At 73.6% G+C, this 54,575-nt stretch carries 54 protein-coding genes, 1 tRNA gene and 1 pseudogene (1 of these 56 only partly in view); 21 read left to right on the plus strand and 35 right to left on the minus strand.

From position 1 onward, the window contains the following. Positions 1-626, plus strand: the 3' portion of a protein-coding gene (locus tag ACIRYZ_RS10170) for an NAD-dependent epimerase/dehydratase family protein (protein WP_402941872.1). Its footprint begins 415 nt before the window's first position; only the last 626 of its 1,041 coding nucleotides appear in the window; the start codon falls outside the window, past its left edge; the stop codon is at positions 624-626. Positions 627-674: 48 nt separating this feature from the next. Here ACIRYZ_RS10170 and ACIRYZ_RS10175 read toward each other — a convergent pair whose 3' ends face one another. The 5 genes from ACIRYZ_RS10175 to ACIRYZ_RS10195 form a co-directional block, all read right to left on the minus strand. Beyond that, positions 675-1,724 carry a family 2 encapsulin nanocompartment cargo protein polyprenyl transferase gene (locus ACIRYZ_RS10175; protein ID WP_402941874.1) on the minus strand — a complete coding sequence of 350 codons (1,050 nt, stop codon included), beginning with the start codon at positions 1,722-1,724 and terminating at the stop codon, positions 675-677. Positions 1,725-1,928: 204 nt separating this feature from the next. After that, positions 1,929-3,350, minus strand: coding sequence for a family 2B encapsulin nanocompartment shell protein (locus ACIRYZ_RS10180; RefSeq protein ID WP_393030968.1), 1,422 nt, complete (start codon positions 3,348-3,350; stop codon positions 1,929-1,931). Positions 3,351-3,624: 274 nt separating this feature from the next. After that, a complete protein-coding gene (locus ACIRYZ_RS10185; RefSeq protein ID WP_402941877.1) occupies positions 3,625-4,170 on the minus strand; it encodes a methylated-DNA--[protein]-cysteine S-methyltransferase in 546 nt (181 codons plus the stop codon). 113 nt (positions 4,171-4,283) lie between these two features. Further along, entirely contained in the window at positions 4,284-4,517 is a 234-nt protein-coding gene (locus ACIRYZ_RS10190) for a hypothetical protein (RefSeq protein ID WP_393030963.1), read from the minus strand. Positions 4,518-4,696: 179 nt separating this feature from the next. Beyond that, on the minus strand, positions 4,697-5,965 hold the full coding sequence (locus ACIRYZ_RS10195; protein WP_402941879.1) for an MFS transporter: 1,269 nt from the start codon (positions 5,963-5,965) through the stop codon (positions 4,697-4,699). A 202-nt stretch (positions 5,966-6,167) separates the two neighbouring features. On the opposite strand from ACIRYZ_RS10195, the gene ACIRYZ_RS10200 reads away from it, so the two are divergent. Beyond that, the gene (locus ACIRYZ_RS10200) at positions 6,168-6,983 is read left to right on the plus strand and encodes a hypothetical protein (RefSeq protein WP_402941880.1); all 816 of its coding nucleotides are present in this window, start codon (positions 6,168-6,170) and stop codon (positions 6,981-6,983) included. 200 nt (positions 6,984-7,183) lie between these two features. Here the strand turns inward: ACIRYZ_RS10200 and ACIRYZ_RS10205 are convergent, their stop codons facing one another. After that, on the minus strand, positions 7,184-9,037 hold the full coding sequence (locus ACIRYZ_RS10205; protein ID WP_402941882.1) for an ABC transporter ATP-binding protein: 1,854 nt from the start codon (positions 9,035-9,037) through the stop codon (positions 7,184-7,186). A gap of 524 nt (positions 9,038-9,561) precedes the next feature. On the opposite strand from ACIRYZ_RS10205, the gene ACIRYZ_RS10210 reads away from it, so the two are divergent. From ACIRYZ_RS10210 to ACIRYZ_RS10220, 3 genes and pseudogenes are all read left to right on the plus strand, one after another. After that, positions 9,562-9,945, plus strand: a complete 384-nt coding sequence (locus ACIRYZ_RS10210) for a sortase-dependent protein (RefSeq protein ID WP_402941884.1) — start codon at positions 9,562-9,564, stop codon at positions 9,943-9,945. Positions 9,946-10,330: 385 nt separating this feature from the next. Then, a pseudogene (locus ACIRYZ_RS10215) lies at positions 10,331-10,456 on the plus strand (winged helix-turn-helix domain-containing protein); the annotation flags it as partial. After that, positions 10,453-11,658: a sensor histidine kinase gene (locus ACIRYZ_RS10220; RefSeq protein WP_402941886.1), complete on the plus strand. Its 1,206-nt coding sequence runs from the start codon at positions 10,453-10,455 to the stop codon at positions 11,656-11,658. The pseudogene ACIRYZ_RS10215 and the gene ACIRYZ_RS10220, both read left to right, overlap by 4 nt. Positions 11,659-11,726: 68 nt before the next feature. Here ACIRYZ_RS10220 and ACIRYZ_RS10225 read toward each other — a convergent pair. Further along, positions 11,727-11,800, minus strand: a tRNA-Thr gene (locus ACIRYZ_RS10225). Positions 11,801-12,081: 281 nt separating this feature from the next. Here ACIRYZ_RS10225 and ACIRYZ_RS10230 point away from each other — a divergent pair. The 3 genes from ACIRYZ_RS10230 to ACIRYZ_RS10240 all read left to right on the plus strand — a co-directional run bounded on the left by ACIRYZ_RS10230 (position 12,082) and on the right by ACIRYZ_RS10240 (position 14,677). Then, positions 12,082-13,179: an ABC transporter ATP-binding protein gene (locus ACIRYZ_RS10230; protein WP_393039282.1), complete on the plus strand. Its 1,098-nt coding sequence runs from the start codon at positions 12,082-12,084 to the stop codon at positions 13,177-13,179. A gap of 199 nt (positions 13,180-13,378) precedes the next feature. After that, positions 13,379-13,822 (plus strand): hypothetical protein, encoded by a 444-nt coding sequence (locus ACIRYZ_RS10235; protein WP_402941888.1) that lies wholly within the window; start codon positions 13,379-13,381, stop codon positions 13,820-13,822. 54 nt (positions 13,823-13,876) lie between these two features. After that, a complete protein-coding gene (locus ACIRYZ_RS10240) occupies positions 13,877-14,677 on the plus strand; it encodes an NDP-sugar synthase (RefSeq protein WP_402941890.1) in 801 nt (266 codons plus the stop codon). 127 nt (positions 14,678-14,804) lie between these two features. Here the strand turns inward: ACIRYZ_RS10240 and ACIRYZ_RS10245 are convergent, their stop codons facing one another. From ACIRYZ_RS10245 to ACIRYZ_RS10275, 7 genes are all read right to left on the minus strand, one after another. Further along, on the minus strand, positions 14,805-16,469 hold the full coding sequence (locus ACIRYZ_RS10245) for a DoxX family membrane protein (protein ID WP_402941892.1): 1,665 nt from the start codon (positions 16,467-16,469) through the stop codon (positions 14,805-14,807). Positions 16,470-16,637: 168 nt separating this feature from the next. Beyond that, a complete protein-coding gene (gene rlmB / locus ACIRYZ_RS10250; protein WP_393039293.1) occupies positions 16,638-17,630 on the minus strand; it encodes a 23S rRNA (guanosine(2251)-2'-O)-methyltransferase RlmB in 993 nt (330 codons plus the stop codon). Between the two features lie 136 nt (positions 17,631-17,766). After that, positions 17,767-19,161: a cysteine--tRNA ligase gene (cysS, locus tag ACIRYZ_RS10255; RefSeq protein ID WP_402941894.1), complete on the minus strand. Its 1,395-nt coding sequence runs from the start codon at positions 19,159-19,161 to the stop codon at positions 17,767-17,769. A gap of 94 nt (positions 19,162-19,255) precedes the next feature. Continuing rightward, positions 19,256-19,651, minus strand: a complete 396-nt coding sequence (locus ACIRYZ_RS10260; protein WP_402941896.1) for a PPOX class F420-dependent oxidoreductase — start codon at positions 19,649-19,651, stop codon at positions 19,256-19,258. Between the two features lie 147 nt (positions 19,652-19,798). After that, positions 19,799-20,290, minus strand: a complete 492-nt coding sequence (gene ispF, locus ACIRYZ_RS10265; protein WP_393039302.1) for a 2-C-methyl-D-erythritol 2,4-cyclodiphosphate synthase — start codon at positions 20,288-20,290, stop codon at positions 19,799-19,801. Continuing rightward, entirely contained in the window at positions 20,280-21,035 is a 756-nt protein-coding gene (gene ispD / locus ACIRYZ_RS10270) for a 2-C-methyl-D-erythritol 4-phosphate cytidylyltransferase (RefSeq protein WP_402942092.1), read from the minus strand. The genes ispF and ispD overlap by 11 nt, the downstream gene beginning before the upstream one ends. A gap of 258 nt (positions 21,036-21,293) precedes the next feature. Next, positions 21,294-21,776, minus strand: a complete 483-nt coding sequence (locus ACIRYZ_RS10275) for a CarD family transcriptional regulator (protein ID WP_030244332.1) — start codon at positions 21,774-21,776, stop codon at positions 21,294-21,296. A gap of 440 nt (positions 21,777-22,216) precedes the next feature. Here ACIRYZ_RS10275 and ACIRYZ_RS10280 point away from each other — a divergent pair, with 440 nt between their 5' ends. Continuing rightward, the gene (locus ACIRYZ_RS10280; RefSeq protein ID WP_402941898.1) at positions 22,217-22,918 is read left to right on the plus strand and encodes a DUF461 domain-containing protein; all 702 of its coding nucleotides are present in this window, start codon (positions 22,217-22,219) and stop codon (positions 22,916-22,918) included. A gap of 120 nt (positions 22,919-23,038) precedes the next feature. Here the strand turns inward: ACIRYZ_RS10280 and ACIRYZ_RS10285 are convergent, their stop codons facing one another. Beyond that, positions 23,039-23,734, minus strand: coding sequence for a response regulator (locus ACIRYZ_RS10285; protein WP_402941899.1), 696 nt, complete (start codon positions 23,732-23,734; stop codon positions 23,039-23,041). Further along, positions 23,731-25,107: a sensor histidine kinase gene (locus ACIRYZ_RS10290; protein ID WP_402941901.1), complete on the minus strand. Its 1,377-nt coding sequence runs from the start codon at positions 25,105-25,107 to the stop codon at positions 23,731-23,733. The genes ACIRYZ_RS10285 and ACIRYZ_RS10290 overlap by 4 nt, the downstream gene beginning before the upstream one ends. A 308-nt stretch (positions 25,108-25,415) precedes the next feature. Here ACIRYZ_RS10290 and phoU point away from each other — a divergent pair, with 308 nt between their 5' ends. Together phoU and ACIRYZ_RS10300 are read left to right on the plus strand one after the other, a co-directional pair. Then, on the plus strand, positions 25,416-26,102 hold the full coding sequence (gene phoU / locus ACIRYZ_RS10295; RefSeq protein WP_402941902.1) for a phosphate signaling complex protein PhoU: 687 nt from the start codon (positions 25,416-25,418) through the stop codon (positions 26,100-26,102). A 187-nt stretch (positions 26,103-26,289) separates the two neighbouring features. Beyond that, positions 26,290-26,469: a hypothetical protein gene (locus tag ACIRYZ_RS10300; protein WP_393039317.1), complete on the plus strand. Its 180-nt coding sequence runs from the start codon at positions 26,290-26,292 to the stop codon at positions 26,467-26,469. A 76-nt stretch (positions 26,470-26,545) separates the two neighbouring features. Here the strand turns inward: ACIRYZ_RS10300 and ACIRYZ_RS10305 are convergent, their stop codons facing one another. Together ACIRYZ_RS10305 and ACIRYZ_RS10310 are read right to left on the minus strand one after the other, a co-directional pair. Next, positions 26,546-27,142: a lytic polysaccharide monooxygenase gene (locus ACIRYZ_RS10305; RefSeq protein ID WP_393039320.1), complete on the minus strand. Its 597-nt coding sequence runs from the start codon at positions 27,140-27,142 to the stop codon at positions 26,546-26,548. Between the two features lie 259 nt (positions 27,143-27,401). Continuing rightward, the gene (locus tag ACIRYZ_RS10310) at positions 27,402-28,160 is read right to left on the minus strand and encodes a phosphoglyceromutase (protein ID WP_387631476.1); all 759 of its coding nucleotides are present in this window, start codon (positions 28,158-28,160) and stop codon (positions 27,402-27,404) included. A gap of 150 nt (positions 28,161-28,310) precedes the next feature. Here ACIRYZ_RS10310 and ACIRYZ_RS10315 point away from each other — a divergent pair, with 150 nt between their 5' ends. Beyond that, positions 28,311-29,624: an MDR family MFS transporter gene (locus ACIRYZ_RS10315; RefSeq protein ID WP_402941904.1), complete on the plus strand. Its 1,314-nt coding sequence runs from the start codon at positions 28,311-28,313 to the stop codon at positions 29,622-29,624. Between the two features lie 68 nt (positions 29,625-29,692). Here ACIRYZ_RS10315 and ACIRYZ_RS10320 read toward each other — a convergent pair whose 3' ends face one another. Together ACIRYZ_RS10320 and mshA are read right to left on the minus strand one after the other, a co-directional pair. Beyond that, the gene (locus ACIRYZ_RS10320; protein WP_402941906.1) at positions 29,693-30,205 is read right to left on the minus strand and encodes a YbjN domain-containing protein; all 513 of its coding nucleotides are present in this window, start codon (positions 30,203-30,205) and stop codon (positions 29,693-29,695) included. Between the two features lie 92 nt (positions 30,206-30,297). Next, the gene (mshA, locus tag ACIRYZ_RS10325; protein WP_402941908.1) at positions 30,298-31,671 is read right to left on the minus strand and encodes a D-inositol-3-phosphate glycosyltransferase; all 1,374 of its coding nucleotides are present in this window, start codon (positions 31,669-31,671) and stop codon (positions 30,298-30,300) included. 229 nt (positions 31,672-31,900) lie between these two features. On the opposite strand from mshA, the gene ACIRYZ_RS10330 reads away from it, so the two are divergent. Both ACIRYZ_RS10330 and ACIRYZ_RS10335 read left to right on the plus strand, forming a co-directional pair. Next, on the plus strand, positions 31,901-32,734 hold the full coding sequence (locus ACIRYZ_RS10330) for a class I SAM-dependent methyltransferase (protein WP_402941909.1): 834 nt from the start codon (positions 31,901-31,903) through the stop codon (positions 32,732-32,734). A 115-nt stretch (positions 32,735-32,849) separates the two neighbouring features. After that, a complete protein-coding gene (locus tag ACIRYZ_RS10335; protein WP_402941911.1) occupies positions 32,850-33,476 on the plus strand; it encodes a DUF6215 domain-containing protein in 627 nt (208 codons plus the stop codon). Positions 33,477-33,648: 172 nt separating this feature from the next. Here ACIRYZ_RS10335 and ACIRYZ_RS10340 read toward each other — a convergent pair whose 3' ends face one another. Beyond that, a complete protein-coding gene (locus tag ACIRYZ_RS10340; RefSeq protein WP_402941913.1) occupies positions 33,649-34,212 on the minus strand; it encodes an O-acetyl-ADP-ribose deacetylase in 564 nt (187 codons plus the stop codon). Positions 34,213-34,574: 362 nt separating this feature from the next. Between ACIRYZ_RS10340 and ACIRYZ_RS10345 the strand changes: the two genes are divergently transcribed. Next, positions 34,575-35,969, plus strand: coding sequence for a PP2C family protein-serine/threonine phosphatase (locus ACIRYZ_RS10345; protein WP_402941915.1), 1,395 nt, complete (start codon positions 34,575-34,577; stop codon positions 35,967-35,969). A 158-nt stretch (positions 35,970-36,127) separates the two neighbouring features. Here ACIRYZ_RS10345 and ACIRYZ_RS10350 read toward each other — a convergent pair whose 3' ends face one another. From ACIRYZ_RS10350 to ACIRYZ_RS10385, 8 genes are all read right to left on the minus strand, one after another. Further along, positions 36,128-36,478 (minus strand): DUF2516 family protein, encoded by a 351-nt coding sequence (locus ACIRYZ_RS10350; protein WP_380608525.1) that lies wholly within the window; start codon positions 36,476-36,478, stop codon positions 36,128-36,130. 122 nt (positions 36,479-36,600) lie between these two features. Continuing rightward, positions 36,601-37,128 (minus strand): hypothetical protein, encoded by a 528-nt coding sequence (locus ACIRYZ_RS10355; RefSeq protein ID WP_402941917.1) that lies wholly within the window; start codon positions 37,126-37,128, stop codon positions 36,601-36,603. A 2-nt stretch (positions 37,129-37,130) separates the two neighbouring features. Beyond that, positions 37,131-37,538 (minus strand): helix-turn-helix domain-containing protein, encoded by a 408-nt coding sequence (locus ACIRYZ_RS10360; protein ID WP_387619696.1) that lies wholly within the window; start codon positions 37,536-37,538, stop codon positions 37,131-37,133. After that, entirely contained in the window at positions 37,424-38,152 is a 729-nt protein-coding gene (locus ACIRYZ_RS10365; protein WP_402941919.1) for an alpha/beta fold hydrolase, read from the minus strand. Before ACIRYZ_RS10365 ends, ACIRYZ_RS10360 begins: the two co-directional genes overlap by 115 nt. A gap of 139 nt (positions 38,153-38,291) precedes the next feature. After that, complete coding sequence (locus ACIRYZ_RS10370) at positions 38,292-39,386, minus strand: MerR family transcriptional regulator (protein WP_402941921.1); 1,095 nt, start codon at positions 39,384-39,386, stop codon at positions 38,292-38,294. A 34-nt stretch (positions 39,387-39,420) separates the two neighbouring features. Beyond that, entirely contained in the window at positions 39,421-40,251 is an 831-nt protein-coding gene (gene sigJ, locus ACIRYZ_RS10375) for an RNA polymerase sigma factor SigJ (RefSeq protein ID WP_402942093.1), read from the minus strand. A gap of 85 nt (positions 40,252-40,336) precedes the next feature. After that, positions 40,337-40,549, minus strand: coding sequence for a hypothetical protein (locus ACIRYZ_RS10380; RefSeq protein ID WP_402941922.1), 213 nt, complete (start codon positions 40,547-40,549; stop codon positions 40,337-40,339). Beyond that, positions 40,546-43,695, minus strand: coding sequence for a DEAD/DEAH box helicase (locus tag ACIRYZ_RS10385; protein WP_402941924.1), 3,150 nt, complete (start codon positions 43,693-43,695; stop codon positions 40,546-40,548). Before ACIRYZ_RS10385 ends, ACIRYZ_RS10380 begins: the two co-directional genes overlap by 4 nt. 202 nt (positions 43,696-43,897) lie before the next feature. Here ACIRYZ_RS10385 and ACIRYZ_RS10390 point away from each other — a divergent pair, with 202 nt between their 5' ends. Next, positions 43,898-44,509, plus strand: a complete 612-nt coding sequence (locus ACIRYZ_RS10390) for a YceI family protein (protein WP_402941926.1) — start codon at positions 43,898-43,900, stop codon at positions 44,507-44,509. 108 nt (positions 44,510-44,617) lie between these two features. On the opposite strand, the gene ACIRYZ_RS10395 is transcribed toward ACIRYZ_RS10390, so the two are convergent. Further along, entirely contained in the window at positions 44,618-45,595 is a 978-nt protein-coding gene (locus ACIRYZ_RS10395; protein ID WP_402941927.1) for a LysR family transcriptional regulator, read from the minus strand. 116 nt (positions 45,596-45,711) lie between these two features. Here ACIRYZ_RS10395 and ACIRYZ_RS10400 point away from each other — a divergent pair, with 116 nt between their 5' ends. Next, the gene (locus tag ACIRYZ_RS10400; RefSeq protein WP_402941929.1) at positions 45,712-46,995 is read left to right on the plus strand and encodes an MFS transporter; all 1,284 of its coding nucleotides are present in this window, start codon (positions 45,712-45,714) and stop codon (positions 46,993-46,995) included. A 9-nt stretch (positions 46,996-47,004) separates the two neighbouring features. Beyond that, a complete protein-coding gene (locus tag ACIRYZ_RS10405) occupies positions 47,005-47,484 on the plus strand; it encodes a macro domain-containing protein (RefSeq protein ID WP_402941931.1) in 480 nt (159 codons plus the stop codon). On the opposite strand, the gene ACIRYZ_RS10410 is transcribed toward ACIRYZ_RS10405, so the two are convergent. Continuing rightward, entirely contained in the window at positions 47,469-48,047 is a 579-nt protein-coding gene (locus tag ACIRYZ_RS10410; protein WP_402941933.1) for a GNAT family N-acetyltransferase, read from the minus strand. The genes ACIRYZ_RS10405 and ACIRYZ_RS10410 overlap by 16 nt on opposite strands. A gap of 32 nt (positions 48,048-48,079) precedes the next feature. On the opposite strand from ACIRYZ_RS10410, the gene ACIRYZ_RS10415 reads away from it, so the two are divergent. Both ACIRYZ_RS10415 and ACIRYZ_RS10420 read left to right on the plus strand, forming a co-directional pair. Beyond that, entirely contained in the window at positions 48,080-48,229 is a 150-nt protein-coding gene (locus ACIRYZ_RS10415) for a hypothetical protein (RefSeq protein WP_402941935.1), read from the plus strand. A 10-nt stretch (positions 48,230-48,239) separates the two neighbouring features. Beyond that, positions 48,240-49,040, plus strand: coding sequence for a TetR family transcriptional regulator (locus ACIRYZ_RS10420; RefSeq protein WP_402941937.1), 801 nt, complete (start codon positions 48,240-48,242; stop codon positions 49,038-49,040). A gap of 76 nt (positions 49,041-49,116) precedes the next feature. On the opposite strand, the gene ACIRYZ_RS10425 is transcribed toward ACIRYZ_RS10420, so the two are convergent. Together ACIRYZ_RS10425 and ACIRYZ_RS10430 are read right to left on the minus strand one after the other, a co-directional pair. After that, the gene (locus tag ACIRYZ_RS10425) at positions 49,117-50,397 is read right to left on the minus strand and encodes a GNAT family N-acetyltransferase (protein ID WP_402941938.1); all 1,281 of its coding nucleotides are present in this window, start codon (positions 50,395-50,397) and stop codon (positions 49,117-49,119) included. 41 nt (positions 50,398-50,438) lie between these two features. Beyond that, positions 50,439-50,960, minus strand: coding sequence for a GNAT family N-acetyltransferase (locus ACIRYZ_RS10430; protein ID WP_402941940.1), 522 nt, complete (start codon positions 50,958-50,960; stop codon positions 50,439-50,441). Positions 50,961-51,203: 243 nt separating this feature from the next. Between ACIRYZ_RS10430 and ACIRYZ_RS10435 the strand changes: the two genes are divergently transcribed. Next, entirely contained in the window at positions 51,204-51,413 is a 210-nt protein-coding gene (locus ACIRYZ_RS10435; protein ID WP_402941942.1) for a hypothetical protein, read from the plus strand. A gap of 516 nt (positions 51,414-51,929) precedes the next feature. On the opposite strand, the gene ACIRYZ_RS10440 is transcribed toward ACIRYZ_RS10435, so the two are convergent. Beyond that, entirely contained in the window at positions 51,930-53,213 is a 1,284-nt protein-coding gene (locus ACIRYZ_RS10440; protein ID WP_402941943.1) for a C40 family peptidase, read from the minus strand. Positions 53,214-53,449: 236 nt separating this feature from the next. Next, positions 53,450-54,535 (minus strand): hypothetical protein, encoded by a 1,086-nt coding sequence (locus ACIRYZ_RS10445; RefSeq protein WP_402941945.1) that lies wholly within the window; start codon positions 54,533-54,535, stop codon positions 53,450-53,452. Between the last annotated feature and the right edge of the window lie 40 nt (positions 54,536-54,575).

A 54,575-nucleotide genomic window follows, 5' to 3' on the forward strand; every position in this document is an offset into this window, starting at 1 on the left:
CGGTGCTGGAGGGCTTCGGCGCCGAGCGCTCGCTGGTCCTCAGCAGCGGCCTGCTGATCGGGCCGCACGAGCTCGGCGGCCGGCTGCCCTGGTGGCTGGAGCGGATGGCGCGCGGCGGGCCGGTGCTCGCGCCGGGCGATCCCGGGCGGACCATGCAGGTGATCGACGTCCGGGACTTCGCCGCCTTCGGACTCGACCGCCTTGAGGCCGGGACGGCGGGCCGTTTCCTCACCACGGCGCCGCCCGGGCAGCTCACCTTCGGGCAGTGGCTGGAGACCTGCCGGGAGGTCGCGGGCGCGGCGGACACCGAGCTGGTCTGGGTCGCGGACGAGCGGCTGCTCGCCGAGGGGCCGGACAAGGTCGAACCCTGGCTCGAACTCCCCTTCTGGGCGCCGGATCTGCCGGAGTGGAGGTACATCTGGGAGGTCGACAGCGGTCGCGCCCGGGCGGCCGGGCTGAGCTGCCGCCCGTTCGCCGAGACCGCGCGGGACACTTGGACGTGGCTACGCGGGCGTGGGCCCGCGGCCGACACCGACGCCGAGGGGCGCAAGTGGGTGCCGGGGACAACGTTCCGACAGGGCATCGAACCGGCCAAGGAGCAGCGGTTGTTGGCCGCCTTCGGATGACACGACGGAGTGGGAGGTCGGACCGGCCGACTTCCCACTCCGCGCCGGTCAATGGGTGCGGCGGGTCACCAGCTCGGCGAGCGCCAGCAGTTCGTCGGCCGCGGACGGCTCCGGTACGGCCACGGCCAGCTGCGCCATCGCCGCGGCCATCCGCTCGCAGGACTCGCCCTGCGCCCAGCCACGCCCCCCGGCCTCGTCGACGGCGGCCGCGCACTGGACCAACTCCTCGGGGGTCAGCGGGCGTTCGAGCGTGTACAGCTCGGCGAGCCGGGCGCCTTCGGGAGTTCCGGAGCCCAGCGCCCTGACCACCGGCAGCGACTTCTTGCGGGCGACCAGGTCCGCGCCGACCGGCTTGCCGGTGACCGCAGGGTCCCCCCAGATGCCGATCAGGTCATCGATCAGCTGGAAGGCCAGACCGATCTCGCGGCCGAAGCCGTCCATCGCCTGCGCGGCCTCCTCGGACCCGCCGCCGTACAGCGCGCCCATCGCGCAGGCGGCGCCGAGCAGGGCGCCGGTCTTGGCCTCGGCCATCGCCAGGCACTCGGTGAGCGAGACGTCGTTGCGCTGCTCGAAGGCGCAGTCGATCTGCTGCCCCTCGCAGAGCTCGACCACGCAGTCGGCGAGCCGGCGGATCGAGCCCCGGGCGGCCGGGTGGGCGTCCTCGGCGAGCAGGCGCAGCGCGAGGGAGTGCATGGCGTCGCCGGCCAGGATGGCCTCGGTGGTGCCGAACACCCGCCAGGCGGTGGGCCGGTGGCGGCGGGTGTCGTCACGGTCGATGACGTCGTCGTGGAGCAGGGTGAAGTTGTGGACCAGCTCCACCGCGGCGGCCGCGGCGACGGCCGTGCCGGGGGTGCCGCCGAGGGCCTGGGTGGCGGCGAGGACCAGTGCCGGGCGGATCGCCTTGCCGGAGGAGGCCTCGGTGGGCGTGCCGTCCGCCTCCCACCAGCCGAAGTGGTAGCCGGCGACCTTGCGCATCGTGCCGGGCAGCGAGTCGACGGCGGCCCGCAGGACCGGGTCGACCAGCCCACGGGCCCGGGCGAGGATGTCCGCCGCCTCGTGGCCCTCTTTGTGGTCCCGCTCCAGCGTGGAGCTCGTCATGGGTTTCTCCCCCTGTAGGGCGCCTGTCCTGGGATGGCCTGCCGTGCCGTACGTGCCGCCCGCGCCGCCCGGCCGGGGTGGATCTCCCTGGTCGGGCGGCGCGGGCGGCACGGATATCGGACTCGGATATCGGACTCGAATATCCGAGTCGGGCATCAGACCCGGATATCGGACTCAGATCTCGGACTCGAATGGGAGCCGGCGTCAGCGCTGGGCGATGTCCACGTTCTCCAGCACGCCGATCGCGTCCGGCACCAGGATCGCGGCCGAGTAATAGGCGCTCACCAGGTAGGAAATGATGGCCTTCTCGTCGATTCCCATGAACCGCACCGAAAGGCTCGGCTGGTATTCGTCCGGAATTCCGGTCTGGTGCAGGCCGATGACACCCTGGTTGTCCTCGCCGACACGCATCGCGATGATCGAGCTGGTGCTACCGCCGACGATCGGGATCTTGTTGCACGGGAAGATCGGCACCCCGCGCCAGGCGTTGACGTGCTTGCCCTCGACCTCGACGGTGCCCGGGTTGAGGCCGCGCTTGCTGCATTCCCGGCCGAAGGCGGCGATGGCCTTGGGGTGGGCCAGGAACATCTTGGTGCTGCGGCGGCGGCTGAGCAGCTCGTCCATGTCGTCCGGGGTGGGCGGGCCGGAGTGGGTCTGGATCCGCTGGTCGTAGTCGGCGTTCTCCAGCAGGCCGAACTCGGGGTTGTTGATGAGCTCGTGCTCCTGGCGCTCGCGCAGGGCCTCGATGGTCAGCCGGAGCTGGTGCTCGGTCTGGTTCATCGGCTGGTTGTAGAGGTCGGCGACGCGGCTGTGCACCTTGAGGATGGTCTGCGCGACGCTGAGCTCGTACTCGCGGGGCTTGAGCTCGTAGTCCACGAAGGCGTCGGGCAGGTCGTACTCGCCCTGGCGGCCGGCCGCGAGGTCGATCGCGGCCTCACCGTGCTTGTTCTGCGCCTGCTGGAAGCCGTTCAGGTATTCCATGATCTGCAGCTGGAGCGACTCGGAGCGGTCGTGCAGCTCCTGGAAGGACGGCCAGGAGAGCACCATCACCGTGCCGGAGGTCGCGGCGCGGACGGTGTACGGCCAGGTGCCGTCCTCCTCCTGGAGCGCTTCGTCACCCAGGTGGTCGCCGTCGGCGAGGGTGCCGACCACCGTCTCCTCGCCATACTTGCCGGTGCCGAGCCGGTCCAGCTTGCCGTGCGCGATCAGGAAGACCTCGCTGATCGGCGAACCGGCGGCGACCAGGACGTCGCCCGCGTCGAACTGGCGCTGGGTGAACCGCCCGGCCAGTTCCTCCAGCACGGCCTCGTCCTGGTAGCCGCGCAGCACCGGCACCTCGGCCAGGCTCTGCGGGATGACCCGGACCTCGGAACCCGTCTTGGCGAAACTCACCCGGCCGCGGCCGACCTTGTAGCGCAGGCGGCGGTTGACCCGGTAGGTACCGCCGGACACCTGCACCCAGGGCAGCCTCCTGAGCAGCCAGCGCGGGCTGATGCCCTGCATCTGCGGCGCGGACTTGGTGGTGGTGGCGAGGTTCCGCGCGCCCGCCGTGCTCAGTGACTGCTGCTGCCGGATCTCCGGCTGCGCGCCAGGCGCAGGAATACCGGCATTGGTTTCGGTCGACATATGGGGAGCCCTTCACGAACCCGATGAAGTGTCGCCTTGCACACGCATGTTGCAACTTCATGGTGGGCCCGTTCGGACGCAGACCGCAATCACTCATTCGAGTGGTTCGGAATAACCGAACAAATAGTACGACTCGATCACCTGATCGATATATGTTCGACTGTCTATTCGAACCCATCGGCCGGCCGCGCCCCATCTTCCCCCATCGACCGCCCCGCCCGCGCCAGAATGCGACACCTCCCGCACACGGCTACCCGGGGCGCCGATCGGCCGGCTACAGCGGGCCGTTCCAGTCCAGCGTCGGCTCCAGCACCCCCTCCAGGGTGAGCAGCCAGCGCTTCACCTCGATCCCGACCCGGCCGCCGCCGAAGCCGCCGATCCCGTCCGCCGCCACCACCCGGTGGCAGGGCACCAGCAGGGCGACGGGGTTCGCGGCCATCATCTGCCCGACCGTCCGCGCGGCCAGGCCCGGCTCGGCGACGTCCTCGAACACCCCGCTGCGAACGGCCAGTTCGCCGTAGGTGATGGTCCGGCCGTACGGCACCTCGCGCCAGAGCGTCTGGAGCACCGCACGGTGCGGCCCGGAGCTGAGGTTCCAGTCGATCGGCAGGCCCAACTCGCGGGTACGGCCGGCCAGGTAGGCGCCGATCCGCTCGGTGACGGCGGCGGTCTTCGCCGGGTCGGTGCAGGGCGGCGCCTCACCCTCCGGCCCGCCGTAGCCGGCCGCCGCCACGCCGTGCGGCGTCACCGCGATGTGCATCGGGCCGCTGGGCAGCGGAGTCGGCACGGTCAGCCAGGACAACGACCGGAACTGCGGCACGCTCGGGCCCCCACCCTCCACCGGGCCGGCGGCCGGCCATCCCGGCAGCCGGGGGGCGGGCTCGCCCCGTCCGTCATCGTACGGCGGGCGGGGCGGGCGCTCGGTCGGTCCGGTCAGAGCTGCCCCTTCAAGGCACGGGCGGTCGACGCGCAGAAGTGCGCCAGCTCGGCGCGGTCCGGCGCGCGGCCCTCGCACAGCGCGGCGAGCTGGGCGTCGGCGATCCGGTCCGACCCCGGGATCTCCAGCAGGTACGCCAGGTCGGCCAGCAGGGTGGCCAGCCGCTCCGCGTCCACGTGGTCCAGGGTGGCCGCGGCGTGGTGGTGGCTGATGGTGAGCGAACCGGGCATGGTCATCCTCCTCCGTACCCCCACGGTCCACGGTACGACCGGCCCGGCCACCCCGCCCGCCGCGGAGGCACACACGCGTGGGCGGAGCGACCGGCTGCGCTCCGGGGCCGGCCGAAAACGGTGCGCGGTGGGCCGCACCGGTGGCCGGGGGTGCGCCCCGGAGCCGTCCGAGGGGTGAGTCAGTTGTCCGGGCGCTCCTCCCAGCGACGATTCCGTACGGCCGGCACGCCCAACACTACGACCCCGGCCGCAACTTGCCAGACCGCCCCGAGCAGCAGCACCTCCCCGGTGCCGAGCCGGGCGGCCAGCGGGCCGGCCGCCGCCAGCCCGAGCGGGCCGAGGACGAAGGCGCCGAGCGAGCCGAAGGAGGTCAGCCGGCCGAGCAGCTCCACCGGGACCCAGCGCTGCGTCGTGGTGGAGAACAGCGTCCCGCAGACCGCCGAACCCACCCCCGCCACCAGCGCTCCCGCGACCACCCAGACCAACGACGCCCCGGCCGCCAGCGCGGCGGAGGGCAGCGCCCAGGCCAGACCGGCCACGGTGGCCACCGCGAGCGGGCGCCCAGGGCGCCGGCCGAGCATCCAGAGACCGCCCAGCACCGCGCCGGCTCCGTACACGCCCATCACCAGACCCCAGGCCCGGGCGCCGCCGAGCTCCCGCTGCGCGGTGAGCGGGCCGAGCACCAGGAACGGCGCCCAGACCAGCAGGTTGAACAGCCCCATCTGGGCCGTGGTGATCCACAGCCACGGGCGGGCGGCGAACTCCGACCAGCCGGCCCGCAGCTCCCGGAGCATCGAGGTCCCGTCGTCCGTCCCCGGGCGGTCGGGCAGGCGGAGGCCGGCCAGCGCGAGGGCGCCGACACCGTACGTCACCGCGTCGATCAGCAGCACCGCCGCCGGGCCCCGGGCCGCCGTGACCAGGCCGGCCAGCGCGGGGCCGGCCACTGTGGACACCGAACGTGACAGGCCCAGCAGGGTGTTGCCGTCCGCCAGCAGCTCCTTGCGGCGCACCAGGTCGGGCAGGATCGCGCCGAAGGCGGGCATGAACAGCCCCTCGCCGATCCCCCACACCGCCACCAGGGCGACCATCGCCCGGACCGGCGCGTGCCCGGCCGCCAGCAGCCCGGCGAACAGCGCCTGCACGAGGCCGCGCAGGACGTCCGAGCCCAGCATCAGGCGGCGGCTGCCGAACCGGTCGGCGATCACCCCGCCGGCCAGCAGCACCAGCACCACCGGGAGGATCCGGGCGGCCATCACCCAGCCGAGGTCGGTGCCGGCGCCACCGCTGTCGAGCACCGAGAAGGCGACCGCGACCGGCGCCATCGAGGAGCCGAGGAGAGAGGTCGTGTACCCGATGAAGAAGCGGGTGAATTCGCGCTCGCCCAGCACGGCGAGACGGTCTCCCAGGCGCCGCGGGCGGGCCGGGATCCGTTCTGTGTCCACTGCCATGGGCAGCAGTCTGCGAGCGACCGGGAGCCTGGATCAAGGGCTTGCCGGGAAAAACTTGAGCCTTTTGGCATCAATGTTGGCGGCACGCTTGACTGCCGCAGTAAATTGCTCGACAGATGGCCTCCCACCTGCCGTTTACTGCGCTTTCCGGATATTATTCGAGTGCATCGGATTCAGTGATTTACTGCGGAAGAAGGCGATCGTGACAGAGCTTCCCCCGGTCGAGTACGGCCTGGCCGTCGAGCGCTACCTGGCCGCCTCCGGACTCGCCGAGGGATCCCGGCGGATCTACCGGATCGCGCTGAACACCTGGGCCTGGGCGCTCGCCGACCGGCCCGCCCCCACCGGCCCCGAGCGGCGGCGCGCCCGGCCGCCCGTGCTCCCGCTCGCACTGCTCGACCACCCGGACGCCGCCGAGCGGCTGCGCGCCGCAGCGGCCTGGCGCGGCGCCGGCACCGACCCGCGCACGCTCAACCGCGAGCTCTCCACCCTGCGCGCGGCGGTGGCCTGGTGGCGCGCCCGGGGCTGGATCGACGGCGACCCGACCACCGACCTGCGCCCCGTGCCACTGCCCGCACCGGCCGAGGCCGCCGCCCCGTTGGCCGAGGAGCAACTGCGCGCCCTGTTCGCCCTGCGCGCGCCGCTGCGCGAGCAGGCGCTCTGGCACCTCCTGCACGAGTCCGGCGCCGCGATCGAGACCGTGCTGGCCCTGAACGCCGACCAGCTCGACCTGCCCCGCCGCCGCAGCCATCCCCGACCGGGCCAAGCCCCCGTCCGCTGGCAGTCCGGCAGCGCCCGGTTGCTCCCGCTGCTGATCGCCGGCCGCACCGGCGGCCCGCTCTTCCTCACCGACCGCCGGGCCCCGGCCGACACCCCCGCCGCCGACCGCTGCCCGCACACCGGCCGCGCCCGCCTCTCCTACCGCCGCGCCGCCGAGCTCTTCACCGCCCACACCCGGGCTCTCGCCGAGCCGTCGGGCACGGGGTGGACGCTCCGGCAGCTGCGGCCGGGGCGGTAGGGGCGGCACGGGGCCGGTCCCGCTCACTCCACGGACGACGGCGGCGATGCCCAGGTCCAGGACCTTGGCGCGGCGGCAGTCGATCACGAGGTTGGCGGGCTTGAGGTCGAGGTGCAGCAGGTTCTTGCCGTGCAGGTGGCGCATCGCCGAGCAGAGGTTCAGGCCGAGCAGAGGTGCAGGCCGAGCAGGGCCTTCGGTGCTCATCGGGTGGCCTCGGTCAGGGCCGCGGCCCGGTCGAGCCGGGCGTAGCCGTCGTCGTGGGCCAGCAGGTCCGCGTGGCTGCCGCAGGCGGCGACGCGGCCCTCGCGCAGCAGGACGATCCGATCGGCGTTCCGTACGGTGAGCAGGTCGTGCGAGATGATGATCGTGGTCCGCCCGTTCATCAGCCGCCCCAGCGGCTCCAGGACCCGCCGCCCGGACTCCGGGTCCAGCCCGGTGGTCGGCTCGTCGAGCAGCAGTACCGGCGCGTCCCGGATCATCGCCCGGGCGATCGCGATCCGCCGGCGCTGCCCGCCGGACAGCAGCCGTCCGTGCTGGCCCACCACGGTGTCGTAGCCCTCCGGCAGCCGGCTGATGAACCCGTCCGCGTCGGCTGCCCGGGCGGCGGCCGTGATCTGCGCGTCGGTCGCCCCGGGCCGGCCGTAGGCGATGTTCTCCCGGACGGTGCCGTGGATGACCGGGGTCTCCTGCAGCAGCACCGCGATGTGCTCGCGCAGATCGGTCAGCGCCAGTTCGCGCAGGTCGATGCCGTCCAGCCGGAGGGCGCCGCGCGCCGGGTCGTAGAAGCGCAGCAGCAGCTTGGCGACCGTCGTCCTGCCCGCCCCGCTCTCCCCGACCAGCGCCACCGTCTCGCCCGGCTCGGCGCGGAAGGAGACGTCGTACAGCGCCACCCGGGTGGTGCCCGGGTAGCGGAACCACACCCCGTCGAAGGCCGGCGCGCCGCGCACCCGGGCGGGGCGCAGCGGTGTCGGCGGATCGGCCACCTGCGGCTGCTGGTCGAGCAGTTCGATGATCCGCTCGGCGGCGGCCGCGGCCGAGCAGACGCCGTTGCTGAGCCGACCGATCCCCTGGATCGGGCTGTAGAGGCGACTCAACAGGGCGACGAAGACGAGGAGTTCGCCGAGGGTGAGGCGGCCGCGGACCAGCTCCCAGGCGCCCAGCCCGAGCACGATCAGCGCGCCGACCAGCTCCAGCAGATCCCCGATCGGCGTGAACAGGGCGCGCAGCCGGGTCGCCGCCATGGTCGCCCGGAACCGCGCGAGGTTCTCCCGGCGGAACCGTTCCTGCTCCCAGTCCTGCCGGTTGTAGGCCTGCACCAGCGCGATGTTGCCCAGGGTCTCCTCGGCGAGGGCGCTGACCGAGCCGCTGCGGCGGCGCCGTTCCCGGGACGCCGCCCTCACCCGCGTCGAGAGGCGCCGCGCGGTGATCCAGAACAGCGGCGCGACCACCAGCGCGGTCAGCGCGAGGTCCCGGCGCAGGTAGAACAGCACCCCCAGGAAGACGGCCAGTTCGGCGACGTACGCGACCGCGTCGAGGACGCCCGAGAGCAGGAAGGTCTCGACCTCCTCGACATCCGCGGTCAGCCGCGACAGTACGTCGCCGAGCCGCCGCCGCTCGAAGAAGCCCAGCGGCAGGCCCTGCAGATGGCGGAACACGTCCGTGCGCAGGGCGAGGAGGAAGCGCTCGCCGACCCAGGCCGAGGTCGTCTCGTCGGCGAAGCCCAAGCCGCCTGCCAGCAGGGTCAGCCCGGCGTACCCGAGCGCGACCGGCAGGAACAACCCGAGCCTGCGCGGCACCAGCACCTCGTCGACGACGGCCTTGAAGAGCCAGATCGCGGCCGCGTCGACCACCGGGCCGAGCAGGACGAACCCCAGCAGCAGGGCCAGCCAGCGCCGTCCCCCGCGGGTGCAGGGCCAGAACCGGACGAAGATCCGCCGCAGCGACACGGCCGGGGCCGGGGCGACGACCGGATCGGTCCGGCCGTCGCCGTCACCCGTGTCCACGGCCATCAGCCGCCGCAGCGACCACACATGCTCGTCCTGACCCGGGGTCATGACCGGTCCCTCAGCCGTCAGTACCGCCCATGCCTGGTGTTGCGGCGCCGACGACGGCCATGGCCGGTCCTGTCGTGGAAGTCCCTGTCCTCCCTGTCGTTCCTGCGGTCGTTTCCGCGCTCGTTGCGCGAACCCCGCATCGCCGGCAGGAGGTTGGCGAGGATGCTCATCACCGCCACCTTTCTCTCGGTTGCTCCCCCACCGGGAGATACGGACGGGCGGGCGGGGGTGCTCAGGGCGAGTCGGGTACGTCAGTTCCGAGATGCCTCCCGGGTGTTCCATCCGGTGTTTCACCCCGTGTTCCAGGGCGGGTACCAGCGCGTCCATCAGCGGGTGTCAGCGCGTGTATCAGCCCGCGCTCCGGGTGTCGCGGAGACCGTTACCCAGCCGATGGACGGCCGTGACGCGGCCGGGCGGGGACCGCGACACGGCACTCCTACCGTCACTGGCGACGCACCGGCCGCACCGGCCGGGGGCGTCCGCGCGACACCGCGCCCGTGAGAGAGACGAAGGAGAACCACCGTATGAGCAGGACCCGTATCGACCGCTCGCCCGCCCGTCGCATGCTGGCGGTCTGCGCCCTCACCGGGGCCGCGCTGATGGCCGCCGTCACCGGCGGGCAGGCCTGGGCCGACGGGACCCCGCAGCCGGCCCCCACCGCCCATGCCCCCGCCAACGGGGCACCGGCGGGCGCGGCGGCGGGCGGGACCCAGCCCAGCGCCGTCCCGGCCAGGCCCGCCCAGCCGCAGGTCCGCGAGGTGCCGAAGGGCGCCGCCCAGGCCGGGGACGGCTCCGCCGCGACCGACGGCAACGGCCTGATGCTGGCGGGCGGCGGCGGCGTGGCCGCCGTCGGCGCCGGCGCCCTGGGCTTCGCCCTCCTGCGCCGCCGCTCCGGTGCGCGCGGCTGACACCGGTCCCGAGTCCGCCGGGCACCCCGGCGCCCTTCCTCCGCACCCGGCCGGGCGGGGAAGCGGCGCCGGGGCGCCCCCGGCGGCGGGGACCAGCAGGACGGGGGGCCGCGGGCGGCGTCGCGCAGCCCGGCCCGGCCCGAGCTTCCTGAGCCGGACCGTCTTCGGCACGGCCGGCCTGCTCTGCCTGGCACTCGGCACCTCGATCGCACTGTCCGGCCGGGACACTCCGGTGGTGCGGATCGAGGCCTCCGGCCACGACCCGGCGGCCACCGCGCCCACCACTCCCACCGCGCCCACCGCACCCGTCGGCGCGCCGACCGCCGGTGATCAGCCCCTCGCCGCCTCACCGCCGACCCGCCTGCTGATCCCCTCGCTCAGCGTGGACGCCCCGTGGGGCGCCGACACCCGGGTGGTGGACGTCCACGTGCAGCGACTGCGCGCCAAGATCGGCTCCGGCCGGATCGAGACCGTCCGCGGGTTCGGCTACAAGCTGCGGCGCCCGGCATGACCCTGCGTCGCCAGATCGCCACCGCCGTCGCCGCCATCTCCGTCCTGGTCGCGGTGGCCGTCGGCCTGCTGGTCCACCAGGCGATGATCCGTCAGCACGTCGACCAGGCCCGCTCCTCCGCCCTCACCGCGCTCGACTCGGCCCTGGCCGGCTACGGCCGCAGCGGCGAGGTGGCCGGCCGCGGCGTCACCCTGGACGATCCGGCCCTGCCCACCCGGCTACGCGACCTCGCCGCCGGCGGCCGACAGGGCTCGCTGCTCGCCACCGGCGGCCAGGGCGAGTCGATGTGGGCGGCCGCCCCGGTCCAGAGCGGGGTGCTCTCCGCCCGGGTCGACTTCACCCAGGACCGCCAGTCGATCGCCGACCTCGACCGGATCATCCTGATCACCGTCGTCGCCGCGGTCTTCACCACCGTGCTGGCCGGCGTGCTGGTCGCGGACCGGATCAGCCGCCGGCTGCGCACCGCGGCCACCGCCGCCCGGGGCATCGCGGCCGGCGGCACGGACACCCGGATCGGCGAACTCGTCGACGGCCGGGACGAGGTGGCCGACCTCGCCGCCGCCGTGGACCTGATGTCCCGCACCCTGCACCGCCGGCTGGAGGACGAGCAGCGCTTCACCGCCGACGTCGCCCACGAACTGCGCACCCCGCTCACCGGCCTGGTCACCGCCGCCGAACTGCTGCCGCCCGGCCGCCCCACCCAGCTGGTGCAGAACCGGGTCCAGGCCCTGCGCGGCCTGGTCGAGGACCTCCTGGAGGTCTCCCGCCTGGACGCCGACGCCGAGTCCCCCGACCTCTCCGCCGTCCCGCTGGAACGCGCGGTGCGCCGTACCGTCAACCTCACCGGCCTCGACGTCTCCGTCGGGATCACCGCCGACCGCGAGGTCCGCACCGACCTGCGCCGCCTGGACCGCATCCTCGGCAACCTGATCCTCAACGCCCACCGCCACGGCGCCGACCCGGTCGAACTTCACGTCGACGGCCGCCGCATCACCGTCCGCGACCACGGCCCCGGCTACCCCGACGACCTCCTCCACCACGGGCCCCAGCGCTTCCGCACCAACGCCCCGGAACGCGGCCGCGGCCACGGCCTCGGCCTCACCATCGCCACCGGCCACGCCCGCGTCATCGGCGCCACCCTCACCTTCACCAACCACCCCGCCGGCGGCGCCCTCGCCACCCTCACCCTCCCGCCCGACTGACCGCCCCACCCCCACCGACGACGAAGGGCCGGCTCGATCGGAATCGAGCCGGCCCTTCACACGCGCGGAGCCCCCTGTCGGGTTCGAACCGACGACCCCCGCTTTACAAGAGCGGTGCTCTGGCCAGCTGAGCTAAGGAGGCACGGTGGCCGTCCGCGATGGATCACGGCGGCACCGGGGGCAGTCTACCGGGCCGGGGTGGCGGGGTGGGGGGATATCCGGGGGTTGGCGGGGCGGGTGGGCGTGATGGAACCGATGCCGAAATCGGGCGGCGGGGGGCTGACAAGCGGCGAAAGCGCAGGTAGCGTCGCCGGAAGTCGGTTTGTGTAGTGGTTCAGACCACTGACGGACCGACGGAGACGAACCAACCCCCCTTTACTCGGATCGTCCGGCACGTTCCTGCCGGTGAAGGAGAGCACAACCATGGCTTCTGTCACGTACGACCAGGCGACCCGCATCTACCCCGGGGCCACCAAGCCCTCGGTGGACGCGCTGGACCTGGAGATCGCGGACGGCGAGTTCCTCGTCCTGGTCGGCCCGTCGGGCTGCGGCAAGTCGACCAGCCTGCGCATGCTGGCCGGCCTGGAGGACGTCAACAGCGGCGCCATCCGGATCGGCGACCGGGACGTCACCCACCTGCCTCCGAAGGACCGGGACATCGCGATGGTGTTCCAGAACTACGCGCTCTACCCGCACATGACCGTCGCCGAGAACATGGGCTTCGCGCTCAAGATCGCCGGCGTGAACAAGGCGGACATCCGCACCAAGGTCGAGGAGGCGGCGAAGATCCTCGACCTCACCGACTACCTGGACCGCAAGCCGAAGGCGCTCTCCGGCGGCCAGCGCCAGCGCGTCGCGATGGGCCGCGCGATCGTCCGCCAGCCGCAGGTCTTCCTGATGGACGAGCCGCTGTCGAACCTGGACGCCAAGCTCCGCGTCTCGACCCGTACCCAGATCGCCGGCCTGCAGCGCCGCCTGGGCATCACCACGGTGTACGTCACCCACGACCAGACCGAGGCGCTCACCATGGGCGACCGGGTCGCGGTGCTCAAGGACGGTCTGCTGCAGCAGGTCGACACCCCGCGCAACATGTACGACAAGCCCGCCAACCTCTTCGTGGCCGGCTTCATCGGCTCGCCGGCCATGAACCTGGTCGAGGTGCCGCTGGTGGACGGCGGCGTGAAGTTCGGCGGCTCGGTCGTCAACATCTCGCGCGAGAACCTGGCCGGCGCCGGCACCGACAAGACGGTGATCGTCGGCATCCGCCCCGAGCACTTCCAGATCGTCCCGGCCGGCGGCATCGAGGGCGTCGCGGTGACCGTGAACGTGGTCGAGGAGCTCGGCTCGGACGGCTTCGTCTACGGCACCACCCAGATCGGCGGCGTGGACAAGGACCTGGTCGTCCGCGTCCCCGGCCGGCAGATCCCGACCCGCGGCGAGACCATCCACGTCGTGCCGATCGCGCAGGAGACCCACGTCTTCGCCACCAGCAGCGGCGTGCGCCTGAGCGTCTGCGACTGACACGACCGACGCGACTGACGCGGCCGGCGCCACCGGCGCAACAGCTGACGTCAAGGAGCCCGTCGGCCTTTCCCCGGTCCGGCGGGCTCCTTCCGTACACCCCCACGTCAACACGGTGCAGGGACGAACCCGGACACCGCGTCACTCGATGGTGTAACGGAGGGCGATTCGGCCCGTACCCACCGCTACTCTCCTGAGGGTGAAGCAGCTTGTGCGCCGTATCGGCCAGACCGTCGCCCTGACCCTGCCGGTCGTCCTGGTGACCACCGGCACCCTCGCCGTGACCCGGGTCCCGTGGGCCCCGCCGACCGGGCTCGACCAGCAGGTGGTGGCGGCGTCCAGCGGCGACGGCGCCGGGATCGGGCGCTCCGCCGCCACCGCCGCCAAGACGGACGGGCTCGCCCCGCAGGAGGCGCTGCGGGTGGCCCTGCTGGACGAGCTGCGCGCCAAGAACCCGTCCGCCGCGCTGGACCTGCTGGAGCGCTCGATGCGCGAGCAGCCCTCGCTCACGCCGTACTGCACCTCGCTGGCGACCGAGCTGGGCAAGGCCGCGGTGCGCAAGTACCAGGGCGACGTCCAGCGGGCCCGTTCCTTCGCCCGCCCGGTCTGCGACGGCTCCTTCGCGGCGGGCGTCGTCGGCTGACGGTCCACGACGGTGGGCTGACGGAGCCCGCCGCAGGCGCCTTATCGTTCAGCCATGACCGCTGACTCCGGCCCGACCGCCGACCTCGCGTCCCCGCAGTCCCAGTCTCAGCCTCACCAGCCCCGGCCGACCACGACGCCCGTCACCCAGGCCGTCATCCTGGCCGGCGGCCAGGGCTCCCGGCTGCGCCCCTACACCGACGACCGCCCCAAGCCGCTGGTCGAGATCCCGGGGACGGGCACGCCGATCCTCGGCCACCAGCTGGCCTGGCTGGCCGCCGAGGGCGTCACCGACGTCGTGGTGTCCTGCGGGCACCTCGCCGACGTGCTGGAGGAGTGGCTCAGCACGGCGGACCTGCCGCTGCGGGTCCGTACGGTGGTCGAGGCCGAGCCGCTCGGGCGCGGCGGCGGCCTCAAGCACGCGGCCAAGGCGCTGCCCCGCCCGGACGAGCCCTGGTACGCCACCAACGGCGACATCTGGACCCGCTTCAGCCTGCGTGACATGGCCGCCTTCCACCATGAGCGGGACGCCGTCGCGACGCTCGCGCTGGCCCGGCCGCGGATCCCCTGGGGTGCCGTGGAGACCGACCAGTTCGGCAACGTGCTGGACTTCATCGAGGCCCCGCCCTCGCCGTTCCTGATCAACGCCGGCCTGTACGTGTTCAGCCCGGAGTTCGCCGAGCTGCTGCCGGACGTGGGTGACCACGAGCGCACCACTTTCCCCCAACTCGCGCGCAGCAAGCGACTGGCGGGCTACCAGCTGCCGCAGGGCGTGTACTGGCGGGCCATCGACACGGCCAAGGACCTCACCGAGGCGGCCAAGGAGCTCGCCGCGCACCGTGACAACTCCCGCTGAGGGCGACGCGGCGGCCGCGCGGCGCTGACGGCAGCGCACCAGCCCCGACGGCAACGCAACGGCCGGGTGCTCCCCCACGGAGCACCCGGCCGAAGGCGTGCCGGGGGACGGGGACGGGGACGGGACGTCAGGTCGCCGTCGGCGTCCCCGGACGGGAGGAGCGCTCGCCGCCGGACAGGCCGGCCAGCGGGCCGCTGCCCAGCACCCCGCCGAGCAGCCCGGAGCCGTTGCTCGGGCTCGACTTGGGCGCGGTACCCGAGCCGCCGGGGGCCGGGGTGCCGCGCTGGGCCGGTGCGGGGCCGCCCCCGGCGGCGGACGGGGCCGCCGCCGGGGAGGAGCCGGCGGCCCCGGTCTCCGCCCTGCCGGAGTGCTTGCCGCTCGGCGCGGCACCGGTGGACTTGGCGGCGGGAGCGCTGGGCGAGGAGGTCGCGCTCGGCGTCGGGGCGGTCTGGCGCGGGGAGGCGGGCGAGGGCGAGGTGGACGTGCCCTGGCCGCCCGGGGCGCCGGACGGGCCGCCCGACGGCCAGACCGGGGTGCCGTAGTCGGTGGCCGGGCGGGCCGGCGCCTGGTGCGGCCGGGCGCCGGTCCGGACGGCCGCGCCCAGCATCGAGCCGAGCAGCAGGGTCAGGCCGACCACGACGGTGGTGACCACCGTGCCCCGGCGCAGCACCCGGCGGCGCAGCGCGCCCGGCGCGCCCGCGCCGACCCGGCGCCAGGCCTCCAGGTTGAGCCGCCCGTCCAGCGAGGCGAACGGCGCCCCGGCGATCAGCAGCGGGCTCCACGCCGCGAGGAAGATCAGGTCCGGGGTGTCGTAGACCGGCACGGCCCGCCAGCTGACGGTGAACAGCAGCGCCGCCGAGAGCAGCATCGCCGCCCCGGCCGCGAGCCGCTGCCAGAGGCCGAGGATGGTCAGCACGCCGACCACGATCTCGGTGAAGGACACCACCAGACCGGAGCCCACCGGGTGCGCCATCGCGAAGGCGAGCAGCGGCTCGGCGACCTTCCACGGGTGCAGCGAGGAGAGCCAGCGCATCATCGAGCCGCGCTCGCCGCCGTCGAAGTACACCGGGTCGCAGAGCTTGCTGAACCCGGCGTAGACCGAGAGCGAGCCGAGCACTGCGCGCAGCGGCAGCAGCACCAGGCCGAGGTCGACCCGGCGGCCCGGGTACCAGGGCTGCTTGCCCTCGGCGGCGGCGGAGACCTCGGGCAGCTCACCGTTCGGGGTCCAGCCGTGCGGCGCGCCGACCGGGCCGACGCCCGCGTCGGTGGCACTGCCGGTGCCCTCGCGCGGCTGGCGCGGGACGCTCCGGGCGCCCGCGTAGGCCGGGAGTGCCTGGGTGTCCGCCTCGGCCAGGCCGACGCCGCCGGCCGGGGACCCGGTCTGGCGCACCGCCTCCAGCAGCCGGGTGGCCGCGAGGTCCCCGGGGGCCGTCCGGCCGGTCCAGGTGACGGCGGTGACCCGGCCCTTGCGGCGCGGCGCACCGCCGGCCCCGGCCCCGGCCAGCGCCGGGACGGCGGAGGCGGGCACGACGACCTGCGGGGTGACCAGCGGACGGCGGATCAGGCCCTGGTTGGCGTAGGGGTCGCCGAACGCGGCACCGGAGGACAGCAGTCCGGCCGGGGCCTCGATCAGCGGCGCCACCGGGGCGCCGAGCCGGAGCCGGAAGCTCGCCTGGGTGCTGCTGAGGCGCGCCGGGTCCGACGGCACCTTGACGGTGTCGAGCCCGGGGCCCGCGTCTATCCCGGTGCTGCCACCGCCGAACAGGGGGCGCCGAGGTGTTCTGGTGTCCACGCCCGTCTAACCGGGTGACGGCCGCTTAGGACACTCTCCCGGGTGGATGTCCGGCGCATACTTGAAGTGATCATGAAAAAGGCGATCGGGCCCGGTCGGGCCCGATCGCTTTTCACTCGGATCGCAGGGAATTCAGAAAATCGCCTGCGGCAAGAGCAGCGGGTGTGCTCAGCGCTTGGCGCGCAGCCGCGCGGCCTCGTACAGCACGATGCCCGCCGCGACACCGGCGTTCAGCGACTCGGTCAGCCCCGACATCGGGATCCGCACCCGCATGTCGCAGGTCTCCGAGACCAGGCGGGACAGACCCTTGCCCTCGCTGCCCGCGACGATCACGACCGGGCCGGTCAGCAGCTCCAGGTCGCCCAGCTCGGCCTCGCCGTCGGCGGCCAGGCCGACCACCATCAGGCCGGCCTTCTGGTAGGCCTCCAGCGTGCGGGTCAGGTTGGTGGCGCGGGCCACGGGCAGCCGGGCGGCGGCACCGGAGGAGGTCTTCCAGGCACCGGCGGTCATACCGGCCGCGCGGCGCTCGGGGATGACCACGCCGTGCGCGCCGAAGGCGGCGGCGGAGCGGACCACGGCGCCGAGGTTGCGCGAGTCGGTGACCCCGTCCAGCGCGATGATCAGCGCGTCCTGGCCGGCGTCGGCGGCCTCCCCCAGCAGGTCCTCGGGGTGGGCGTACTCGTACGGCGGGACCTGCAGCACCAGGCCCTGGTGGTTCATCCCGCCGGTCATCTGGTCCAGCTGCGGGCGCGGGGCCTCCATCAGCGGGATGCCGCGGTCGTTGGCGGCCTGGAAGGCGTCGCGCACGCGGTCGTCGGTGTCGATGAACTGCTGGACGTACAGCGCGTTGGCCGGCACGTCGCCCTGGAGCGCCTCGACCACCGAGTTGCGGCCGAAGACCAGCTCGGCGCTGCCCGCGCCGCCGCGGCCGCCCCGGCCGCCAGCACCCGCGCGGCGCATGCCGGCCCGGGCCTTGGCGTCCCGCTCGCGCTTGATCGCGGCGTTGGCGGCCCGCTGCTTGGGGTGGCCCTTGCGCGCCTCACCGGGCGGGGTCGGGCCCTTGCCCTCCAGCGCCCTCCGGCTGTGCCCGCCGGTACCGACAGACGCGCCCTTCTTCGATCCGGGGTTGCGGCGGTTCCTGCGCTGGCTGTTGCCGGCCATGGCTGTACTTCCTGTCTGTCCGGCATGCCCGGCCGCCCCGCTCGGTGCGGCGGCGGCCGACGGCATGCGCTACGTCATGCGGGAGGGCCGCACCGGTCCGGTACGGCCCACCCATCACCCCGATCGTCAGATGGGGTTACTGGCTGTTGATCGTCCAGCGCGGGCCGGACGGGGTGTCCTCGATGGCCAGCCCGGCCAGGCCGAGCTGGTCGCGGATGGCATCCGCGGTGGCGAAGTCCTTGCGCTCGCGCGCCGCCTGCCGCTGGTCCAGGACCAGACGGACCAGCGAGTCGACCACGCCATGGAGGTCCTCGCCGCGCTCCGTCCCGGCCCAGTGCCGGTCGAGCGGGTCGAGGCCCAGTACACCGAGCATCGCACGGACCTCGGCCAGTCGCGCCACCACGGTCTCCTTGTCGTCCGCGTTCAGGGCGCTGTTGCCCTGGCGGACGGCGGTGTGCACGACGGCGAGCGCCTGCGGCACACCGAAGTCGTCGTCCATCGCCTCGGCGAAGGCCGGCGGCACCTCGGGCGCCGCGTCGACCGTGCCGCAGCGCTCGACGGCGCGCTGGATGAAGCCCTCGATCCGGCCGAAGCCGGCCTCGGCCTCGCGCAACGACTCCTCGCTGTACTCGATCATCGAGCGGTAGTGCGGGGAGCCCAGGTAGTAGCGGAGCACGATCGGCCGCCAGCGCTGGACCATCTCGGAGATCAGCACCGAGTTGCCCAGCGACTTGCTCATCTTCTCGCCGGCCATGGTGACCCAGGCGTTGTGCGCCCAGAAGCCGGCGAAGTCGTCGCCGTAGGCCTTGGACTGGGCGATCTCGTTCTCGTGGTGCGGGAAGATCAGGTCCAGCCCGCCGCCGTGGATGTCGAAGGCCGGGCCCAGGTACTTGTGGGCCATCGCCGAGCACTCCAGGTGCCAGCCCGGTCGGCCGCGGCCCCACGGGGTCTCCCAGCTCGGCTCGCCCGGCTTGGCGGCCTTCCACATCGCGAAGTCGCGCTGATCGCGCTTGCCGGTCTCGCCCTCGCCCTCGGGCTGGCGCAGGTCCTCCAGCTTCTGGTTGGAGAGCGCGAGGTAGTCGGGGTACGACTTCACGTCGAAGTAGACGTTCCCGTCGACCGCGTAGGCGTGGCCCTTCGCGATGAGGCCCTGCATCATCTCGACCATCTCGGGGATGTGCCCGGTAGCCCGCGGCTCGACGGTCGGCGGCAGGCAGCCGAGTGCGTTGTAACCGTCGTTGAAGGCGCGCTCGTTCTCGTAGGCGATCTGCCACCACGGCGTGCCGAGCTCGCGCTCCTTGGCGATGATCTTGTCGTCGATGTCGGTGACGTTGCGGGCGAAGGTCACCTGGTAGCCGCGGTAGGCGAACCACCGCTGCATGATGTCGAAGTTGAGGTAGGACCGGACGTGCCCGATGTGTGGCGCCGACTGGACGGTAGCGCCGCACAGGTAGATCGAGACACAACCCGGTACGAGCGGGACGAAGTCGCGTACCTGGCGGGTGCTGGTGTCGTACAGACGAATGCTCACAGCGTCAAGCGTAGTGGGCGGCGGGGGGTGCCCCGCGACATTCCCCGGGAATGACAGGCCGCACCCCCGGGGAAACGCCCGTCCCGTACGCCGGTCAGATGTTGCCGACCACCTTGCGCGGGGAGAGCCGGATGACCACCCGGACGTCGTCCGGGCCGTCCCAGGTGTAGGTGTCCACCCCGCGGTACTTGGCGGCCAGCTCGTTGATCAGCTCCCGGCCGCCCTCGGTGGTCATCGTCACCGAGCCGCGCGCCTCCAGGTACTCGTACGGGCTCTCCGGCGGGTTGATCACCAGCGAGACGCGCGCGTCCTTCACCAGGTTGAGGTGCTTGCGGCGGCCCTCGACGGTGGAGAACAAGATGTCGTCGCCGTCCCGCTTGACCCAGACCACGGAGGACTGGGGACTGCCGTCGGGCTGGATCGTGGAGACCACGGCGAAGTTCTTGCCGTCGATCAACGCCTTGGCCTTGTCGGAGAGTTCAACGCCCATCGGAAACCTCTTCTCGTCGGCGGCGGTACGGACCCGAGGCGAGCTCCGCGCGGGCCCGTACCGCACACTATCGATTCGGGCCCCCGCGACACCTGGTGAACACCCGTCAGTGGAGGTCTATTTCCGCTCCCGCGACCGGCTCCCCGCTCAACGCCGTTCGTACACCAGGGCGGTGGCGATCGCGGCCAGCCCCTCGGCCCGGCCGGTCAGCCCCAGGCCGTCGGTGGTGGTGCCGGAGACCGAGACCGGCGCGCCGGCCGCCTCGGACAGTGCGGCCTGCGCCTCGGCCCGCCGCTTGCCGATCTTCGGCCGGACGCCGATCACCTGGACCGCGACGTTGCCGATCTCGAAGCCCGCCTCGCGGACCAGCCGGGCCGCCTCGCCGAGCAGCTTGACCCCGGAGGCACCGGCCCACTCGGGGCGGTCGGTGCCGAAGTGGGCGCCCAGGTCGCCGATTCCGGCGGCCGAGAACAGCGCATCACAGGCGGCGTGCGCGGCGACGTCCGCGTCCGAGTGCCCGGAGAGCCCGAACTCGGCGTCCGGCCACTCCAGTCCGGCCACCCAGAGCGGCCGGCCGGCCTCGAAGGCGTGCACATCGGTACCGATCCCCACCCGGGGGATCAACGGCTCAGTAGGCATCGGCGGCCCTCCGGCGGGCGAGTACGGCCTCGGCGAGCACGAGGTCCAACGGACGGGTGACCTTGAACGCCTCCTCGTGGCCGGGCACCACGACGACCCGGCCGCCGTAGCGCTCCACCAGGCCGGCGTCGTCGGTGACCGCCGGCGCGTCGGCGCCGCCCGCGACCTCCTCGGCCAACGCCTTGGCGTGCACCTCGACCAGGGCGGCCCGGTCGAAACCCTGCGGGGTCTGCACGGCGCGCAGGGTGGCCCGCTCCGGCGTGTCGACGACCGGCTCGGGGCCACCCGGGTTCGGCTCGACCCGCTTCACGGTGTCGGCCAGCGGCACCGCGGGCACCACCGCCTCGGCCCCGGCCCGGACGGCGGCCGCGACGGCGTCCACCACCTCGACCGGGACGAGTGGGCGGGCCGCGTCGTGCACCAGGACGATCCCGACGTCCTCCGGGATCGCGGCCAGGCCGAGCCGGACCGACTCCTGGCGGGTCGCGCCGCCGGCCACCACCCGGATGTCCTTGCCGTCCAGCCCGTGGCTGTCCAGCAGGGCGACCACCTCGGCCACCCCGTCGGCGGGCGCGGCGACCACGACCAGCCCGACCGCCCGGCTGCGCGCCAGGGCCCGTACGGCGTGCACCAGGAGCGGCACGCCGCCCAGTTCCCGCAGGGCCTTCGGGGCGCCGGGCCCCAGCCGCTCACCGCGTCCGGCGGCGGGCACCACTGCTGCTGCGACTGCTGCTGAGGCGTTCAGGTTTCACTCCTTCGGCGAAGTGGGTATGGCAGTGGCGTGCCCGGCGGGCGCCCGGGCCCCTTCCGAAGATCCACGGTCCACCGCCCGCCGCACAACTGCGCAGAAACGGTCTTGCAGGCCTGGACCGGCTCGGGCGGGGGGCGTCGTCCGGACACGCCTCAGCGCCCGAAGTGCCACTGCACCACCCCTGGACACTTCGTCCTGGGAGCGGCGCGCCGGCACCGGGCGCTGTGAGCGGTGGGCGGCAGCCCGACTGCACTACGAGGCGAGAACCTCGTCGAGCAGCGTCTCCGCCTTGTCCTCGTTGGTGTTCTCCGCCAGCGCGAGTTCGCTGACGAGGATCTGGCGCGCCTTCGCGAGCATCCGCTTCTCGCCGGCCGAGAGGCCGCGCTCGCGCTCGCGACGCCAGAGGTCGCGCACAACCTCGGCGACCTTGATAACGTCGCCCGAGGCGAGCTTCTCCAGGTTCGCCTTGTAGCGACGGGACCAGTTGGTCGGCTCTTCGGTGTACGGTGCGCGCAGCACCTCGAAGACCCGGTCCAGACCCTCCTGGCCGACCACATCGCGAACGCCGACGAACTCCGCGTTCTCGGCGGGCACGCGGAGCGTCAGGTCTCCCTGCTGCACCTTGAGCACCAGGTAGGTCTTGTCCACACCTTTGATCTGGCGAATTTCGATGGCCTCGATCAGCGCGGCCCCGTGATGGGGGTAGACCACCGTGTCGCCAACCTTGAACGTCATGTGACAGGACCCCTTCCGTGGCTTTCCAGAATAACACGCCTCACGGCGCACCCGAAGGGCGTTTTCGCAGGTCAGGGCCGGTCTCGGGGCTTGACAAGCACCCCCATGACGTGCTGCGACCGATGTTCGAGAGGGGCTTCCCGCAGGTCGGAGGCGGTTCCGGCGCCCGACGAAACCCTTGCGCAACACCCCGGCAACCATGATTGGATCTTGAGCTTTCACCCTTTTTCCGGCCGTGACCCAATCGTTATTCGATCTCGGTCGAAGCTTGCCCTCCCCGCGTGACTCTGCGTGACTCGACCATGACATTCGTACACCCGGACGGCCCCGGGGCAGCCCCGGGAGTGCGACACGGGGACCACCCCGTGAGGAGCGCATAAGTGAGGTCGATAATCTGAGACCTGACCTGTCGACACGTGACCTAGGGAGAAGCCGCCGCCGTGAGCCGCAGCCTTCGACGCGGCAGCATCGCCGCCATCGCCGCCATCGCCATCGCCTCGCTGTCGTCCTGCGCCGCCGGCAACACGCCGGACACCTTGCAGATCAAGCCCGACAACGCGGCAGCGACCATCGGGACGAACCTCCGGCTGAACAACATCGTGGTCGTCACCGGGGTGGGTACCTCGGGTGACTACACGGGCCCTGCCAACGTGGTCGTCAACATCTCCAACACGGCCGACACCGCGGCCGAGCTGCAGTCGATCACCGTCGGCACCAGCAGCGCCACCTTCGCGGACGCCGCGGGCGCCCCGCTGTCCAGCATCGTCGTCCCGGCCGGTGGCTCGGTGGTGATCGGCGGCCAGGGCAACCCGTCCGCCTCCCTCGCCGCGGCCTCCGTGCACATCGGCGGCTTCGCCCCCACCACCTTCACCTTCAAGGACGGCCAGAAGGTCGACGCCCAGGCCGGCGTGAGCCCGGACTCGGGCGAGAACGGCCGCGGCCTGTACAAGGGCTTCGGCCCGACCCCGACGGCCGTGCCCACCAAGAGCGCCACCCCGGCCTCCCCGGCGGCCACCCCGTCCGCGGGTGCCACCACCCCGGGCGCCACCGGCACCCCGTCGGCCGGCGCCACCACTCCGGGCGCTCCGACCACGCCGGTCGCCGGTGCCACCCCGTCGGCGACCGCTCCGGCCGCCCACTGACGCGGTAACCGCCTCCCGCGGGCCCTTCCCGGGCCCGCGGGAGGCCCGCTACGCGGAAGGCCCCCTCCGGCTGGTGCCGGCGGGGGCCTTCCGCGTGCGGGCGTTGCCGCGGTCTACGGCTTACGGCTCGAACTTGTAGCCCAGGCCGCGGACGGTGACCAGGTAGCGCGGCGCGCCCGGGTCGGGCTCGATCTTGGCCCGCAGGCGCTTCACGTGGACGTCCAGGGTCTTGGTGTCGCCGACGTAGTCCGCGCCCCAGACCCGGTCGATCAGCTGCATGCGGGTGAGCACCCGGCCCGCGTTGCGCAGCAGCATCTCCAGCAGGTCGAACTCCTTGAGCGGCAGGTCGACCTTGGCGCCGTCCACGGTCACCACATGCCGGTCCACGTCCATCCGGACCGGGCCCGCCTCCAGGGCGCCCGGGCCGCCGCCGTTCTCGCTGGCGGCGCCGTCCTCGCCGCGGCGGCGCAGCACCGCGCGGATCCGGGCGACCAGCTCACGGGTGGAGTACGGCTTCGTGACGTAGTCGTCAGCGCCTATCTCCAGCCCGACGACCTTGTCGATCTCGCTGTCCTTGGCGGTCACCATGATCACCGGGACGTTGGAGCGCACCCGGAGCTGGCGGCAGACCTCGGTGCCCGGCAGGCCCGGCAGCATCAGGTCGAGCAGGACGAGGTCCGCGCCATTGCGTTCGAACTGCTCCAGGGCGTCGGGGCCGGTGGCGGCGACGGCCACCTCGAAGCCCTCCTTGCGGAGCATGTACGAGAGGGCGTCGCTGAACGACTCCTCGTCCTCGACCACCAGTACTCGGGTCACGATCGGGCCTCCGGGGCAAGCTTGGTTGCGGTTGTCAGGGGTTCTTCCCGCTCCCCGGCGGGGAGCGAACGGGCCGTGCCGTGCGGACGGTCCGTGGTGAGGGTTCGGGGTGCGGCGGCGGGCCCGGCGGTGTGGTCGCCGGGCTCGTCGTCGAAGTCGTCGGCGGGCACCTGTCCGGCGGGCAGGCGGATGGTGAAGGTCGAACCCTGGCCCTCGACGCTCCACACCGAGACGGTGCCACCGTGCGAGGCGGCGACGTGCTTGACGATGGACAGGCCGAGGCCGGTGCCGCCGGTCTGCCGGGAGCGGGCCGGGTCGACCCGGTAGAAGCGTTCGAAGACCCGCTCGCGGTCCTTCTCGGAGATGCCGATGCCCTGGTCGGTCACCGATATCTCGATCAGCTCGCCGTCCGCCTCGCCGAGCGCCGCGGCGCTGGAGATCCGGCGGGTGGCGATCGCCACCCGGGTGCGGGGCGGGCTGTAGTTGACGGCGTTCTCCACCAGGTTGCCGAGCGCGGCGGCGAGCTGACCGCGGTTGCCGTGCAGGTAGAGCCCGGCGATGCCGCCGGCCGCGATCAGGATCTGCTTGGCTGCGGCCTGCTGGCGGCAGCGGTCGATCGCCTCGGCGATCAGCTCGTCCACCGCGACCGGCTCCGGGTCGACCATCAGCCGGTCGTCCTGGACCCGGGAGAGATCGATGATCTCCTGCACCAGGCTGGCCAGGCGGGTCGCCTCGACCTGCATCCGGCCGGCGAAGCGCTGCACCGCCTCCGGGTCGTCGGCCGCGTCGGCGACCGCCTCGGAGAGCAGCGACAGGGCGCCGACCGGGGTCTTGAGCTCATGGCTGACGTTGGCCACGAAGTCCCGGCGGACGGCCTCCACCCGGCGGCGCTCGGTCTGGTCCTCGACCAGCACCAGCACCAGCCGGGAGCCCAGCGGAGCGACCCGGACGGACACCGCGAGCGGCTCGACCGCGCGGGCCGCGCCGGGGCGGGGCACCTCCAGCTCGACCTGCCGGATCTCGCCGTCCCGGCGGGTGGCACGGGCCAGCGCGAGCATCTGGTCCACGGCGACCGCGCCGCCGCGCACCAGGCCCATCGCGTACGCCGCCGAGCTGGCCTTGACCACCTCGTCGCCCTCGCCCAGCACGATCGCGCAGGAACGGAGCACGGAGAGTACGGTGTCGACCCCCGGCGGCAGCGGGGGTTCCGGGTTGCCGGTGCCCAGCGACTGGGCCCGGCCGTAATGCCTGCCGTTGAGGTGTCTGCCCCTGGCCTGCTCGCGCTCGCTCCAGCGGAAGGCGATGGAGGCGGTGAGGCCGACGCCGAGCCCGGCTATGGCACAGGCGGCGGCAGCGGCCACGTTCACGTCCATGTTGGCAAGCGTAAGCGCACAGCCAGGCCACTCCCCAAGGGCTGGATCAAGGCATCGACCACGCGTTGCCGAGAATTCACCTTCATGTAGCTGCCGATTCACCGCACCGGCCGTGCATCGTCGCCCGAACGGCACAGAGTTGGCCATGCAGCCCGTGTGGGAGAGAACGGCGCGCCGATCAGCGGCCGTCGTCTCAGGTGTGCGCGTACGATTCGCGCCACCAGCAGCGGTCACCCGAAACACCGGAACGACGGTCGGACGGGCTGACCGGTCGGCACCGCCACCGACACAGCTAGTGAGGAGAGAACATGCGCGACGCGTACCACGAGGAACTGGACTCGATCGGCGACAGCCTGGTCGAGATGGCCCGCCTGGTCGGCTCGGCCATGGGCCGGGCCACCACCGCACTCCTCGACGCGGACCTGGCGCTGGCGGAGAGCGTCATCGCCGCCGACGAGAAGGTCAACGACCTCCACCACGAGCTGGAGAACCGCGCCATCGATCTGCTCGCGCGGCAGCAGCCCGTCGCCACGGACCTGCGCATCGTGGTCACCTCGCTGCGGATGAGCGCCGACCTGGAGCGCTGCGGGGACCTCGCCCGGCACGTCGCCAAGGTCGCGCGGATGCGCTACCCCGAGTCGGCCGTGCCCTCCGACCTGCACTCCACCGTCCTGGAGATGGGCCAGCTCGCCCAGAGACTGGTCGCCAAGGCGGGTCTGGTGATCGCCACCAAGGACGTCGACAAGGCCCTGGAGCTGGAGCAGGACGACGACGCCATCGACTCCCTGCACCGCGAGCTGCTGTCCCACCTGATCGACGAGCGCTGGCACCACGGCATCGAGACCGCCGTCGACCTCACCCTGGTCGGCCGCTACTACGAGCGCTTCGCGGACCACGCGGTGTCGGTCGCCAAGCGTGTGGTGTACCTGGTGACGGGCGAGCACGTGGCCGAGTTCGTGGCCGCCACCGAGGCGGCGGAGGCCGCCGGGGCGTAGTGACCGGCGGGGCGGAGTGACCGGCTCCCACCCCCGGGGGTGAGTAAACCTGTGGCGAGGGTGGTGTGGACGCACGGCCCTCCCTACGTCCTGCCACCGCACGCCTGTTGACGCTCCCTCCGGTTGGCGGCTTCACTCGATAGTTGGGGGCACAGGAGTGCGCCCGTCACAAGGAGGGAAGCGCTCGATGAAGGCCAACCCGACCCGACCGGCACCCGCCCACGACACCGTCGAGCCGCTCACCCCGAAGCTGCTGCCTGTCCTCGCGGCCGGCTGCGGCTGCGGACCGGGCTGCGGCTGCGGCTGCCAGTCCGGTGCGCCCTGCCAGTGCGGCGGCGCGGACGGCGGCTGCTGCGGCGGCCACTGAGGTATCCGCCACCGAGGAGTCATGAGGTGCACGGCCGCCGGGCGGCCGTGCACCTCAGCTCTTTCTGTTCCAGTGGTCAGAACTGGACGTCGGTGCAGGAGTAGAAGGCGTTCCCGGTGTCGGCGATCGTCCACACCGCGACGATCACCTGGTGGCCGGTGCGCCCGCTCGGGACGGTCGCGGTGTGGCTGAGCGTGCTCGGCACCTGTCGGCCGTTGTACGGGACGGTCAGGAAGGGCGTCAGGTCCAGACTGTCCCGGGTGACCGGCTGGCCGGCGTCGTAGCCCGGCTTGGTCAGGTAGTACGTGAAGTCGGTGGTCGCGTGCCGGGCGGTGAAGGTCCAGGTGAAGGTGAGCTGCCGGCCCGCCGTCACCGGCGTGGTCGGCCAGGCACCGCCGTGCGGGTCGTCCAGCTCGGCGAAGCGGGCGTTGCCGCCGGCGCAGATGGTGCCGTCGGCGGGCCCGGCGGCCGGGAAGCCCTTCGGGCCCTCGACGCTCTGCGGTTCCCACTGGATCTCGCCGCAGTCCCAGGGGACGGCGCCGGCGTCCGCGTCGCAGAGCGCGGCCCGGCTGGGCGGCGTCGTGATGTAGCCGTGGGACTGGGCGGGGAAGGCCAGGGTGAGCGGGATCGCCAGCGCGGCGACGGCCGCCCCGACCAGATGACGTGTGCGCATGGTGCTCCTCCGTGGGGGTGGATGGAGTGTGCGCCGGGGCGCAGACGCGCGCGCGTGGGGGTGCGGCGGCCCAGGACCCGGGAAAACCCTTGGCATGCCTGCGCCAGTCCGGTGCCCTCACGGTAGGAGCCACCGACATCGCCCGTCAATGGTCTGAACCACTTTTGGGCCGAGCTCAACTCCCCTTCCGCACATGCCTGTTGAACGACGAAGGCCCCGCCCACCGGCGAACCGGGGGCGGGGCCGTGTGCCGTTGGGCTTACTTCTTGCCCTGGTTCTTGACCGCCTCTATGGCGGCGGCAGCGGCGTCGGCGTCCAGGTAGCGGCCGCCGGCGACGACCGGCTTGAAGTCGGCGTCGAGCTCGTAGACCAGCGGGATGCCGGTCGGGATGTTCAGGCCCGCGATGTCGGCGTCGGAGATGCCGTCGAGGTGCTTGACCAGCGCGCGCAGGCTGTTGCCGTGGGCGGTGACCAGGACGGTCTTGCCGGCGGCGAGGTCCGGGACGATGGCGTCGTACCAGTACGGGAGCATCCGCTCGACGACGTCCTTCAGGCACTCGGTGCGCGGACGCAGCTCGCTCGGGATCTCGGCGTAGCGGGCGTCACCGGCCTGCGAGTACTCGTTGTCGTCGGCCAGGACCGGCGGCGGGGTGTCGTAGGAGCGGCGCCACAGCTGGAACTGCTCCTCGCCGAACTCGGCCAGGGTCTGGGCCTTGTCCTTGCCCTGCAGCGCGCCGTAGTGCCGCTCGTTCAGGCGCCAGCTGCGGCTGACCGGGATCCAGTGGCGATCGGCCTTGTCCAGGGCGATCTGCGAGGTGCGGATGGCGCGACGCAGCAGCGAGGTGTGCACCACGTCGGGGAGCAGACCCTCGGCGGACAGGAGCTCGCCGCCGCGGGCGGCCTCCTTCTCGCCCTTCTCGTTGAGGTCGACGTCGACCCAACCGGTGAACAGGTTCTTCTGGTTCCACTGGCTCTCGCCGTGACGGAGCAGGATGAGTCGGTACGTCGTGTCAGCCATGGCCCCCAGCTTAGTGGAGGGCCGGAAAACCCCTGGTGGGGACCTTGGCCCGGTGGGTAATGTGTGCGCCGCACATCTGCTGCTTACATGCGTCGGCTGACCGGGCCTGCCCGCGCCGCTCAGCGGACGCCTGCCCTCGGGAGCCCCCACATGCTCGTCAGTCTGGTCAGCAACCCCCGGATCCGAAGAGTGGTGCGGGAGACGGTGGGCGGGTTGCCACGGCAGTTCTGGTGGCTCTGGGTGAGCACGCTGGTGAACCGGCTCGGATCCTTCGTGGTCACGTTCCTGGCGCTCTACCTGACCGCCGAGCGCGGGTACTCACCCTCCTACGCGGGCCTGGTGGCCTCGCTGTTCGGCCTCGGCTCGGCGATCTCGGCGGTCGGCGCGGGCGTGCTGACCGACCGGATCGGACGCCGGCCGACGCTGGTCGCCGCCCAGCTCGGCACCGCGGTGTCGACCGCCGTGCTCGGCTTCGTGGACGGCCAGGTGGCGATCGCCGCGGTGGCCTTCCTGGTGGGCCTGTGCAACAACGCGACCCGGCCGCCCACCTCGGCGATCATCGCGGACCTCGTCCCGGCCGAGGACCGGGTCCGGGCGTACTCGCTGAACTACTGGGCGATCAACATCGGCTTCGGCCTCTCCGCCGCCGCGGCCGGTCTGATCGCCACCCACGGCTACCTCACGCTCTTCCTGCTGGACGCGCTCACCACCCTGGTCTGCGCGGTGGTGATCTTCGTCCGGATCCCGGAGACCAAGCCGCAGGCCTCGCCCGAGCACCCGGCCGACGCCGCCGAGCCGAAGACCAGCCTGCTCACGGTGCTCCGGGACGCCCCGTTCATGGCGCTGGTCGGGCTGACCCTGATGGTCGCCCTGCTCTTCCAGCAGGGCTCCACCACGCTGGCCGTGGACATGGGCGCCTCGGGCATCACGTCCACCGAGTACGGGCTGGTCATCGGCCTGAACGGGCTGCTGATCGTGGTGCTGCAGATCCCGCTCACCCGGTGGATGGAGGGCCGCTCGCGGACGGGGCTGCTGATCGCCAGCTGCCTGCTCACCGGCTGGGGCTTCGGGCTGGCCGCACTGGCCGGCTCCTCGGCGTGGCTGTTCGCGCTCTCGGTGGGCGTCTGGACCGTCGGGGAGATCCTCCACACCCCGGTGATGATGGGCCTGATCGCCGAGCTGGCTCCCACCCACGCGCGCGGCCGCTACCAGGGCGTCTACTCGCTGTCCTGGTCGCTCGCCTCGCTGCTCGGCCCGGCGGGCGGCGGGCTGCTGCTGCAGTACGCCGGGCCGGCCGCGCTCTGGCTGGCCTGCGGGGCGGTCGGCACGGTGGCGGCGCTCGGGTACGTGGCGCTGGCCCGCCGGACGGGTGCGGCCGGGCGCCGCACCGGGGCCGTGACCGAGGTGGCGGCGCCCGCGGCGGAGGCCGCAGCGGAGGTCGAGAAGGCTCCGGCGGGCGCCTGAGGGCCTGGCGCGCCCTGTGGATCCCGTCGGATCAGGACCCGGCGGGGATCCGCAGGACACGCCCGGGGTCAGTCGGCCTTCGGGCCGGCCAGGTGGGCGAAGGCGGCCAGATTGCGGGTGGACTCCCCGCGCTTGGTCCGCCACTCCCACTCGCGCCGGATCGCCGAGGCGAAGCCCAGCTCCAGCAGGGTGTTGAAGGGCTCGTCGGCGTTCTCCAGCACCGTCCCGAGCAGCCGGTCCACGGCCTGCGGAGTGAGCGCCTCCAGCGGCAGGCGGCCGGCCAGGTAGACGTCGCCGAGCTGGTCGACGGCGTACGCGACGCCGTACATCCGGGTGTTGCGCTCCAGCAGCCAGCGGTAGACGGCCTCGTGGTTCTCGTCCGGGCGGCGGATCACGAAGGCGTTCACCGACAGGGTGTGGTCGCCGACCCGCAGGGCGCAGGTGGTGGACAGCTTGCGGGTGCCCGGGAGGGTCGCCACCAGCGTGTACGGGTCGGCGGCGGCCGACTCCCAGGCCACCCCGGCGTCGTCCAGGGCGGTGCGCAGGAGGGTCAGGGCCTCGTCCTTGGTGCGGATTGCCATGGGAGTGACGTTACTCGTCAGTACCCGTGAAGCGCAGCCCGTGGAGCGCGGCCCGCAGGGCGCAGCCGCCGCGCGCACCGGGTGCCCCGGTGTCAGGCCGGGCGGCGGCGGGCCCCGGCCAGGCGGCCGGCCGGGCGGGCCAGGCTGCCGGCGTACACCTCGGCGGTGGTCGCCGCGGCGGCGTCCCAGCCGAAGGCGCCCGCGTGCCGGGCCGCCGCCGCGCCGCGCCGGGCCACCAGCGCCCGGTCGGTCACGTACGGCTCCAGCGCGCTGGCCCACTGCAGCGGGTCGTGGCCGTTCACCAGGGAGCCGGAGTCGCCGTCCCGCACCGCGACCGGCAGGCCGCCGACCGCGGCCGCCACCACCGGGGTGCCGCAGGCCTGCGCCTCCAGCGCGACCAGCCCGAAGGACTCGCTGTACGAGGGCATCACCAGGGCCGTCGCCGCGCGGTACCAGTCCGCGAGGCTCGCCTGGCCGACCGGTGGGTGGAAGCGCACCACATCGCCGATGCCCAGCTGGGCGGCCAGCTTGTGCAGGCTCTCCGGACGGGCCAGCCCGGTGCCGGACGGGCCGCCGACCACCGGTACCACCAGGTGCTCGCGCAGCTCCGGACGGCGCTCCAGCAGCGCGGCGACCGCCCGCAGCAGCACGTCCGGCGCCTTCAGCGGCTGGATCCGCCCCGCGAACAGCAGCACGGCGGCGTCCTGCGGCAGGCCCAGCCGGGCCCGGGCGTCGGCCGCGGCCGACGGGCCGCCGGGGCGGAAGACGTCCAGGTTCACCCCGGGGTGGACGACGGCCAGCTGGTCCGGCCGGGCACCGTAGTGCAGCGCCAGCTCGGCGGCCTCCTCGGTGGTGTTGGCGATCAGCCGGTCGGCGGCCTCGACCACCTGGGTCTCGCCGATCACCCGGGCCGCGGGCTCGGGCGTGTCACCCTCGGCCAGCGCCGCGTTCTTCACCTTCGCCATGGTGTGCATGGTGTGCACCAGCGGCACCCCCCATCGCTGCGCGGCCAGCCAGCCGACCTGCCCGGAGAGCCAGTAGTGCGAGTGCACCAGGTCGTAGTGGCCGGGGCGGTGGCCGGCCTCGGTGCGCAGCACCCCGTGGGTGAAGGCGCACAACTGGGCCGGCAGGTCCTCCTTGACCAGGCCCTCGTACGGCCCGGCGGTGACGTGCCGCACCAGCACGCCCGGGGCCAGCTCGACGGTCGGCGCGTCGTCCGAGCAGATCGACCGGGTGAACACCTCGACCTCGATGTTGAGCTCGGCCAGGCGCTTGGCCAGCTCGACGATGTAGACGTTCATCCCGCCGGCGTCCCCGGTGCCGGGCTGGTGCAGCGGCGAGGTGTGCACGCTCAGCATGGCTATTCGGCGCGGACGGCGGCGGCCCGGGACGAGCGACTGGAGCCGGCCGCGCGCGGGCGCGGCGGACTGGGCACGACGTACCGAACGGACGGGGTGCTGGATCACCTGGCTGAAGCCTCCTCGTGTGCGGCCCGTCTCGGCGGTCCGCGTGGCGGGCCGCCGCATGTCCGGTGTGCGCTGCCCCGTCCGGGCACACATCACCACCAGTGTGCCAACCACGAGGCGGTCGTCCGGCATTCCCGGTCCGGGCGGTGAGCTGACAGGGCCCGGCCAGCGCCCCCTACCGGGCCGACATCCGCCCAGGTCGCGGCACGGGCCGACTACCCTTCTGGACATGGCTGCCTCCTTCGACCCCGCGACCACCGCGCCCGCCCGCGGGCGGACCGGCCGTCCGGTGGGGACCGTCACCAGGGGCACCACCAACACCAACCGGCTGCGCCGGATGGACCGCTGGATCGCGCACACCCTGGGCCGTACGCTGTGCGCCGCCGAGCGGCCGCCGGTGGCGGTCGACCTCGGCTACGGCGCGGCGCCCTGGACGGCCGTGGAGCTGGCCGGGCGGCTGCGCACGGTGCGGCCGGACGTCCGGGTGGTCGGGATCGAGATCGAGCCGGAGCGGGTCGCGGCCGCGCTGCCGTACGCCGAGGCGCCGCTGCTCACCTTCCGGCGCGGCGGCTTCGAGGTACCGCTGGACGGCGGCGCGCCGGCCCAGCTGATCCGGGCGGCCAACGTGCTGCGGCAGTACGAGGAGTCGGCGGTGGCCGGGGTGTGGGAGCGGCTGTGCTCCCGGCTCGCCCCGGACGGGCTGCTGGTCGAGGGCACCTGCGACGAGATCGGGCGGCGGCACGTCTGGGTCGCGCTCGGCCCGGAGGGGCCCCGGACGGTGACCTTCGCGACCCGGCTGGGCGGCCTGGAACAGCCCTCCGACCTGGCCGAACGACTGCCGAAGGCGCTGATCCACCACAACGTGCCGGGGCGGCCGGTGCACGCCTTCCTGGCCGACTTCGACCGGGCCTGGGCGGCGGCCGCGCCGTACGGGGCGTTCGGGGCGCGGCAGCGCTGGGTGGCGGCGTGCACGGCGCTGGCGGGCAGCTGGCCGCTGGTGGACGCGCGCGGGCGGTGGCGGCAGGGCGAGGTCACGGTGCCCTGGACGGCGCTCGCGCCGTAGCGGGCGGCCGGGGCACGGGCACCGGCGCAGATCAGAGCGACGGGGCACCGTAAGATCATCTCCGCTTACGGGGTGCTCGAACGATCGAGGACCCGTTGTACGGGGGGGTCCAGGGGTGGAGACGAACGAGCGGAACAACAAGGCGGTCATCGCGGCGGGGGCCGTGATCGTCGTGGCCTGTGGCGCCGTGGCTGCCCTGGCCGGGACGGGCGCCCTCAAGCCCCACCGGGCGGACGCCACCTGCGCGCCGTCCTCGGCGGACCTCCCGGCGGACTACGCGGCGTTCTGCGCCGCGCTCAACCGCTCCAACCTGCCGACGCTGCTCGGCACGCCGGACGACCGGGTCTCGACCGCCGGGCCCGGCCCCTTCAAGGAGCAGAAGGAGACCATGGCGGAGGTGCGCCTCCAGGACACCGTCGTCAACCTCTCGGAGAGCCCTGTCTCGGCCTGGTCGATGGGCGACTGGACGTCCTTCGGCGCCACCCGGGTCACCGTCCTCGGCCACCCCGCGGTGACCACCTGGGGCCGGACGATGACGCTGTTCGCGCCGGGCGGGAAGAGCAGCCAGGACAGCCCCACCTCGCGGAACCTCGTCATCGCGAAGGACGCCAAGGACCCGGGCGGCCGGGCCTTCGAGATCACCGTCTTCCGCCAGGACGGCAAGAACGTCGAAGACGCGGTCGTGCAGCGGGTCGCCGAGGCCGTGGTCCCGAACCTCCCGGGCTGGGTCGCGGCCCCGTAGGACCGTACGGCCGTCCGGTCGGACAGGCGACGCACGCCCTTCGCGGCCATTCACTCGAACGAGTTATCGAATATCTCTGGCGTGTTGACGCCCCATCAGGCGACGATGGAGGTCGCCGAGCGACCGCACCACACGCCGCTCGGCGACCACCACGCTCAACCGCGCACAGCCGTCAGCCACCCTGGCCGAGCAGCACCCCCAGGGCCTGTTCGAACACCTCGTACATCTCCTCCCCGAACAGCACGAACCGCACCTCCGCCAGCTCCGCGCCCGCCCGCGCGTCACCGCCGTCCAGCACCTCGGCGACGGTGCCGAGCGCGATCCGGGCCGCGTCCGCCGGCGGCCAGCCGAAGATCCCGGCCGACACCGCCGGGAAAGCCACCGCGCCCGCCCCCAACTCCGCCGCCACGCGCAGCGACTCGCGATAACAGGAGGCCAGCAGCTCAGCCCGCGCTTCGTACTCCTCCGCCAGATACACCGGCCCGACGGTGTGCACCACCCACCGGGCCGGCAGCCGTCCGGCCGTGGTCGCCACCGCGCGCCCGGTGGGCAGCCCCTTGCCCCAGTGCGAGGCCCGCAGCCGACGGCACTCCTCCAGAATCTGCGGTCCGCCCTTGCGGTGGATCGCGCCGTCCACCCCGCCGCCGCCCAGCAGGGACGAGTTGGCGGCGTTCACCACCGCGTCCACTCGCTGTTCCGTGATGTCACCCTCGACCAGGGTGATCCGCATCACCATCACCTGCCCCCTTTCCCAGGCCCGCCCGGCAGCCGCCGGAACGGGATCCGAGCCGTCATCCGAGTCTGATCACCACACCGCCACCGGCGTGGCAATAACCACAACGGCGCCGGTCGGCCGAAGAAATCCCCGGAGATCACGTTATGGTCGCGAGAAGTTCCCCGACGCGAGGTGCCAGGCGGGCACTGCGGACGGACGCCGGCCGTTACGCAGTCGGGGAAAGGGAGGAACCACCGATGCCCGCAACGGGAGACGGGCGGGCACCTGGTGCCGCGGACCTGCCGGGCGCCCATGACGGCGCCCCCGTCGGCCATGCCCGTAAGCGCCCGGCAACGACCGGGCCGGCGACGGCAGCTCCCCCGATGCCTCACCCCCGGTCACAGCCGGTCCGGACCGCGCACGGCGGGCGGCACCCGTCACACCTGGCCGAGGTGGGAAACGTTCCGGCACCGGGTGACGGGCCCGCCGACGGCGGCCCCGCACCGCTGCGGCTGCTGGTCATCGAGGACGACGCCTCGGACGCCCAGCTGATCAAGGCCGCGGTCGCCGACAGCGGCACCTCGATCGAGATCCACTGGGCCCGCGGCCTCGACCAGGCCACCCGACTGCTGGCCCAGACCGCCCCCGCCGCCCGGCGCGGGCGCACCCGCGGTCCCGAATTCGGCTGCGTGCTGCTCGACCTGGCCTCCCCGGCCGACCTGCCCCACCCGTCCGACGCCTCGGACGGCCTGGAGGGCCTGCACGAGCTGCTCCGGCGCGCCCCGCACATCCCCGTCGTGGTGCTCACCGACGCCGCCGGAGCCGAACTCGGCGCGGCCGCCGTCGCCGCCGGCGCCCAGGACTTCCTGCTCAAGCACGACACGGACGGCCCGCTGCTGGCCCGCGCCCTGCGCTACGCCGTCGAACGCAAGCGCGCCGACGAGTCCCAGCGCCGCCTGGTCGAGGCCGAGCTGCGCGGCCAGGAGAACGCCCGCCTCCAGCGCCACCTGCTGCCCACCCCGCTGCTGGACGGAGCCGGGCTCTCCTTCACCCGGCGCTACCGCCCCGGGCGGCGCCGCGCCCTGCTCGGCGGTGACTTCTACGACGCCGTGCGCACCGACGACGGCACCGTCCACGTCGTGATCGGCGACGTCTGCGGCCACGGCCCGGACGAGGCCGCGCTCGGCGTCGCGCTCCGGATAGCGTGGCGCACCCTGGTCTTCGCCGGCCTCACCGGCGAAGCCCTGCTCACCACCCTCCAGCACGTGCTGGAGCACGAGCGGCGCAGCGACGAGATCTTCGCGACGCTCTGCATGCTGGTCATCGAGCCCTGCGGCGCCGGCACCGGCCTCGACTCGCTCGGCACCGGCGAGCGGGCCCGGCTCTACCTCGCCGGACACCCGGCGCCGCTGCTGCTCGGCCGCGACCACGCCCCCGTCTCCCTGCCCGCCGACCTCGCCGGGCCCGCGCTCGGACTGCTGCCCTGCCACGACGGGCAGGCCGCCTGGCCCGCGCACGAGCTCGAACTCCTGCCCGGCTGGCGGCTGTTGCTCTACACCGACGGACTGATCGAGGGCCGGGTCGGGGCCGGGTCGCGCCGCCTCGGCCAGGACGGGCTGGCCGACCTGATCGCCGACCACCAGTCCGCGGGGCTGACCCGGGGGCGGCTGGTCGACAGCGCGATCGCCGAGGTGGAGGAGCTGAACGGCGGCGCGCTGACCGACGACGTCGCGGTGCTGCTGCTGGAGCGCAATCCGGTGCAGTTGATCCTCGGCTGAAGGGTTCCGCGCCGGGGGTTCCGCGCAGAGGGGTTCCGCGCCGGGGGTTCCGCGCAGAGGGGTTCCGCGCAGAGGGGTTCCGCGCTGGGCGGTGCCTCCAGGAAACGCCGCAGCCCGGGCGGGTGAGATCCCGCCCGGGCTGCGGCGTTGTCGTCGGCCTACCAGGGGCCGTACGGGCCGGTGTTGCTCCGGCCGCCACGGCCGCTGCCGCCGGTCAGCGCCCGGATCGCCGGGCGGACGTCCACCACGTAGACGATCGAGGCGACCAGGCCGACCAGGGTGCCGATGCTGCCGAGGAAGTTCGCCCCGAACAGCAGGTCCCAACCGAAGCTGATCCCGAGGATGGCCAGCCAGAACCCCTTGGTCTTCTTGTCCGCCGCCCGGTAGGCGTCCTCCCGGCGGGTAGCCGCGTCGAGCAGCGCGAAGAGCTTGTAGCCCAGGATGGCCACGGCCATCCACCAGAACGGGTTCAGGTAGGAAAAGGCCAGGATCTGGAACACTCCGGTCATCGCGATCTCCTACGTCTCTCGGCTTGCCACGCCCCGGGCGGCGCCCATCCTGGCACGGCGACCGCCCGCAATGCTGTCAACGTCCGGCCGTCACCGGATGTGCCCGTGGCCGCGGGCCCCGATCACTCCGTGCTGTCGGGAGCGCCCTTCCGAGCCTTGGCGGACTTCTTCGGCGCGGCGGCGGGGGCACCGTCCTCGACCGGTTCGGCCTCGACCAGTTCGGCGGTCCCGGTGGTGTCGATCGTGTCGATGGTGTCGATGGTGTCGTCCTGCGGGCGGGCCTTGTCGACCACGACCTTGCCGCGCTCGGCCAGCTCGTCGTACGTCTCCTTGGCCTTCACCGCCAACTCGACCGCGCGGGCCACCTGCTGGAGGGCGAAGCCCTGGGCCCGCTCCTGCAGCGCCTTCAGGTCGGCGGGGAAGGTGGTGACGGCCTCGGTGACCTTGGCGGGCGCCCCGGTCAGCAGCTCCTGCGCCTCGTGCAGCTTGGCGGTCGCCTTCTCCTGCGCGGTCTTGCGGTCCGCCGCCAGCGCCTCGACCTTGCCCGGCACCTCGCGCAGCTTCTCGTAGGCGAAGTCCCCTGCGCCGGCCAGGGCGTACAGCGGGGTCGGGTCGGTGAGGGTCTTCTTGATGTCGTCAGTGATCGGCATGGTTACCGGTCCTCCCGGTGGGTGTTCTGGATGGCTGCGCCGTCGGTCGTGGGACCGGAGGCCGATGCGGCGTTCTCCTTGAGGAAGGCGTCGTAGACCGCGAGCAGCGCTTGCTTCTGCTGCTCATTGATCAGCGGATCGGCCAGGATCGAGGCCCGCAGCTCCAGCCCCTCACCCCGCCGTTCCTCCAGGATCCCGGCCTGGACGTAGAGCGTCTCCGCCGAGATCCGCAGCGCCTTCGCGATCTGCTGCAGGATCTCCGCGCTCGGCTTGCGCAACCCTCGCTCGATCTGGCTCAGGTACGGGTTGGACACGCCGGCGGCCTCCGCCAGTTGGCGCAGCGAGTACTGCGCGCTGCGGCGCTGCTCGCGGATGTACTCGCCCAGGGAGGCGACGTTGAGTGAGGCCATGTAGACAGGGTGCGGCAGGGTGCTTGCAATTGCAAGCAGGGTGCTAGCGGGGGCAAGCGGGGGTGTTTGCGTGGCGGGGGGCTTTCGGGAGGGTGGGTGGCCGGGGGCGCGTCCCTCTCGCTGGAGGGGGGTGGGTTGGGGTTGCTGGGGGTGGGTTGGTGCGCGTGTGGGGGGGTTGGTGGGTGGTTAGGCCAGGTGGGGGAGGAGAAGGGCGGTGAGGTGGTGGGGGACGGCGGCCAGTCGTGGCCGCTGACCGAGGCGCCGATCAGGGCCAGGGCGGTGACCCGCTCGGGGTGGGCGAGGGTGAAGTCCAGGGCGGTCTCGCCACCCATGCTCAGGCCGACCAGGGCGGCGCGGTCGAGGCCGAAGTGGTCCAGGACGGCGCGCAGGTCCTCGACGTCGTCGAAGGTCCGCTCCGGGGGCGTGGACCGGCCGAGGCCGCGGGCGTCGTAGCGGATCACGTCGTGGTGGCGGGACAGTTCGGGGACGACGGCGTCCCACAGTCGGGAGTCCATGCCGGAGCCGTGCAGCAGCACCACCGGGGTGCCGGCGCCGCGGCGTTCGGCCCACAGGTGGCCGCCGTCGGGGGTCTGGACTTCGGAATCGGTGCTCATGCGGAGGATCCTTGCAGAGCCGCTTCAGGAGCAGGGTTCGCGTGGGGCGGCGTTGACGGCGGCGGGTTGCGGGCGAGGACCGCGGGCGCGCCCCGGCCTTCGGTCCGGCCACATCACGGGGGTGCCGAGGGGCCGGGGGTCACGCGGCGTCGGGGAGCCGGACGGGCATCAGGACGGAGAAGGTGCCCGCCCGGCCCGGGGTGCGGATGGCGAGCGGGGCGATCGGGCCGCCGAGTTCGAGCAGGAGCTGTTCGGGGTGGCCGGCGCGGAGGGCGTCGAGGAGGAAGTCGCGGTTGACGGCGACCTGGACGTCCCCGGCCGCGGGGGTGGTGGCGACGGTGAGGCCGCCGTCCTGGGTGAGGGTCAGGACGGTGACGGCGCAGTCGGTGCCCTGGGGGCCGGAGGGGAGGGTGCGGGTGGCGCCGGTCTCCACGGCGGCGCGCAGGTCGGCGGCGGGCAGGGTGATCCGGTGCTGCGGGTCGAGCCGGGTGAGGACGCGGTGGTCGGGGTAGTCGAAGTCGAGCGCGGCGCCCTCGATGCGGTGGCCGCCCGTCTCGGCGCGGAAGGTGCCGGCGCCCAGGGTGAGCGTGACCTCGGCCGGGGCGGTGGGGAGCAGGGCACGCAGGGCGTCCGCCAGCGGGGTCGGGACGATGGTGCCGGCGGTCGGCTGCTCGGGTGTGCCGGTGGCGGGGACCTCGGCGAGGGCCAGCCGGTAGCGGTCGGTGGCGACCAGGCGCAGCACCGGGCCGTCCGGTTCGAACAGCACTCCGGCGAGGGAGGGCAGTTCCGGGTCGCCGCAGACCGCGAAGCGGACCGCGTCCAGGGCGGCGGCCAGGCCGTCCGCGGGGACGGTGAGGCAGGTCTCGGCGGGGGTGGTGGTCATCGACTGCTCCCTCTGGTCGATCATCGTGCGGATCAGGGAGAGCTCGCGGCGGGCGTCGGCCAGGCCGTCCTCCAGTCGGCGCAGGTGCGCGTCGAGGACACGTCGGGCCTCGCCGCTGCCGGGGTCGGCGCCGAGCACGGCGCGGATGGCCGCCAGCGGCAGGCCGACCCGGCGCAGCCGGGCCAGCAGCCGGGCGTCGGCGAGTTGGGCGGGCCGGTACCAGCGGTAGCCGGTGTGCGGGTCGACCCAGGCGGGGCTGAGCACCTCGGCGCCGTCGTAGTAGCGCAGGGTGCCGACGCCCAGGCCGCTGTTGCGGGCCAGCTCGCCGATGCTGTGCAGCTCGCTCTCCATGCCGATGACTCTCCGGGTTCGACCTGGTCGAGGGTCAAGCGAGGTGGGCGAGCTTCTGCGGGTTGCGGACGGCGTGGATCGCGGAGATCAGCGGCTCGCCGCCCGGTCCCCGGGTGAAGTCGAAGACCGAGACGGAGTCGACGGCGCCGTGCACGGTGATCAGCACTCCGGGCTCGCCGTTGACCAGCACCGGGCGGGCGGCCGCGCCCTCGCCCAGCTTGTGGAGCAGGCCGAGGATGAAGCGGGCGACCTTCTCGGCGCCGGTGATCGGCCGCAGCGCGGCGGTGATCACGCCGCCGCCGTCGTTCCAGGAGGTGACGTCGGGGGCGAGCAGTTCGAGCATCCGGTTGAGGTCGCCGCCGACGCAGGCGGCGAGGAACTCGTCGGTGGCCCGGCGGCGCAGCTCCGGCGGGGCGTCGTAGCGGGGGCGGCGGGCGCGCACGTGGGCCCGGGCCCGGCTGCCGACCTGGCGGCAGGCGGCCTCGGTGCGGTCCAGGGCCTCGGCGATCTCCGGGTAGGAGAAGCCGAAGGCCTCCTTGAGGACGAACACCGCCCGTTCCAGCGGGGACAGGCTCTCCAGCACCACCAGCAGGGCGACCGAGACGGCCTCGGCGCGCTCGACGCCGTCGGTCGCGTCCGGCTCGGTGACCAGCGGCTCGGGCAGCCAGGGGCCGACGTAGGACTCGCGGCGGACGGCGGCCGAGTCGAGCCGGTTGAGGGCGAGGTTGGTGACCGTGCGGGCCAGGTAGCCGCCCGGGCCGGCGACCGGGCCGGCGACCTGGCTCCAGCGCAGCCAGGTGTCCTGGACCAGGTCCTCGGCGTCGGCGACGCTGCCGAGCATCCGGTAGGCGATGCCGAAGACCATCCGCCGGTGCTCTTCGAAGTCGGCCAGACGGCTCTCTGAAGTGTCGGTCACCCTCGGGACGTTACCGCACGGTAGACGGCGGGGTTCAGCTGCGGAAGGTGTCGTAGGCGGGGGCGAGCAGGGTGGCGAGGTCGCGGCCGTGCACGGTGATGCCGGAGCGGCCGAGGCGGCGCAGCGAGGGTTCGTCCGGCTCCTCGTCGGACTGTTCGGGGCGCAGGGTGAAGTCGCCGCGCCAGTAGGCGGCGATGTTGACCATGGGCGCCTTCGAAGCGACCGGGTGCTGCGGCTGGTCGGTCACGCGTCCTCCTCGGCGACGGCGTCCTCGCGGGTGAGGGCGACGAGTTCGCGCAGGGCCCCGACCGGCAGGTCGGTCAGCCAGTGCTCCCCCTCGCCCACCACGTTGTCGGCCAACGAGCGCTTGGCGGTGAGGAGTTCGTCGATCCGCTCCTCGACGGTGCCGACGCAGACCAGCCGGCGGACCTGGACGTCCCGGCGCTGGCCGATCCGGAAGGCGCGGTCGGTGGCCTGCTCCTCGACCGCCGGGTTCCACCAGCGGTCGAGGTGGATCACCTGGTTGGCGGCGGTCAGGTTGAGTCCGGTGCCGCCGGCCCGCAGCGAGAGCAGGAACACCCCTGGCCCGTCCGGGGATTGGAAGCGGCGGACCAGCTCCTCACGGCGGGCCCGGGGGACGCCGCCGTGCAGGAAGAGCACCTCCTCGCCGAGCCGGCGCTCCAGGTACGGGCGCAGCATGGTGCCGAACTCGGCGTACTGGGTGAAGACCAGCGTCCGGTCGCCCTCGGCCAGCGCCTCCTCCAGCAGTTCGGCGAGTCGGGCGACCTTGCCCGAGCGCTCGCCCAACGGCGAGCCGTCGTGCAGCAGTTGGGCCGGATGGTTGCACACCTGCTTGAGCTTGCCGATCGCGGCCAGCACGGTGCCGCGCCGCTCCACGCCCCGGATGCCCTCGACCCGCTGCAGCAGGTCGGCGACCACGGCCTGGTAGAGACCGGCCTGCTCGGCGGTGAGGTTGCACCAGACGGTCATCTCCTGCTTGGCGGGCAGTTCGACCGCGACCGCCGGGTCGGACTTGAGCCGGCGCAGCACGAACGGGGCGGTGCGGCGCCGGAGTTCGGCGGTGCGCTCGGGGCTGCGGTGCAGTTCGACCGGGATCGCGTAGCGCTCCTTGAAGCGCTCGGCCGGGCCGAGCAGGCCGGGGTTGGCGAAGTCCAGGACGGCGTGGAGTTCGGCGAGCCGGTTCTCCACCGGGGTGCCGGTCAGGGCGATCCGGTGGCGGGTGACGGTCAGTGCGCGGATCGCCCGGGACTGCGCGGTGCCGGTGTTCTTGATGTACTGCGCCTCGTCGGCGACCACCCGGCGCCAGCGGATCGCGCGCAGGGCGGCGCGGTCGCGCTGGACCAGCCCGTAGGTGGTGATGACCAGGTCCACGCCCTTCACGGCTTCGGCGAGTTGCTCCGCGCCGAGACGGTCGGCGCCGTGGTGGACGTGGCGCCGCAGGCCGGGGGCGAAGCGCTCGGCCTCGCGCTGCCAGTTGCCGACCAGGGACATCGGACAGACCAGCAGGGTGGGCCCGGTGGCGCCCTCGGCCCGTTCGGCGGCCAGCAGGGCGAGGGTCTGCACGGTCTTGCCGAGGCCCATGTCGTCGGCCAGCACGGCGCCGAGGCCGAGCCCGGACATCGTGCGCAGCCAGGCCAGGCCGCGCCGCTGGTACGGGCGCAGCTCGGCGCGGAAGTCCGGCGGCAGCGCGAGGGCGTCGGGGTCGGCCGGCTCGGCGGCGGCGCGGCCGGCCAGCAGGTCGCCGAGCGGGCCGTCGGCGCGGACGCCGGTGACCGGCAGTCCGGCGACGGTCGCCTCGGGGTCGAGGGCGAGCCGCAGCAGGTCGGCGGCGGCCAGCAGGCCGTCGCGCTGCTCGGTGAGGAAGGCGAGGGCGGCGGCGATCTGTGCCGGGTCGGCCTCCAGCCAGGTGCCCCGGACCCGCACCAGGCCCTGTTTGGCGGCGGCGAGTTCGGCGAGTTCCTGTTCGGTGAGCGGGGTGCCGTCCGGGCCGAGCGCGGCCTGCCAGCGGAAGGCGACCACGGCGTCCCGGTCGACCTGACTGGTGACGGCGAGGGTGCCGGGCGCGGGCGGGGTGACGGCGCGCAGGGCGAGCCCGAGCCGGGGGCGGCGGCGCCACCAGGCGGGCAGCAGCACGCCGAAGCCGTTCTCGGCGAGCGCGGGCGCGGCGGCGCGCAGGAAGTCGAGCGCGCCGGCCCGGTCGAGCGGGAGGGCGGACGGGCGGGGGCGGTGGCGCAGCCCGTCCAGGGCGGGCCAGCGGTGGGCGGCGCGGGCGAGTTCGACGGCCAGGACGTCGGCGGGTTCCCGGCCGTCCGTGGTCTTGCGGGCGAGCGCGGCGTGCGCGGCGCCGCCCTCGTGCAGGTCGGCGGCGCGGACCAGCAGGGAGGGCTCGTCGACGGCCTGGAGCAGGAACTCCAGCTGCCAGGCGTCGTCGGAGGGGCGGCCCTCGGGGTCGTCCGGGTCGGGGCCGAGCGGTTCGAGCAGGCGGAAGCAAAGCCGCAGTGCGGGGTCCGCGGGTTCGGCGGCGGCGTACCAGGCGTCGATCCGGTGGCGCAGTTCGGCGAAGTCCTCGGCCGGGACGTCGCCGAGTTCGCCGGAGGGGGTGGCGAGGGCGTGCAGCCAGCGGTCGGCGGTGGCGGCGCCGGCCGTGGGGAGGGGCTGGTCGGCGAGTGCGGCGCGGGCCTCGGCGTCCACCAGGGCGCCGAGGGCGGCGTCCAGCAGGGCCTCTCCCGTTCCGGCGCCGGTGGGCCACTCCCCCAGCAGCACCGGCGGGCAGCCCGCCGCCAGCGCGGCGGCCTCGCAGCGCCCGGCCGGGGTGGGGTCGGGCCGCCAGCGGGCCTGCGGGCGGCCGTCGGCCGACACGGGCAGCGGCAGCAGCCGACCCCGGCCGACCGCGCGCCAGGCGAGGTCGTGCACCCCGGTGAGCCAGCGCAGCGAGGGGCCGTACACCACCTCGACCCGGCCGGTGCCGGGCAGGTCGGTGCCGGTGACGGCCCAGTGCGAGTCGTGCACCTCGCCGAGCAGTTGGGCGGCGGCCGCGGCGTCGAAGAGCAGTGCCGGGACCCGCCAGGGGGTGAGGACGGCGCCGCCGCGCGGCGGGGTGACCGGCAGGTCGGGCGAGGGGGCGGGCAGGGCGCCGACGGTGGGCAGCAGCAGGGTGGCCCAGCGTTCGGGGGCCTGACCGGCGAGCCAGCCGAGGCCGGGTCCGATGCCGCCGAGCACGGCGGCCAGTTCGCCGGCCGGGCAGGCGTAGGGGTGGGCGCGCGGGGCGGGCCGGTCGGGCTGCGGTTCGGCGGGGCCGGGGTGGGTGCGGGCGTCCTCGGCCCAGAGCGCGAGCCGTCCGTCCGCCCGCCAGAGCGCGTGCAGGACGAACATGAGGGGCCTCTCGGGGCGGGGAGCCGGTTCTTCGCAGCCTAGCCGCGTGGTCCGACAACGGCCGTCGGGCCGGGCTGTGGGGCCGATCGGGCGAATCAGACGAAAGCCCCCACATCTGTGGTTGAAAATTGAACGACACCGCCGTACGCTGGAGCCAAGAAGTTGAAGCCTAAACAAATGGCTTCGAACCCGAGGAGGAGCCATGGGCCTGTTCAACCGCACCAAGACCGCCACCGCCGCCACCGTCCCCGTCCGGACCCCGGCCGGCCCGGACCTGTCGCACCTGAGCGGCGACTGGGCGATCGACACCATGCACAGCGAGATCGGCTTCTCGGTCCGCCACGCGATGGTCACCAACGTCAAGGGCCGCTTCACCGAGTACGACGGCAAGCTCCACCTCGACGGCGCCACGCCGGGCAACTCCTCGGCCGACCTGGTGATCAAGGTCGCCAGCATCGACACCAACCAGGCCCAGCGCGACGAGCACCTGCGCACCGGCGACTTCTTCGCCGCCGACACCTACCCGGAGATCCGCTTCCGCAGCACCGCCACCGAGCAGCTCGGCGACGACTCCTACCGGATGACCGGCGAGCTCACCATCAAGGACACCACCCGCCCGGTGGTCCTGGAGCTCGAGTACACCGGCAGCGCCACCGACGCCTACGGCGCCGAGCGGGTCGGCTTCGAGGGCAAGACGGTCGTGGACCGCACCGCCTTCGGCCTGACCTACAACGCGGCCCTGGAGACCGGCGGCGTGCTGATCGGCGAGAAGGTCAGGCTCAGCTTCGACATCTCCGCCGTCAAGGCGGCCTGACCCGGCCGTCCACGGCCCCGGCGGCCCCTGCCGCCGCCCACCGACCGCCGCCCCTGCCCACACCCCCGGGGCAGGGGCGGCTTCCCATGCTCCTACCGGCGCCGCGCCCTACCCGCCGACCAGCGCCGCGTCCGCCGACGGCAGCCAGCTGCCCTGCGGGCGACGCAACCAGCCCTCGGCCGCGCCGAGTCCAGCCGCCGCCCCGGCAAGCGCCCGCAGGCCCGGATGGCGTTCGCCGGGCCGGTGCACCAGGCTGACCAGGCTCAGCGGCACCGGCTCCACCAGCGGCACGTTCACCGCCCCCGGGATCCTCGGACCGCCGACCGTGGTCAGCATCGGGTCACCGTGCCGGGCCAGGTAGCGGGCGGTCTCGTCCAGGCCCACCGGCGGGACGTACGGCGCGGCGGCGGTGAGGCCGTGCTCACGCAGCAGCCGCTCGCCGAGGTCGGTCCACTCGGTGGTGGCCGGGTTGCCCGCGCAGATGTCGACGGGGTACCCGGCCAGCTCCGCCAGCCGCAGCACCGGGCGGCCGGCCAGCGGGTGGGTGTCCGCCATCATCACCGAGATCCGCTCCAACCGCACCGGCAGCTGGGCGAGTTGGCCGCGCACCGGGGCGGGCAGCCCGGCGAAGCGGCCGAAGGAGGCGTCCAGCCGGTGCGCCAGCAATTCGGCGGCGGCCGCGGCCAGGCCGCCGTGGAAGCGGGCCAGCAGTTCGCCCTCCGGCCAGTCGGCGCGGGCCCGTTCGAGCACCCGGTCGGCGGTCAGGTCGGGGCCGGTGACATCGCTGTTGAGGTCGAGCAGCAGCGGCCGGGCGGCGGCCCCGGTTCCGGCCTCGGCGAGGATCTCGTCGTGCAGGGCGAGGAGTCGGCGCACCCGGGGCAGCAGCCGCCGCCCGGCCGGGGTGAGCTCGACGCTGCGGGTGGTGCGGGTGAACAGTGCCTCGCCGAGCAACTCCTCCAGGGAGCGGACGTCCCGGCTGAGCGCCTGCTGGGCGACGTGCAGCCGCTCGGCGGCCCGGCCGAAGTGCAGCGTCTCGGCGGTCGCGAGGAAGCCGCGGAGCAGTCGGGGGTGCAGGTCACGGGGCATGCCCGGCAGATTAACAACACCGTGTTGTGAGTGCGGCGAAACAGGTGTTGGACGCCCGGCCGCCACCGCGGCCAGGCTTGGCGCATCCCCTTCCGTCCTGATGTCCAGGAGCCCGCTTGCCCTCGCCCGCCCTCCTCGCCTCCTACCGTCGGCTGTTCTCGGCCCCCGGCGCCGCCGCCTTCACCCTGGCCGGGCTGCTCGGCCGGCTCGCGCTGTCGATGAACGGCGTCTCGCTGGTGGTACTGCTCGCCGAGCGGCGCGGCTCGTACGCGCTGGCCGGGACGGTCTCGGCGGCCGGGCTGGTCACCGGGGCGATCGGGATGCCGCTGCTCGGACGGCTGGTGGACCGCTACGGGCAGTCGCGGGTGGCCGTACCGGCCGCGCTGTACAACGCCGTCCCGCTGCTCGCCCTGCTGCTCTGCGTCCGGCTCGGCGCACCGGACTGGACGCTGTACGCCTGCTGGGCGGCCTGCGCGGCCGCACCCAACCTCGGCGGCATGGCCCGGGCCCGCTGGGCGCACCTGTACCGGGACGACCCGGCCGCCCGGCACCTGGCCAACTCCCTCGAACAGGCCCTGGACGAACTGTGCTTCATGGCCGGGCCGGTGCTCGCGATGCTGCTCTGCACGACGCTCGCCCCGGAGGCCGGACTGCTCACCGCCGGCGCCCTCGGCACCACCGGCGCCCTGCTGTTCGCCGCCCAGCGGCGCACCGAACCGCCGCTTCCCGTACGGGCTTCGACCGAGCAGCGACACGGCTCCCCGCTGCGGGTGCCCGGGCTGCGGGTGCTGGTGCTGACCTTCCTGGCCACCGGCACGGTCTTCGGCGCGACCGAGATCACCACGGTGGCCTACGCCGACGCGCTCGGCCACAAGGCGGCGGCCGGCGGACTGCTGGCCCTGGTCGCGGCCGGCTCCTGCGTGGCCGGGCTGCTGTTCGGTCTGCTGACCCCGCGTCGGGCACCCGGCACGCGCTTCCTGACCGGGGCGGCCGCGATGGCCGGGGTGCTGCTGCTGCCGCTCGCGGCCGGACTGGGCGGGGCCGGGCTCGGGGTGCTCGGGGTGGCGCTGTTCGCGGCGGGCACGGCCACCGCGCCGACCATGGTGACCGGCATGACGCTGGTTCAGGAGCTGCTGCCGCAACGGCAGTTCAACGAGGGGATGGCGGTGGCGGTGTCCGGCATCGTGGTCGGCATCTCGGCCGGCGCGGCGCTCGCCGGGACGGTCGCCGAGCACGCCGCCCCCGGCACCGGCTACGCGCTGCCGGCCTCGGCCGCCGCGCTCGCCCTGCTGATCGCGCTGGCCGGGCGGCGGCACCTGATGGCGCGAAAGGGACCGGCCGCGGCGCGAAAGGAGCAGGCGCCGGAAAATCCCGAGCGGGTTGTCAGTGCCTCCGTCTAACTTCGAGGCATGGCGGAAATCACCTACGTCCAAGGCGATGCCACCACGCCCCAGGGCAAGGGCGTGAAGGTGATCGCGCACGTCTGCAACGACCTCGGCGGCTGGGGCAAGGGCTTCGTGCTCGCGCTCTCCAGACGCTGGCCCGAGCCCGAGGCGGCGTTCCGACGCTGGCACCGGGAGCGGGCGAAGAACGACTTCGGCCTCGGCGCCCTGCAGTTGGTGCAGGTCGAGCCGTACGTCTGGGTGGCCAACCTGGTCGGCCAGCGCGGCATCCGGACCGGGCGCTCCACCGGAGTGCCGGTGCGGTACGAGGCCATCGACACCGCGTTGGCCGCCCTGGGTGAGCGCGCGCTCGAACTCGGCGCCTCCGTCCACATGCCGCGGATCGGCTGCGGACTGGCGGGCGGGCGCTGGGCCAGGGTCGAGCCGCTGGTGGCGGCCCGGCTGACGGCGCGCGGCATACCTGTGACGGTCTACGACGTCGACTGACCGCTGGTCGACGTCCGGCCGGAGACCGGCCCGGGCGCGGCCGGCCAGGCGTACACGTACTCGGGCAGCAGGTAGCCGCCCGGGAAGGCGCCCTCCTGTGCCCTGATCCGTATCCCGCCCTCGCGCTCGTAGAAGGCGACCGCGCGGGTGTTGCCGCTCAGCACCTCCAGGTACAGCTCGGCCCCGGGGTGCCGCTCGGCGGCCTCGGCGCGGGCGGCGGCCAGCAGTTCGCGGCCGATCCCGCCGCCGGTGCGGCCGGGGCGGACGTGCAGGTTGTCCACCAGCACCCGGCCGTCGGGCTGGGGCACCAGATAGACGAACCCGGCCGTCTCACCGGCCTGTTCGGCGATCAGCAGGACCGGAGTGTTCTCCGGCTCACCGTAGTCCGCCGCCAGGCGCAGCTCCCACAGCTCGCGCCGCTGGGCGGCCAGTCCGTCCCCGATCGCCTCGTCGGGGACGATCCCCCGGTACGTGGTGCGCCAGCTGTCTGCATGCAGCTCGGCGACGTGCACGGCGTCCTGCGCTCCGCCGTGCCGGATGGTGGTCTGCCCTGAACCGATCATGTGACGAGCCTCCCACAACAATGGAGTTGAACATGTTCAATCGAACCCGCTACAGTTCCCAACAGCTTTTGAACGCGTTCGAAATAACGGGGGTGGTGGTCGCGGTACCGGATGCGGAGGGGGCATACGGTGCCGCGAGCACCGACAACACCGACACCGGATGGAACGTCGTCTCCGGTTAGGCTCGTGCACGTGGACGACCTGGCAGCGACGAACCGAACGGACGGCGAGAAGGGTGCGGCCGAGCTTGCGGCCGCACCCGGCACGGACACCGGGCCCATGCCCGGTGGCCGGGCGCAGCCAAAGACCGACAAGAGCGAGGCGACCCGGGCGCTGATCCTGGAGACGGCCATGCGGCTGTTCCAGGAACGGGGCTACGAGAAGACCACGATGCGCGCGATCGCCACCGAGGCGGGCGTCTCGGTCGGCAACGCCTACTACTATTTTTCGGCGAAGGAATTCCTGATCCAGGGGTTCTACGACCGGATGACCCACGACCACGCGGCCGATGCCAGGCAACGCATGGCCCACACCCGGGACTTCGCCGAGCGGCTGCAGATCGCGCTGGTCTCCTGGCTGGACACGGCCGCCCCGTACCACGAGTTCGCCGCGCAGTTCTTCCGCACCGCGGCCGACCCGACCAGCTCGCTGAGCCCGTTCTCCGACGAGTCCCACCCGGCCCGGGCGACGGCGGTCGAGCTGTTCCGCGAGGTCCTCCAGGGCTCCGACCTGGCACCGAAGCTGGACGCCGAACTGGGCGAGCTGCTGCCCGACGTGCTCTGGCTGCACCTGATGATCGTCGTCCTCTACTGGGTCTTCGACCGGACCGAGGACACCGAGCGGACCAGGGAGTTCGTCCGGCGCTCGACCCCGATGGCGGCCCGGCTGATCAACCTCTCGCGCTACCGGGTGTTCCGGCCGATCGTGCGCGACGCCAAGGGACTGATCCAGGATTTCATCCTGCCCACGATCGGCAAGACGGCCGTCAAGTAGCGCCTCCGCCAAGGATCTTGTGGCACGCCGGAGGCCGGCCCGCAAAGCGCGGGCCGGCCTGGGGCGCATTGGCGGCTCAGAACTCGGTCGGCGTCCAGGCCCGCAGCGGGGCGCGCAGCAGCAGGTCGGCGGCGGCCGCCGCGCCCGGGCGCAGCTCGGTGAGCAGGGCGGCCGCGGCCAGCCTCGGAGCCGTCTCGGAGCCCAGGTAGAGCGATCCCAACTCGGAGGCTCCGAGGGCGAGATCGGCATCGTCGGTGGTCCGGGTGCAGCGGCCGGTGCCGTCCCCGGCGACCTCGATCGCGAAGCGGCCGGAGGCGTAACCGAGCCGGTCCTCGATCTCCAGCACGACCCGGCCGGGGGCACCGTACGTCCGGGCGTTGAACGCGGCCTCGACGTCCAGCAGCCGCAGCCACATGGCGTCGGAGTTGTCCTCGCGCGGCGTCGCCGCGCGCGGGTCCTGGAGCAGCAGCGGCAGCGGGTCGTCCGGGGAGAGGCTCTCCACCACGACCTTGCGCACCCAGTCGACGGAGAGGACCAGCCGCCACAGCTCGGCCGCGGTGGGCAGATCGAGGGCGATGAACTCGTCCACGGTGAGCACCGAGTCGGGGTAGGCCCCGTCCCACTTGTTCTCGACCCGGTAGACCACCAGGCCGGTGACCTCGCCGTCGGCGTCCCGGTGGACGGCGGTGAACGGCTCCTTGAAGTCGTTGCCGGGCACCTGGATCTCGTTGGTGCGGCGTTGCCACCAGATCTCGCCCCGGGTGATCGCGCCCGGCTGGGTGAGCCGCCAGCGGTCGTACAGCTCGGCACCGAACTCGCGCTGCTCGGCCAGGCTCACGAAGTCGATCCGGCCGCCGGGCACGCCCGGCAGGCCCTCGCGCAGACCGCGGGTGCGCCCCAGGTCGATGTTCCAGCCGCAGCCCCAGGTGGCCGGGCCGAAGCCGAAGCGGCCGTAGATGTTGTACTCGGCGGCCATCAGAACGGCGACCGCGCAGCCGCGCTCGGCGGCGGAGGCGAGGTCGCGCCGCATCATCGCGCTGAGCAGGCCCCGGCGGCGGTGCGTCGCGCTGACCGTCACGTTGGTGATCGCGTCGGCCTGGACGACGGCCCCGCCGGGGACGGCCAGTTCGACGTCGAAGCTGCGGTAGGTGGCGATCTGGCGGTCCCCGTCGAACCCGGCCAGCATCCGGCCCGGCTCCCACTGCATGCGGCGCAGCTCCGGCGCGACACCCGCGTGCGGGCGCAGGAAGCCGAAGTTGAGCGCCCGGTTCCAGGCCTCCACCTCCTCCACGGAGACGGCTCGGACCTGGAGCCCGTTCACGGTGTCAACGGAGGTGTCATCGATGGTGCTGCCCATCGGGCCACCGTACGGCGGTGGCCCGATGGGCAGCATCCGATTTATTCCGTGCCCGACCCGGTGTGCTCCCCCGGTGTCACGACCCAGTGGTTGGTGCGCAGCATCCGGTCCGCGAAGTCGAGGTCGCGTTCGCCGAGCAGCCGGAAGCCGAGCGCCCGGCAGATCCCGTTGGACGGGCCGTTGGTCACCCCGGGGTTGGCGTGCACCTCGCCCCAGCGGCCGTCCTCGGCGGCGGCGTCCAGCAGTTCACGCACCGCCGCCTTGGCGAGGCCCCGGCCCTGGTACTCGGGCAGCACCATCCAGCCGATCTCGGTGACGGCGGCGCCGCCCTCCTCGTCCTGCCAGAGCACGATCGTGCCGGCCGCCCCGCCGTCCTCGGCGCCGTCCGGGACGATCACCTTGATCCAGGCGCTGTCCGCCGCCGCCAGTTCGATGTCCTTGCGCAGCCGCGCCTCCACCTTCTCCCGCGGCAGCGGCCCGCCCAGCTCGGCCATCATCGCCTCGTCGCACCGCATCCGGACGTACGCCTCGATGTCGCCCGCTTCGACGTTCCGCAACCGCACGATGCCTCCTCAGAAGTGCTCGGAGCGGCCACGTTAGCGCCGGCCACCGACACTGGTGCTCCGGCTGGTCTTCGACCCGGTCGACGGGGGTTGCGGCTCCCCGACCGGTCGGTAGCCTGCGGAGCACACCACGACGCACAACGGGGGGACGCATGGGAGTCGGCGAGCTGCTCGCAGAGAAGGAAGCCCGGGCGAAACGGAACGTGGACCTGCTCGGGCGGGCCTGCCGGGTGGTCCTGACGCTTGCTGGTGCTGGCGGGCTGGGCCTGGACCCTCTACCTGGCCTTCCTCGCCTCCTGTGAGGTCGGCCACCACGAGAGCCAGTGCGCGGACCGCACCTGGAGCACCGTCCGCTTCGGCGTGGTGACGGTGCTGGTCACCTTCGCCTGGCTCTGGCAGGTGGCCGCCCGCCGGATCCGGCGGCTGGAGGACGAGCTCGCCGAGCGGGACTGACCGGGTCGGCCCCGCGACACCTCCGTCGGGTTCCGCCGCCGGAGCTGCCGCCGACGGTTGACCGGTCGCCGCATTCGTTCGTGCGCGGCGAGGAGGCCGACGGCTGTGGCGAGGTACGTGATCACCCCGGAGGCGGCCCTGCGGCTGGCCCGGGACGGGACGGGAGTCCCCAACGGGCACCGGCTGCTGGCCCCGACCCTGCTGCGCTCGCAGCTGCCGGCGCTGCTCTACGGCGCGGTCCGGCGGTCCGAGCTGACCAGGGCGGATGCCGAGCGCGCACTCGGCGGGGTGCGCGCCCTGCGGATCCGGCTGCTCGGCGACCGCGTCCTGCAGGCCACCGCCTGGACGATCGCCGAGCAGCTCGGCCACCCCGACACCCTCGCCGCCGAGTACCTGGCGCTGACCCGGCTCCAGGCGGACGCCCTGGTCACCCTCGACCCGAGGCTGGCGAGGGCCGCGAAGGGTGTGGTGGCGCTCACCCCGCTTGAGGAGCTGACCGGGCGTCAGCCTCGGCCGTCAAGGGCGGGCGTAGAAGTCGGGGGTGCCCATGATCCAGAGGCTGGCCTGTTTGACCGGCATGCCGACGCGGGGGGCCTCGATCATCTGGTCGTCGCCGATGTAGAGGCCGACGTGGTGGATGTCGGCGGCGCGGCCGGTGTCGGTCCAGAAGACCAGATCGCCGGGGCGCAGTTGGCGGTAGGTGATCGGGGTGGACTGGGCGTACTGGTCGGCGGCGAAGTGGTTGAGCTCCTTGCCGCCGGTGCGCCAGGCCATCATGGTCAGCCCCGAGCAGTCGTAGCCGTCCGGGCCCTCCCCGCCCCAGATGTACGGAAGGCCGATCTTGGAACGGGCGAAGGCCACGGCGGCGGCCGCGCCCTCGGCGGACCAGGGGCGGGCGACCGGCGGCACCGCCGGGGTCTTGGCCGCGGCGGCGGCAGCGGCTGCCGCCTCGGCGTCGCGGGCGGCCCGTTCGGCGGCGGCACGGGCGGCTGCCTCCGCATCGCGGGCGGCGATCGCCTCCAGGGCCTCGCGGCGCTTGCGCTCCAGCTCGACGGTGGTGTTCCGGGCGGCGGCCAGGTCGGCGAGCAGGCGTTCCCGGCGCTGGGTGGCGGCGGCGACCTCGTCCTGCTGGGCGGCCAGCCGCTGCCCGGCCCGCGCCTTGGCGGCGCCGACCTCGGCCGCGGCCTTCTCGGCGGCCGCGGTGGCGGTGCGGGCGGTGGCGGAGGCGGCCTTGGCGGCGGCGGCCGTGGAGGTGGCTGCGTCCAGGATCTGCCGGGTCCGCTCGCTGGCCACGCCGACCGCGGCCGCCCGGTCGCCGGCCTCGCGCGGGCCGTGGGCGCCGAGCAGGGCGTTGAGCGCGGACAGTTCGGCGCCCGCTCCCTGGCGGTACATCTCGGCGGCCAGTCCGGCGGCGGCCTCGGCGGCCTCGGAGCGCTCGGCCTCGGCGGCGGCCGCGCGCCGGGCGGCTGCGGTCTCGTCGGCGCGGGCCCGGGTGAGGGCGAGCTGGGCGCCGTTGTAGGCCTCGACGGCCTGTTCGGCGCTGCGGCCGGCCTGGTCGAGTTCGGTCCGGGCGGCGGTGAGCGCGGTCTCCAGGGCGGCGACCGTGGCGGCCTTGCCGTCGGCCTCGGCGCGGGCCCGGTCGATCTCCTCGCTGGTCGGGTACGGGTCCGCTCCCCCGGCTTCTCCCCGGGCCTGGCCGGGGACCGGTTCGGGCTCGGCGGGGGCGGCCTGGGCGGCGGGGAGCAGCCCGAGCAGGGCGGTGAGGGACAACAGGAGGGTCGGCAGGAGCCTGCGCGCCACGAGACATCCCTTCTCACGGGTCCGAGGGGACGGCGGCGGACGCCGAGCGGCGCGCGGGCGGGCGGCCGGATGGCGGGGAGTCCGATGAATCGTCCCATTACATGACAGAACGGTCACTCGCCGCCCATGTTCTCAACTCCGGCGCTTTTCACACCTCGAACGCGCTCTGCCAGCCGGGTGACCATCCGATGATCCGACCGGACGTCAACTCCCGCCGGGCGCGCACTGCATACGAACTACCGGTGGATCCGGCGGGTTCGCGTCCGCAGGTGGGGGTGTCGCTCGGGCCGGCGCTCCTGCCCGGTCGGGCCCAGCACGTACGTCCGATTGCGCCCGGCCCGGACCGTACGGCGGCGCTGCTTCGCCCCTCGGGAACGGCCCGGACCGCTGCCGGAGGCGCCCTCCACCGCCTGCGCCTGCGCCGTGGGCGGGAGCGCCGCCGCCCCGGCGGCGGCCGCTGAGCGCCGGTCGACCAGCCGGGCCTGGCGGCGGGCCAGCGCCCGGGCGGCGTGCGCGTCGAGGTGGGCGGAGGCCCGGGCGGCCATCCGCTCCGCGACCCGGTGGGCGGCCGGGTGGTTGGCGGACACCTTGTCGGGGGCGCCGGCGATCAGGTCGAAGAGCCAGGTGCGGGCCCGGTCGGCGCGCCGGTGCAGCAGGCGCTCACGCCGCAGCGCACGCGCCCGGCGCCTGGAGCGCGGCTTGTACCGCCAGCGGGCCCACGGGCTGCTCGGGCGGGCCAGCCGGATCGCGCCGATCCAGGACAGGCCGGGGATCATGATCCCGAGCAGGCCGGTCCACATCTTGCCCTTGAGCAGGGAGATCACCGAGGCCAGCGCGTTCACCGAGATCACCGTGATCAGGCCCCACCGGGTCTCCTCGCCGGGCAGGGCGCCGAACGGCACGTACCCGATCAGCAGCAGGGCGGTGAACAGGATCCCGAAGATCACCGCGTCCACCGACTTGCGGCCCTGCTCGCTCCAGTACACGTCGTCCAGGTGCAGGATCAGCGCGAACTCGTCCAGCACCAGGCCGCAGCCGATGCCGAAGAGCAACCCGAACAAGTTGATCCACGGGGTCCCGCCGTGGGTCGCGAACACCCCGATGCCGCCGACCAGCAGGAAGCCCAGGCCGAACACCATGTGGTGGATGTGCAGGCCGCCCGGGGTGACGTTGCCGGGCCACCAGCGCACCTGGGCGCGGATCATCCGCACGCTGAAGCGGATGAAGACGAAGGAGGTGATGAAGCCGACCAGCAGCAGGAACAGCGGTTGCTTGTGCGCGTTGACGATGTGCTCGCGGTAGCCGTCCAGCAGTGTGGTCATGGGTCTTACCTTCGTTCCTGGTCCTGCGTCCTGCCCGCCG

The organism is Kitasatospora sp. NPDC101155 (assembly GCF_044768305.1).
Lineage (GTDB): Bacteria > Actinomycetota > Actinomycetes > Streptomycetales > Streptomycetaceae > Kitasatospora.

What these genes read in the sequence shown, in the direction of transcription:
- ACIRYZ_RS10315 (WP_402941904.1), top strand. Translation starts at nt 28,311, where the DNA reads ATGCTCGTCAGTCTGGTCAGCAACCCCCGGATCCGAAGAGTGGTGCGG.
- ACIRYZ_RS10370 (WP_402941921.1), bottom strand. Translation starts at nt 39,386, where the DNA reads ATGGAGAGCGAGCTGCACAGCATCGGCGAGCTGGCCCGCAACAGCGGC.
- ACIRYZ_RS10320 (WP_402941906.1), bottom strand. Translation starts at nt 30,205, where the DNA reads ATGGCAATCCGCACCAAGGACGAGGCCCTGACCCTCCTGCGCACCGCC.
- ACIRYZ_RS10445 (WP_402941945.1), bottom strand. Translation starts at nt 54,535, where the DNA reads ATGACCACACTGCTGGACGGCTACCGCGAGCACATCGTCAACGCGCAC.
- ACIRYZ_RS10175 (WP_402941874.1), bottom strand. Translation starts at nt 1,724, where the DNA reads ATGACGAGCTCCACGCTGGAGCGGGACCACAAAGAGGGCCACGAGGCG.
- ACIRYZ_RS10345 (WP_402941915.1), top strand. Translation starts at nt 34,575, where the DNA reads ATGCCTCACCCCCGGTCACAGCCGGTCCGGACCGCGCACGGCGGGCGG.
- ACIRYZ_RS10230 (WP_393039282.1), top strand. Translation starts at nt 12,082, where the DNA reads ATGGCTTCTGTCACGTACGACCAGGCGACCCGCATCTACCCCGGGGCC.
- ACIRYZ_RS10205 (WP_402941882.1), bottom strand. Translation starts at nt 9,037, where the DNA reads ATGACCCCGGGTCAGGACGAGCATGTGTGGTCGCTGCGGCGGCTGATG.
- ACIRYZ_RS10425 (WP_402941938.1), bottom strand. Translation starts at nt 50,397, where the DNA reads ATGGGCAGCACCATCGATGACACCTCCGTTGACACCGTGAACGGGCTC.
- ACIRYZ_RS10405 (WP_402941931.1), top strand. Translation starts at nt 47,005, where the DNA reads ATGGCGGAAATCACCTACGTCCAAGGCGATGCCACCACGCCCCAGGGC.
- ACIRYZ_RS10195 (WP_402941879.1), bottom strand. Translation starts at nt 5,965, where the DNA reads ATGGCAGTGGACACAGAACGGATCCCGGCCCGCCCGCGGCGCCTGGGA.
- ACIRYZ_RS10340 (WP_402941913.1), bottom strand. Translation starts at nt 34,212, where the DNA reads ATGGTGATGCGGATCACCCTGGTCGAGGGTGACATCACGGAACAGCGA.
- ACIRYZ_RS10210 (WP_402941884.1), top strand. Translation starts at nt 9,562, where the DNA reads ATGAGCAGGACCCGTATCGACCGCTCGCCCGCCCGTCGCATGCTGGCG.
- ACIRYZ_RS10305 (WP_393039320.1), bottom strand. Translation starts at nt 27,142, where the DNA reads ATGCGCACACGTCATCTGGTCGGGGCGGCCGTCGCCGCGCTGGCGATC.
- ACIRYZ_RS10390 (WP_402941926.1), top strand. Translation starts at nt 43,898, where the DNA reads ATGGGCCTGTTCAACCGCACCAAGACCGCCACCGCCGCCACCGTCCCC.
- phoU (WP_402941902.1), top strand. Translation starts at nt 25,416, where the DNA reads ATGCGCGACGCGTACCACGAGGAACTGGACTCGATCGGCGACAGCCTG.
- sigJ (WP_402942093.1), bottom strand. Translation starts at nt 40,251, where the DNA reads ATGGTCTTCGGCATCGCCTACCGGATGCTCGGCAGCGTCGCCGACGCC.
- ACIRYZ_RS10395 (WP_402941927.1), bottom strand. Translation starts at nt 45,595, where the DNA reads ATGCCCCGTGACCTGCACCCCCGACTGCTCCGCGGCTTCCTCGCGACC.
- ACIRYZ_RS10385 (WP_402941924.1), bottom strand. Translation starts at nt 43,695, where the DNA reads ATGTTCGTCCTGCACGCGCTCTGGCGGGCGGACGGACGGCTCGCGCTC.
- ACIRYZ_RS10360 (WP_387619696.1), bottom strand. Translation starts at nt 37,538, where the DNA reads ATGGCCTCACTCAACGTCGCCTCCCTGGGCGAGTACATCCGCGAGCAG.
- ACIRYZ_RS10180 (WP_393030968.1), bottom strand. Translation starts at nt 3,350, where the DNA reads ATGTCGACCGAAACCAATGCCGGTATTCCTGCGCCTGGCGCGCAGCCG.
- ACIRYZ_RS10355 (WP_402941917.1), bottom strand. Translation starts at nt 37,128, where the DNA reads ATGCCGATCACTGACGACATCAAGAAGACCCTCACCGACCCGACCCCG.
- ACIRYZ_RS10290 (WP_402941901.1), bottom strand. Translation starts at nt 25,107, where the DNA reads ATGGACGTGAACGTGGCCGCTGCCGCCGCCTGTGCCATAGCCGGGCTC.
- ACIRYZ_RS10410 (WP_402941933.1), bottom strand. Translation starts at nt 48,047, where the DNA reads ATGATCGGTTCAGGGCAGACCACCATCCGGCACGGCGGAGCGCAGGAC.
- ACIRYZ_RS10415 (WP_402941935.1), top strand. Translation starts at nt 48,080, where the DNA reads ATGTTCAATCGAACCCGCTACAGTTCCCAACAGCTTTTGAACGCGTTC.
- ACIRYZ_RS10300 (WP_393039317.1), top strand. Translation starts at nt 26,290, where the DNA reads ATGAAGGCCAACCCGACCCGACCGGCACCCGCCCACGACACCGTCGAG.
- ACIRYZ_RS10330 (WP_402941909.1), top strand. Translation starts at nt 31,901, where the DNA reads ATGGCTGCCTCCTTCGACCCCGCGACCACCGCGCCCGCCCGCGGGCGG.
- ACIRYZ_RS10220 (WP_402941886.1), top strand. Translation starts at nt 10,453, where the DNA reads ATGACCCTGCGTCGCCAGATCGCCACCGCCGTCGCCGCCATCTCCGTC.
- ispF (WP_393039302.1), bottom strand. Translation starts at nt 20,290, where the DNA reads ATGCCTACTGAGCCGTTGATCCCCCGGGTGGGGATCGGTACCGATGTG.
- ACIRYZ_RS10260 (WP_402941896.1), bottom strand. Translation starts at nt 19,651, where the DNA reads ATGGGCGTTGAACTCTCCGACAAGGCCAAGGCGTTGATCGACGGCAAG.
- ACIRYZ_RS10365 (WP_402941919.1), bottom strand. Translation starts at nt 38,152, where the DNA reads ATGAGCACCGATTCCGAAGTCCAGACCCCCGACGGCGGCCACCTGTGG.
- rlmB (WP_393039293.1), bottom strand. Translation starts at nt 17,630, where the DNA reads ATGGCCGGCAACAGCCAGCGCAGGAACCGCCGCAACCCCGGATCGAAG.
- ACIRYZ_RS10240 (WP_402941890.1), top strand. Translation starts at nt 13,877, where the DNA reads ATGACCGCTGACTCCGGCCCGACCGCCGACCTCGCGTCCCCGCAGTCC.
- ACIRYZ_RS10190 (WP_393030963.1), bottom strand. Translation starts at nt 4,517, where the DNA reads ATGCCCGGTTCGCTCACCATCAGCCACCACCACGCCGCGGCCACCCTG.
- ACIRYZ_RS10310 (WP_387631476.1), bottom strand. Translation starts at nt 28,160, where the DNA reads ATGGCTGACACGACGTACCGACTCATCCTGCTCCGTCACGGCGAGAGC.
- ACIRYZ_RS10275 (WP_030244332.1), bottom strand. Translation starts at nt 21,776, where the DNA reads ATGACGTTCAAGGTTGGCGACACGGTGGTCTACCCCCATCACGGGGCC.
- ACIRYZ_RS10350 (WP_380608525.1), bottom strand. Translation starts at nt 36,478, where the DNA reads ATGACCGGAGTGTTCCAGATCCTGGCCTTTTCCTACCTGAACCCGTTC.